This window comes from Pseudomonas sp. 313, assembly GCF_000316965.1.
In the GTDB taxonomy this organism is placed as follows: Bacteria; Pseudomonadota; Gammaproteobacteria; order Pseudomonadales; family Pseudomonadaceae; genus Chryseomonas; species Chryseomonas benzopyrenica.
The window spans coordinates 1-57253 of sequence record NZ_ANBZ01000106.1 but is presented as its reverse complement, the minus strand read 5'-3'; the positions used below and the strand labels follow the sequence as shown (position 1 = coordinate 57253).

The 57253-nt window shown below is 66.5% G+C and carries 48 protein-coding genes and 2 pseudogenes (1 of these 50 cut by a window edge); 21 read left to right on the top strand and 29 right to left on the bottom strand.

All coding sequences use genetic code 11. From position 1 onward, the window contains the following. The 13 genes and pseudogenes from C722_RS27280 to C722_RS0123830 form a co-directional block, all read right to left on the bottom strand. On the bottom strand, nucleotides 1–239 hold the start of the coding sequence (locus tag C722_RS27280) for a methyl-accepting chemotaxis protein (protein ID WP_371099834.1). The gene continues 496 nt to the left of window position 1, outside the view; only the first 239 of its 735 coding nucleotides appear in the window; its start codon is at nucleotides 237–239; its stop codon lies beyond the left edge, outside the window. Nucleotides 240–362: 123 nt separating this feature from the next. Next, nucleotides 363–533: pseudogene (locus tag C722_RS27275) on the bottom strand (HAMP domain-containing protein); the annotation flags it as partial. Between the two features lie 1104 nt (nucleotides 534–1637). Next, on the bottom strand, nucleotides 1638–2933 hold the full coding sequence (locus C722_RS0123880; protein WP_017642912.1) for an adenylosuccinate synthase: 1296 nt from the start codon (nucleotides 2931–2933) through the stop codon (nucleotides 1638–1640). Nucleotides 2934–3011: 78 nt separating this feature from the next. After that, entirely contained in the window at nucleotides 3012–4199 is a 1188-nt protein-coding gene (locus C722_RS0123875) for an ATP phosphoribosyltransferase regulatory subunit (RefSeq protein ID WP_017642911.1), read from the bottom strand. Nucleotides 4200–4454: 255 nt separating this feature from the next. Next, nucleotides 4455–5324 (bottom strand): protease modulator HflC, encoded by an 870-nt coding sequence (hflC, locus tag C722_RS0123870; RefSeq protein ID WP_017642910.1) that lies wholly within the window; start codon nucleotides 5322–5324, stop codon nucleotides 4455–4457. Continuing rightward, nucleotides 5324–6511 (bottom strand): FtsH protease activity modulator HflK, encoded by a 1188-nt coding sequence (hflK, locus tag C722_RS0123865; protein WP_017642909.1) that lies wholly within the window; start codon nucleotides 6509–6511, stop codon nucleotides 5324–5326. The genes hflC and hflK overlap by 1 nt, the downstream gene beginning before the upstream one ends. A 98-nt stretch (nucleotides 6512–6609) precedes the next feature. Beyond that, a complete protein-coding gene (gene hflX / locus C722_RS0123860; RefSeq protein ID WP_017642908.1) occupies nucleotides 6610–7914 on the bottom strand; it encodes a ribosome rescue GTPase HflX in 1305 nt (434 codons plus the stop codon). Nucleotides 7915–7934: 20 nt separating this feature from the next. Beyond that, entirely contained in the window at nucleotides 7935–8180 is a 246-nt protein-coding gene (gene hfq, locus C722_RS0123855; protein ID WP_007161156.1) for an RNA chaperone Hfq, read from the bottom strand. A gap of 87 nt (nucleotides 8181–8267) precedes the next feature. Further along, entirely contained in the window at nucleotides 8268–9248 is a 981-nt protein-coding gene (miaA, locus tag C722_RS0123850) for a tRNA (adenosine(37)-N6)-dimethylallyltransferase MiaA (protein WP_017642907.1), read from the bottom strand. A gap of 42 nt (nucleotides 9249–9290) precedes the next feature. Next, complete coding sequence (gene mutL, locus C722_RS0123845) at nucleotides 9291–11186, bottom strand: DNA mismatch repair endonuclease MutL (protein WP_017642906.1); 1896 nt, start codon at nucleotides 11184–11186, stop codon at nucleotides 9291–9293. Next, entirely contained in the window at nucleotides 11179–12609 is a 1431-nt protein-coding gene (locus C722_RS0123840; protein ID WP_026084069.1) for an N-acetylmuramoyl-L-alanine amidase, read from the bottom strand. The genes mutL and C722_RS0123840 overlap by 8 nt, the downstream gene beginning before the upstream one ends. Before the next feature lie 38 nt (nucleotides 12610–12647). Next, on the bottom strand, nucleotides 12648–13109 hold the full coding sequence (tsaE, locus tag C722_RS0123835) for a tRNA (adenosine(37)-N6)-threonylcarbamoyltransferase complex ATPase subunit type 1 TsaE (protein WP_026084068.1): 462 nt from the start codon (nucleotides 13107–13109) through the stop codon (nucleotides 12648–12650). After that, nucleotides 13097–14584 carry a bifunctional ADP-dependent NAD(P)H-hydrate dehydratase/NAD(P)H-hydrate epimerase gene (locus C722_RS0123830; protein WP_017642903.1) on the bottom strand — a complete coding sequence of 496 codons (1488 nt, stop codon included), beginning with the start codon at nucleotides 14582–14584 and terminating at the stop codon, nucleotides 13097–13099. Before C722_RS0123830 ends, tsaE begins: the two co-directional genes overlap by 13 nt. 61 nt (nucleotides 14585–14645) lie before the next feature. On the opposite strand from C722_RS0123830, the gene queG reads away from it, so the two are divergent. Then, entirely contained in the window at nucleotides 14646–15710 is a 1065-nt protein-coding gene (queG, locus tag C722_RS0123825; RefSeq protein WP_017642902.1) for a tRNA epoxyqueuosine(34) reductase QueG, read from the top strand. A gap of 16 nt (nucleotides 15711–15726) precedes the next feature. Here the strand turns inward: queG and C722_RS0123820 are convergent, their stop codons facing one another. From C722_RS0123820 to C722_RS0123795, 5 genes are all read right to left on the bottom strand, one after another. Beyond that, the gene (locus C722_RS0123820; protein WP_017642901.1) at nucleotides 15727–16407 is read right to left on the bottom strand and encodes a DUF2931 family protein; all 681 of its coding nucleotides are present in this window, start codon (nucleotides 16405–16407) and stop codon (nucleotides 15727–15729) included. Beyond that, nucleotides 16404–18275, bottom strand: coding sequence for a PAAR domain-containing protein (locus C722_RS25975; RefSeq protein ID WP_081594619.1), 1872 nt, complete (start codon nucleotides 18273–18275; stop codon nucleotides 16404–16406). The genes C722_RS0123820 and C722_RS25975 overlap by 4 nt, the downstream gene beginning before the upstream one ends. Before the next feature lie 97 nt (nucleotides 18276–18372). Next, on the bottom strand, nucleotides 18373–18987 hold the full coding sequence (locus C722_RS0123805) for a trimeric intracellular cation channel family protein (RefSeq protein WP_026084067.1): 615 nt from the start codon (nucleotides 18985–18987) through the stop codon (nucleotides 18373–18375). A gap of 16 nt (nucleotides 18988–19003) precedes the next feature. Continuing rightward, nucleotides 19004–19552, bottom strand: a complete 549-nt coding sequence (orn, locus tag C722_RS0123800) for an oligoribonuclease (RefSeq protein ID WP_017642897.1) — start codon at nucleotides 19550–19552, stop codon at nucleotides 19004–19006. A 50-nt stretch (nucleotides 19553–19602) separates the two neighbouring features. Beyond that, a complete protein-coding gene (locus C722_RS0123795; protein ID WP_017642896.1) occupies nucleotides 19603–20373 on the bottom strand; it encodes a trans-aconitate 2-methyltransferase in 771 nt (256 codons plus the stop codon). Nucleotides 20374–20467: 94 nt separating this feature from the next. On the opposite strand from C722_RS0123795, the gene rsgA reads away from it, so the two are divergent. Further along, entirely contained in the window at nucleotides 20468–21490 is a 1023-nt protein-coding gene (rsgA, locus tag C722_RS0123790) for a small ribosomal subunit biogenesis GTPase RsgA (RefSeq protein WP_017642895.1), read from the top strand. 44 nt (nucleotides 21491–21534) lie between these two features. On the opposite strand, the gene C722_RS0123785 is transcribed toward rsgA, so the two are convergent. The 3 genes from C722_RS0123785 to motA form a co-directional block, all read right to left on the bottom strand. Continuing rightward, a complete protein-coding gene (locus tag C722_RS0123785) occupies nucleotides 21535–22134 on the bottom strand; it encodes a nitroreductase family protein (protein WP_017642894.1) in 600 nt (199 codons plus the stop codon). Nucleotides 22135–22297: 163 nt separating this feature from the next. Further along, a complete protein-coding gene (locus C722_RS0123780; RefSeq protein ID WP_017642893.1) occupies nucleotides 22298–23458 on the bottom strand; it encodes a flagellar motor protein MotB in 1161 nt (386 codons plus the stop codon). Continuing rightward, nucleotides 23458–24309 (bottom strand): flagellar motor stator protein MotA, encoded by an 852-nt coding sequence (gene motA / locus C722_RS0123775; RefSeq protein WP_017642892.1) that lies wholly within the window; start codon nucleotides 24307–24309, stop codon nucleotides 23458–23460. Before motA ends, C722_RS0123780 begins: the two co-directional genes overlap by 1 nt. Before the next feature lie 117 nt (nucleotides 24310–24426). Here motA and C722_RS0123770 point away from each other — a divergent pair, with 117 nt between their 5' ends. The 5 genes from C722_RS0123770 to C722_RS0123750 are packed head-to-tail and all read left to right on the top strand — an operon-like array spanning nucleotide 24427 to nucleotide 31680. Further along, nucleotides 24427–25944 carry an HDOD domain-containing protein gene (locus tag C722_RS0123770; RefSeq protein WP_017642891.1) on the top strand — a complete coding sequence of 506 codons (1518 nt, stop codon included), beginning with the start codon at nucleotides 24427–24429 and terminating at the stop codon, nucleotides 25942–25944. Nucleotides 25945–26001: 57 nt separating this feature from the next. Then, nucleotides 26002–26811 carry a rhodanese-like domain-containing protein gene (locus C722_RS0123765; protein WP_017642890.1) on the top strand — a complete coding sequence of 270 codons (810 nt, stop codon included), beginning with the start codon at nucleotides 26002–26004 and terminating at the stop codon, nucleotides 26809–26811. 16 nt (nucleotides 26812–26827) lie between these two features. Next, nucleotides 26828–27736: an archaetidylserine decarboxylase gene (gene asd / locus C722_RS0123760; protein ID WP_017642889.1), complete on the top strand. Its 909-nt coding sequence runs from the start codon at nucleotides 26828–26830 to the stop codon at nucleotides 27734–27736. A gap of 43 nt (nucleotides 27737–27779) precedes the next feature. Then, nucleotides 27780–29564 (top strand): hypothetical protein, encoded by a 1785-nt coding sequence (locus tag C722_RS0123755; RefSeq protein WP_026084066.1) that lies wholly within the window; start codon nucleotides 27780–27782, stop codon nucleotides 29562–29564. A 40-nt stretch (nucleotides 29565–29604) separates the two neighbouring features. After that, the gene (locus C722_RS0123750) at nucleotides 29605–31680 is read left to right on the top strand and encodes an EAL domain-containing protein (protein ID WP_017642887.1); all 2076 of its coding nucleotides are present in this window, start codon (nucleotides 29605–29607) and stop codon (nucleotides 31678–31680) included. Between the two features lie 66 nt (nucleotides 31681–31746). On the opposite strand, the gene serB is transcribed toward C722_RS0123750, so the two are convergent. Continuing rightward, entirely contained in the window at nucleotides 31747–32901 is a 1155-nt protein-coding gene (gene serB / locus C722_RS0123745) for a phosphoserine phosphatase SerB (protein WP_017642886.1), read from the bottom strand. Nucleotides 32902–33090: 189 nt separating this feature from the next. Between serB and C722_RS0123740 the strand changes: the two genes are divergently transcribed. The 3 genes from C722_RS0123740 to C722_RS0123730 all read left to right on the top strand — a co-directional run bounded on the left by C722_RS0123740 (nucleotide 33091) and on the right by C722_RS0123730 (nucleotide 36877). After that, nucleotides 33091–34587, top strand: coding sequence for an AhpA/YtjB family protein (locus tag C722_RS0123740; protein WP_017642885.1), 1497 nt, complete (start codon nucleotides 33091–33093; stop codon nucleotides 34585–34587). Nucleotides 34588–34608: 21 nt separating this feature from the next. Further along, nucleotides 34609–36147, top strand: coding sequence for a C13 family peptidase (locus tag C722_RS25360; protein ID WP_017642884.1), 1539 nt, complete (start codon nucleotides 34609–34611; stop codon nucleotides 36145–36147). An 88-nt stretch (nucleotides 36148–36235) separates the two neighbouring features. Beyond that, nucleotides 36236–36877, top strand: a complete 642-nt coding sequence (locus C722_RS0123730; protein WP_017642883.1) for an oxidoreductase — start codon at nucleotides 36236–36238, stop codon at nucleotides 36875–36877. 223 nt (nucleotides 36878–37100) lie between these two features. Here the strand turns inward: C722_RS0123730 and C722_RS0123725 are convergent, their stop codons facing one another. Then, nucleotides 37101–38036 carry a LysR substrate-binding domain-containing protein gene (locus tag C722_RS0123725; RefSeq protein ID WP_017642882.1) on the bottom strand — a complete coding sequence of 312 codons (936 nt, stop codon included), beginning with the start codon at nucleotides 38034–38036 and terminating at the stop codon, nucleotides 37101–37103. A 126-nt stretch (nucleotides 38037–38162) separates the two neighbouring features. Here C722_RS0123725 and C722_RS0123720 point away from each other — a divergent pair, with 126 nt between their 5' ends. Both C722_RS0123720 and C722_RS0123715 read left to right on the top strand, forming a co-directional pair. Continuing rightward, a complete protein-coding gene (locus C722_RS0123720) occupies nucleotides 38163–39539 on the top strand; it encodes an L-serine ammonia-lyase (RefSeq protein ID WP_017642881.1) in 1377 nt (458 codons plus the stop codon). A 63-nt stretch (nucleotides 39540–39602) separates the two neighbouring features. Further along, entirely contained in the window at nucleotides 39603–40079 is a 477-nt protein-coding gene (locus C722_RS0123715) for a YbaK/EbsC family protein (protein ID WP_017642880.1), read from the top strand. On the opposite strand, the gene C722_RS26820 is transcribed toward C722_RS0123715, so the two are convergent. Further along, entirely contained in the window at nucleotides 40067–40195 is a 129-nt protein-coding gene (locus C722_RS26820) for a hypothetical protein (RefSeq protein ID WP_017642879.1), read from the bottom strand. The two genes, C722_RS0123715 and C722_RS26820, sit on opposite strands and share 13 nt — an antisense overlap. A gap of 145 nt (nucleotides 40196–40340) precedes the next feature. Here C722_RS26820 and C722_RS0123705 point away from each other — a divergent pair, with 145 nt between their 5' ends. Then, nucleotides 40341–41744 carry a PLP-dependent aminotransferase family protein gene (locus C722_RS0123705; RefSeq protein ID WP_017642878.1) on the top strand — a complete coding sequence of 468 codons (1404 nt, stop codon included), beginning with the start codon at nucleotides 40341–40343 and terminating at the stop codon, nucleotides 41742–41744. Here the strand turns inward: C722_RS0123705 and C722_RS0123700 are convergent. Genes C722_RS0123700 through mpl form a run of 3 tightly spaced genes read right to left on the bottom strand, consistent with a single transcriptional unit; the run spans nucleotide 41741 to nucleotide 44017 of the window. Further along, nucleotides 41741–42037, bottom strand: coding sequence for a YceK/YidQ family lipoprotein (locus C722_RS0123700; protein WP_026084065.1), 297 nt, complete (start codon nucleotides 42035–42037; stop codon nucleotides 41741–41743). The two genes, C722_RS0123705 and C722_RS0123700, sit on opposite strands and share 4 nt — an antisense overlap. Beyond that, a complete protein-coding gene (ubiX, locus tag C722_RS0123695; RefSeq protein ID WP_026084064.1) occupies nucleotides 42030–42662 on the bottom strand; it encodes a flavin prenyltransferase UbiX in 633 nt (210 codons plus the stop codon). Before ubiX ends, C722_RS0123700 begins: the two co-directional genes overlap by 8 nt. Beyond that, nucleotides 42662–44017 carry a UDP-N-acetylmuramate:L-alanyl-gamma-D-glutamyl-meso-diaminopimelate ligase gene (mpl, locus tag C722_RS0123690; RefSeq protein WP_017642875.1) on the bottom strand — a complete coding sequence of 452 codons (1356 nt, stop codon included), beginning with the start codon at nucleotides 44015–44017 and terminating at the stop codon, nucleotides 42662–42664. The genes ubiX and mpl overlap by 1 nt, the downstream gene beginning before the upstream one ends. Before the next feature lie 288 nt (nucleotides 44018–44305). Between mpl and C722_RS0123685 the strand changes: the two genes are divergently transcribed. Next, a complete protein-coding gene (locus C722_RS0123685; RefSeq protein WP_017642874.1) occupies nucleotides 44306–45472 on the top strand; it encodes a C4-dicarboxylate ABC transporter in 1167 nt (388 codons plus the stop codon). Here C722_RS0123685 and C722_RS0123680 read toward each other — a convergent pair. Then, nucleotides 45469–47361 (bottom strand): sigma-54-dependent Fis family transcriptional regulator, encoded by a 1893-nt coding sequence (locus tag C722_RS0123680; RefSeq protein WP_017642873.1) that lies wholly within the window; start codon nucleotides 47359–47361, stop codon nucleotides 45469–45471. The two genes, C722_RS0123685 and C722_RS0123680, sit on opposite strands and share 4 nt — an antisense overlap. 246 nt (nucleotides 47362–47607) lie before the next feature. Between C722_RS0123680 and C722_RS0123675 the strand changes: the two genes are divergently transcribed. The 7 genes from C722_RS0123675 (at nucleotide 47608) to C722_RS0123645 (ending at nucleotide 56554) form a co-directional block, all read left to right on the top strand. After that, nucleotides 47608–49128 carry an aldehyde dehydrogenase family protein gene (locus C722_RS0123675; RefSeq protein ID WP_017642872.1) on the top strand — a complete coding sequence of 507 codons (1521 nt, stop codon included), beginning with the start codon at nucleotides 47608–47610 and terminating at the stop codon, nucleotides 49126–49128. Nucleotides 49129–49450: 322 nt separating this feature from the next. Further along, nucleotides 49451–50482, top strand: coding sequence for an alcohol dehydrogenase AdhP (gene adhP, locus C722_RS0123670; RefSeq protein WP_026084062.1), 1032 nt, complete (start codon nucleotides 49451–49453; stop codon nucleotides 50480–50482). A 175-nt stretch (nucleotides 50483–50657) separates the two neighbouring features. Continuing rightward, nucleotides 50658–51305 carry a DedA family protein gene (locus C722_RS0123665; RefSeq protein WP_017642870.1) on the top strand — a complete coding sequence of 216 codons (648 nt, stop codon included), beginning with the start codon at nucleotides 50658–50660 and terminating at the stop codon, nucleotides 51303–51305. A 4-nt stretch (nucleotides 51306–51309) separates the two neighbouring features. Continuing rightward, nucleotides 51310–52146, top strand: coding sequence for a zinc-dependent peptidase (locus tag C722_RS0123660; RefSeq protein ID WP_017642869.1), 837 nt, complete (start codon nucleotides 51310–51312; stop codon nucleotides 52144–52146). A 51-nt stretch (nucleotides 52147–52197) separates the two neighbouring features. Then, nucleotides 52198–52725 carry an inorganic diphosphatase gene (gene ppa / locus C722_RS0123655; protein ID WP_007161198.1) on the top strand — a complete coding sequence of 176 codons (528 nt, stop codon included), beginning with the start codon at nucleotides 52198–52200 and terminating at the stop codon, nucleotides 52723–52725. Between the two features lie 243 nt (nucleotides 52726–52968). Further along, the gene (locus tag C722_RS0123650) at nucleotides 52969–55158 is read left to right on the top strand and encodes a TonB-dependent siderophore receptor (protein WP_017642868.1); all 2190 of its coding nucleotides are present in this window, start codon (nucleotides 52969–52971) and stop codon (nucleotides 55156–55158) included. A 334-nt stretch (nucleotides 55159–55492) separates the two neighbouring features. Continuing rightward, nucleotides 55493–56554, top strand: a complete 1062-nt coding sequence (locus tag C722_RS0123645) for a DUF748 domain-containing protein (protein WP_017642867.1) — start codon at nucleotides 55493–55495, stop codon at nucleotides 56552–56554. Nucleotides 56555–56865: 311 nt separating this feature from the next. On the opposite strand, the pseudogene C722_RS25355 reads toward C722_RS0123645, so the two are convergent. After that, nucleotides 56866–57253: pseudogene (locus C722_RS25355) on the bottom strand (threonine ammonia-lyase, biosynthetic); the annotation flags it as partial.

Sequence of the window (57253 nt, the reverse complement as noted above, 5' to 3'; positions counted from 1 at the left end):
ACGTCCAGCACCACCTCGATCTGCTCGCTTTGCGCGGCCAGCCGCTCGATCACCTGGGCGCCCGATTCGACCTGGGTCACCAACCCCTCGATACCCTCGGCTACCTCGGTGGCGATGCGGGCATTGCTCTGGGTGGAGCTGCGAATGGCCTCCACCTGCTGCAGGGCGCCCTGCATGGCCTGACTTTCGCCCTGGGCTTCCGCGGCGATACCGGACAGGGCCTCCAGACTGCGCGCCACCTCTTCGCGCTGGCGCAACGCCGCCGCTTCGGCGGTGGCGCTGCTGCCGGCCAGACCGCGGATTTCCTCGCCGGTACGCGCCGCGACGCCATGGGCCTCACCCACCAGCGGCTGCAGCTTGGCCAGGAAGCGATCGACCGCGCCACCCAGCGCCTGGATCTCATCGCCGTGCCCCAGTTGCAGGCGGCGGGTCAGATCGCCCTCCCCGGCCGCCAGATCGTCCAGCGCCCGCTGCAGCACGCCGATCCGCCGCAGCACCCGGCGCCCCAACACCAGCGCCACGACCACGACCATCACCACGCCGACCCCGATCAGCCCCAGGGCGATCTGCCAGCGCAGCGCGCCCGCCAGGGCGGCGACTGTTTCACCGGCATTGCGACTCATGGCCAGGGCCGCCTGGCGCGTGCCTTCCAGGCGCGTCGCCAGGGTCGCCGCACTGCCCTTGGCGGCGGCCGTCACGCTCCTGGAGACCAGACCGCCGGCGTCCTCGATCAGGGTCTTGAAACTCTTGTCCAGGGCCGCGCCGGTGCGCTCGATGGTCTGGGTGGAAAAGCCCACCACCACCTTGCCGATCTCGACGCCATTGGGACTGATGGAGGCATCCACGCGATAGACCGAAGGATCCCGGGTCGCGGCATCCAGCACCTTGGCCAGGGCGCCCTCGCCCTGCCCCACGGCGAGCAGGCGGGCCACGCGCTCGTCCTGGCGATTGAGATAGCGGGTCAGATTCTGGCCCTGGGCGTCCTGGAAGACCACAAAGAGCACCTCGGGATTGCCTTGCGCCCGCCGCGCCAGGTCGGACAGGGCAGGCACATCGGCGTCCCACATCGCCTTGGGCGCCACGCCCGCGAGCAATTCGGCCAGATTCTGTGCATTGCTCTTGAGGGTAGCGGTCAGGGTCTCACCCACCTGCTGCCGCTCGCGCGCCAGGCGTTGTGCAAGCCCCTCGGCCAGCCGCGTGCGAGTCTGCCCGGCCAGCTCGGCAAGACTGCCATCCACCTCGCTCCCGGCCTGGCGCAGGGTATCGGCGAGCTGCTCGGATTCACCGGACAGGCGCGCGGCCAGACCGGACTGCAATCCCTTCACCGCATCCTGGGTCAGCCAGAGCGCCAGGCTCACTTGAAGAACGACGGCAAGCAACAGACTGATGAATACCGGCAACAACAGGCGGCTGCGCAGCAGCGACAAGAGAAACGACATGGGGGTCTCCAGCGGCAAGGAACATTTACAGGCTGTCGGCCAACTCGAGGGGAGCTGGAGGCTCAGCGGTAAATAGTCATAGCAATATGCTGGCCATTTCGGACCAGCGGCCGTCCCCGACCTACCAGCGTCTCTCGCCCGCCAGAAATGGAAAAGCCCCGCGGGGCGGGGCTTTTCCGGCTGCATCCTTTTAGCGCATCAGGCGAAAGGATGGCGCAGCACGATGGTTTCCTTGCGATCCGGACCGGTCGAGACGATGTCGATCGGTGCGCCGACCAGTTCGCCGATACGACGAATGTAGGCCTGGGCGTTGGCGGGCAGCGCCTCAAGGCTCTGGGCGCCCACGGTGGATTCGCTCCAGCCCGGCATGTCTTCGTAGACCGGCTGCAGACCGGTGTAGCTGTCGGCGTCGGTGGGCGCCTCGGTCAGCAGGTTGCCGGCGGCATCCTTGTAGCCGGTGCAGATGCGCACGATGTCCAGACCGTCGAGCACGTCCAGCTTGGTCAGGCACAGACCGGAGATGCTGTTGATCTCGATGGAGCGACGCAGGATGACGGCATCGAACCAGCCGCAACGGCGCGGACGGCCGGTCACGGAGCCAAACTCATGACCCTGCTTGGCCAGGTAGGCACCGGTTTCGTCGAACAGCTCGGTCGGGAAGGGACCGGAGCCGACGCGGGTGGTGTAGGCCTTGGTGATGCCGAGGATGTAGTCCAGGTACAGCGGACCCACGCCGGAACCGGTCGCCACGCCACCGGCGGTGGTGTTGGAGCTGGTGACGAAGGGATAGGTCCCGTGGTCGATGTCCAGCAGGGTGCCCTGGGCGCCTTCGAACATCAGGTTCTCACCGGCCTTGCGCAGCTCGTGCAGACGGCTGACGACGTCCATGACCAGCGGCTGCATGACCTTGGCGTGCTCCATGGCCTCGTCGTAGGTCTTCTGGAAGTCCACCGGCGGCTCGTTGAAGTAGTTCTGCAGGACGAAGTTGTGGTAGTCCAGCACTTCCTTGAGCTTGACGGCGAAACGCTCGGGGTGGAACAGATCGCCGACGCGCAGACCGCGACGGGCGATCTTGTCTTCGTAGGCCGGGCCGATGCCGCGACCGGTGGTGCCGATCTTGGCTTCGCCGCGGGCCTTCTCGCGGGCCTGATCCAGGGCCACGTGATAGGGCAGGATCAGCGAGCAGGCCGAGCTGATGCGCAGGCGCTCGCGCACCGGCACGCCGCGGGCTTCCAGCTCGCCGACTTCCTTGAACAGGGCTTCCGGCGAGAGCACCACGCCATTGCCGATCAGGCACTGGGTGTCGGCGCGCAGGATGCCCGAGGGAATCAGCCGCAGGATGGTCTTCTGGCCATCGATGACCAGTGTGTGGCCGGCGTTGTGACCGCCCTGATAACGCACCACGGCAGCGGCCTGGTCGGTCAGCAGGTCCACGATCTTGCCCTTGCCCTCATCACCCCACTGGGTGCCCAGGACGACGACGTTCTTACCCATAACCTTATCCCCTGTCAGGAAGATTTCTGTCGGCCAGGCCGACGATGCTCACGTTCACCCGGATGCCAGATCCGGTGTTTAGGAATTCAAGGGCACCACGACCCAGGCGCCCTGCCGCTCGATCAGCCGGCGATCGCAACCCGAGCTGTGCAACTGGTCCGCGTCGTCATGACCGGTGGCCTGGACCACCCGTTCGCCTGCGGCACGCAATTCGCGCACGGCTTGCCAGAGCACCGGGGCATGGCCAGCCGGCGCCCAGATGCCGCGGCGCGGCTCGTCGAGCACGGCGGTGCCCAGCTCGACGAGGGTCTTCAGATCGGTGGAAAAACCAGTGGCAGGACGCGAACGCCCGAAGTCGGCGCCGATGTTGTCATAGCGACCGCCCTGGGCGATGGACTGCCCATTGCCCGGCACAAAGGCGGCGAAGACCACCCCGGTGTGGTAGTGGTAACCCCGCAACTCGCCCAGATCGAAATACAGCGGCACGCTCGGGAAACGCCCCTTGAGCGACTCGGCCAGAGCGATCAGCTCGTCCAGCGCCTGCAGGACGCCTGCCGGCGCACCCGCCAGGCGCTGCCGGGCCTGGTCGAGCACCGCGGCATCGCCGCTGAGCTCGACCAGTGCCTGCAGCCAGCCACGCTCGGCAACCGGCAGGTCGGCGGTCAGCTCGGCGATCTCGTCGACCGCCTTGCGCTGCAAGGCATCGAACAGCTGCTGCTCGCTGGCGCCGGAGACACCGGCTGCCTGGCACAGGCCGCGATAGATGCCCACGTGCCCCAGATCCATGTGGACGTCGGGCACCTGGGCCTGCTCGAGCACATCGAGCATCAGGCTGATGACTTCCAGATCCCCTTCGCTGCCGGGCACGCCATAGAGCTCGGCGCCGACCTGGATCGGGCTGCGCGAGGTGGACAGGGCACGGGGACGGGTATGCAGCACGCTGCCGGCATAGCACAGCCGGCTCGGACCGCGCTGCTTGAGGCTATGGGCCTCCATGCGCGCCACCTGGGGCGTGATATCGGAGCGGAAGCCCATGAGGCGACCGGAATTGGGATCGGTCACCTTGAAGGTGCGCAGCTCCAGCTCCTTGGCTGCGCCGGTGAGCAGCGATTCCAGGAATTCCAAATGCGGGGTGATGACGAACTCGTAGCCCCAGCAATGGAACAGTTCCAGCACCCGGCGCCGAGCGCCTTCGATGCGCGCCGCGTCGGGCGGCAGGATTTCCTCGATACCGTCAGGCAGCAGCCAGCGGTCTACCGTAGCCATTAGGCCTCTTCTCCATGTCATGGATCGGCACGCGGCTGCCGAGGTCGGCGCAGTGGATTCCTGGAGAATCCTGCCGCCGGATCAAGCCGCTCTGCCGTGGATTGCTACCCGGATCAGCCAGGGCGTCGCCCTTCCACGGGTTTCGTACGGACGCAAAAAAGCCGGGGATGGCCCCGGCTGATTCATGATAACACGAAAAAATCGGCGATCGGGGATGAACGACGAGCGAAGCCTAGGCGCCGTTCATCCCTGACCTCACTGCCCGGGGCTTTGGAAATACTTGAAGAAATCGCTCTTCGGATCCAGCACCAGGACATCGCTCTTGCTGGAGAAGCTGGAGCGATAGGCCTGCAGGCTGCGATAGAAGGAGAAGAACGACGGATTCTTCGAGTAGGCCTGGGAATACACCTGGGCCGCCTGGGCATCACCTTCACCGCGGGCCTGTTCGGCCTGGCGATAGGCTTCGGCCAGCAGCACGCGGCGCTGACGATCGGCGTCGGCACGGATGCCTTCGGCCAGTTCGCGACCCTTGGCACGGTGCTCGCGGGCTTCCCGCTCGCGCTCGGTGCTCATCCGCTCATAGACGCTGCGGCTGACTTCCTTAGGCAGGTCGATGGCCTTGACGCGCACGTCCAGCACCTCGATGCCCAGCTCCTGGTTGGCCATCTTGTTCAGGGCCGCGGTCAGCGAACCGACCATGGCATCCCGCTCACCGGAGACCACCTCATGCAGGGTGCGACGACCGAACTGGTCACGCAGTCCTGCTTCCAGGCGACGCAGCAGGCGCTCGTCGGCAATCTGCTTGAGACCCGAAGTCGCCGTGTAGTAGCGATCGGCATTGAAGATGCGCCACTTAGCGTAGGCATCCACCATCACCGCCTTCTTTTCCAGGGTCAGGAAGCGCTGCGTCGGGGTATCCAGCGTCTGCAGGCGGGCATCGAATTTGCGCACCCGGTTGACGTAGGGAATCTTGAAGTGCAGTCCGGGCTCCAGATTGGGCTCGACCACACGACCGAAGCGCAGCATCACCGCCCGCTCGGTCTCCTTCACCACGAACAGACTGCTCCAGGCGGCGAGGCCCAGAACGACCACGACGATCAGCGCGGCCAGCGATTTATTGCTCATCAGCGGCTCTCCCTGGTACGCGGCTCGGTGGACTGCGGCAAATTGCGAATGACCGAAGCGGCCGTGTCGCTCGACGCCGCCGGGGCAGCACCGCTGCTGATGGCCGAGGTCGGTGCCGGGGCACGGTTCTGCATCAGCTTGTCGAGCGGCAGATAAAGCAGATTCTGGCCGGCCTGACCGGTGACCATGATCTTGCTCGACTGGCCAAGCACTTCCTGCATCGTCTCGATATACAGACGCTCGCGGGTCAGCTGCGGATTGGCCGCGTACTGCACCGCCAGCTGGCTGAAGCGCGAGGCATCACCCTGGGCACGGGCGACCACTTCGTCGCGATAGCCGTTGGCTTCTTCGATGATGCGCTGGGCAGCACCGCGGGCCTCAGGGATCACGCCGTTGGCATAGGCTTCGGCCTGGTTCTTCTCGCGCTGCTCGTCTTCACGAGCCCGGATCACGTCATCGAAGGCTTCCTGAACCTCACGCGGCGCCGAGGCGCTCTGGATGTTCACCTGGGTCACGGTGATACCGGTCGCATAGGTGTCGAGGAAACGCTGCAGCCGCTCGCGGACGCTAGTGGCGACCTGCTCACGGCCGTCGGTCAGCAACTGGTCCATGGTCGAGGAGCCGGCCACGTGGCGCACGGCGCTGTCGGTCGCCTGCTGCAGGCTGACCTCGGGCTGGTCGACGTTGAGGACGAAGTCCTTGAGGTTGGTGATGCGGTACTGGACGGTTAGCGGTACCTCGACGATGTTCTCGTCCTGGGTCAGCATGGCGCCCTGTTTGCTGTAGGCCCGCTCACGGGTCACGTTTTCCTGATACTTGGTCTCGAAGGGCGGGAAGTAGATGTTCAGGCCGGGCCCTACCGTCTCATGGTATTTGCCCAGGCGCAGCACCACCGCCTGTTCCTGCTCGTCCACGACGTAGACGGCGTTGTACAGCCAGAGGGCGCCGACCAGCAATACGCCCAGTAGCAGCAGACCCTTGCCACCACCCGAGCCAAAGCTGTCGCCGCCACTGCCGCCGGACCGCTTCTTGCCGCCGACCAGGCGGTTGATGCGGTCCTGAAACTTACGCAAGGCTTCGTCGAGATCCGGCGGCCCCTTGCGTCCACCATTGCCGCCACCGTTGTTGTTGCGGCCGCCCCAGGGGTCTTGATTGTTCGAGTTGCCACCGGGCTCGTTCCAAGCCATAGCGCTCTCCCTACTGATAACGCGAAAACGCGCCGAAATGGCGCGCCGACCAATGCTACCGGATGGTCCCTGCCCGAACAAAAGCGCCGAGCGGGGGTTTATTGCAAAACATGTTGCTGGATAAAGACTTCCGGTTCTTCACCGGCCCGGCTGAGTAGTCGATTGAGTTCGGCGCGGGGTACTCGTACAGACAACAGGATGTTGCCTTCGTCATCATGATCGTCCTGGCGAACCACGCCCAGCTCGAACAACTGGGCCCGCAGCCGGGCGTGCCGCTGGGGCAGCCGCAACACCCCAACGAAGAGATCCTCGCCGAGCAATTCGGCCACGGCCTGACCGACCAGCTCCAGACCGCGCCCCTCGCGTGCCGACACCCAGACCCGAATCGGGCGCCCGGTCTCGTCGTCGCGCTGGATGTGCGGCTCGACCCCGTCGAGCAGATCGAGCTTGTTGTAGATCTCCAGCATCGGCAACTCGTCGGCGCCGATTTCGTGCAGCACGGCCTCGACCTGCTCGATCTGCAGCTGGCGATCGTCCTCGTGGGCATCGATCACGTGCAGCAGCAGGTCGGAGTTGCTGGATTCCTCCAGGGTCGCGCGGAAAGCCTCCACCAGCTTGTGTGGCAGATGGCGGATGAAGCCCACGGTATCGGCCAGCACGATCGGCCCCAGGTCCGGCAGTTCCAAACGGCGCAGGGTCGGATCGAGGGTGGCGAACAGCAGGTTGGCGGCGTAGACGCCGGATTCGGTGAGGCTGTTGAACAGGGTGGACTTGCCAGCGTTGGTGTAACCGACCAGGGACACCGAAGGAATCTCGGCGCGCCGGCGACCGCGCCGAGCCTGCTCGCGCTGGCTGCGTACCTTGTCCAGGCGCTGGCGAATCTGGCGGATGCGGATTCGCAGGAGACGACGGTCGGTTTCCAGCTGGGTTTCACCCGGGCCGCGCAGACCGATACCGCCCTTCTGGCGTTCGAGGTGAGTCCAGCCGCGTACCAGCCGGGTGCTCATGTGCTCGAGCTGGGCGAGTTCCACCTGCAGCTTGCCCTCGTGGGTGCGAGCACGCTGGGCGAAGATGTCGAGAATGAGGCCCGTGCGATCCAGGACGCGGCACTCGAAGGCTTTTTCGAGGTTGCGTTCCTGACTGGGCGTGAGGTCATGGTTGAAGATGACCAGATCGGCGGCATGAGCATGCACCTGATCGTGCAATTCCTCGACCTTGCCGGTACCGATGAGATAACGCGCCGTCGGCTGGCTGCGGTTCACCGTGACGAACGCCACGGTCTCCGCACCCGCCGATCGCGCGAGTTCGAGAAACTCCTGAGGATCTTCGCGCGCCTCGGGATGCAGGCCTTCCAAATGGACCAGAATGGCCCGTTCACCACCTTCGTGACGCTCGAAGAACAACAGGGCGCTCCTCTTGTTATTTATTCGCTATCCGACTCGCTCGTCTCGGAGCTGGGCAGACGGACCGGGCGGCTCGGCACCACGGTGGAAATTGCATGCTTGTAGACCATCTGGCTGACGGTGTTCTTGAGCAGGATCACGAACTGGTCGAAGGACTCGATCTGACCCTGCAGCTTGATACCGTTGACGAGATAGATGGAAACCGGAACGCGCTCTTTACGCAGGGTGTTCAGGTAAGGGTCTTGTAGCGAATGCCCTTTTGACATCGTGTCGCTCTCCTAAAGAAATGAAAATACTGATCTGGCGACATGCCAGTTTCCGCTGCCCACCATGGACACGCGGACAAAAACGATTCAGCTGCGAGGCGATATGGAGTCGCCGGCCAGGCATTTCAAGATCCGTGGCAGATTGTCACAAGCCAGGCTGTCGAAGGTGTGCGCGGCGGGCCAGCCACGCAACCAGGTCAACTGCCGCTTCGCCAATTGCCGCGTCGCCGCAACGCCACGCGCCACCATCTCTTCCCGCGTGCAATCCCCTTCCAGGAACTCCCACACCTGACGATAGCCTACGGATCGCATGGACGGCAGACCAGGATGCAGATCGGGACGTTCCCGCAAGGCTGAAACTTCGTCGATGAAGCCCTGTTCCAGCATCAGACCGAAGCGCTCGGCGATACGCGCATGGAGCACCTCACGCCGACCAGGCGCCAGGATCAATTGGGCGACAGTATAGGGTAATTGCGTCTGGGGCGCGCCGTTCGAATCGGCATTGGCACTCATTTGCAACGCGCGATGCGCGGTCATCGACTGGCCGCTGACGCGATACACCTCGAGGGCGCGCAGAAGGCGCTGGGGGTCGTTGGGATGGATGCGCGCCGCCGACACCGGATCGACCTCGGCCAGTTGCCGATGGATCTCGCCCCAACCTGCCGCGGCCGCCAGGGCTTCGATCTCGGCGCGGACCCCGGCATCGGCACGGGGCATGTCGGCCAGGCCTTCGAGCAGGGCCTTGAAGTAGAGCATGGTGCCGCCGACCAGCAGAGGGATGCGGCCGGCGGCGGTGATTTCGGCCATGGCCGCCAGGGCATCGGTGCGAAATTCGGCGGCGGAATAGCTCTCGGCAGGGTCGCGGATGTCCACCAGCCGGTGCGGATGGGCAGCCAGCACCTCGGCGCTGGGCTTGGCGGTACCTATGTCCATACCCCGGTAGATGAGCGCCGAATCCACGCTGATCAGCTCGATGGGCAGCAACCGGGCCAGTTCGATGGCGAGGTCGGTCTTGCCGGAGGCGGTCGGCCCCATGAGAAAGATGGCGGGCGGCAGGGGGGCGGTCATTGAGGATTCTCGGAGGACGCCGCGCAGGACGCGGCGGGGCGGTCAGCGGCCGCGCAGGAAGAGTTTGTCCAGGTCATCCAGGCTGAGCTGGGCCCAGGTGGGACGACCGTGGTTGCACTGGCCGCTGCGCTCGGTGGTTTCCATGTCGCGCAGCAGGGCATTCATCTCCGGCAGGGTCAGCCGCCGGTTGGCGCGTACCGAGCCGTGGCAGGCCATGGTGCCGAGCAGTTCGTTGAGGTGCGCCTGAATGCGATCGCTGGTGCCATAGTCGAGCAGATCGGCGAGCACGTCCTGCACCAGCCGCGCGGCCTGGGCCTGCTTGAGCAGCGCGGGGATCTGGCGGATGGCCAGGGTCTCGGGGCCCAGGCGCTGCAGCTCGAAGCCGAGGCGCTCGAACCACTGGCCGTGCTCTTCGGCGCAATCGGCCTCGCGCTCGCTGACCGCCAGGGACTCCGGCACCAGCAGTGGCTGGCCGCGCAGGCCTTCGCTGGCCATGGCCACCTTGAGCCGCTCGTAGGTGATGCGCTCGTGGGCGGCGTGCATGTCCACCAGGATCAGGCCCTGGGCGTTCTCGGCCAGGATGTAGATACCCTTGAGCTGCGCCAGGGCATAGCCCAGCGGCGGCACGTCGCCCTGTTCCGCGGGCAGGGGGGCAGCCTCGGCACCTGTCGGCAGCGGCGCGAAGAAGGCCTTGTAGGCGCTTTGCACCTCGGCCACCGGCGCGCCCGCATAGGGCTGCGGGGTCGGCGCGTAAGGCGCAGCACCCGATCCGCCACCACCGGCGAAAGGCTGGGCAGGCGGCGCAGGACTGTCGTGCAGAACGGCGGCGGCCAGGCGCATCTCGCCCTGGGGGCCGAATTCACCGGCGGCCGGACCGCTCAGCGGCGCCGGCGCCGTGGGTGCCACCACGGCGAGCTGGTCGTCCGGGCGGATGTCGCCGAGGGCGCGGTGCAGGGTGCCGTAGAGGAAGTCGTGCACCTGGCGGCTGTCGCGGAAACGCACCTCGTGCTTGGTGGGGTGGACATTGACGTCCACCGTCGCCGGATCTACTTCGAGGAAGAGCACGAAGGCCGGGTGACGGCCGTTGTAGAGCACGTCGCGATAGGCCTGGCGCACCGCGTGGGCGACCAGCTTGTCGCGCACCATGCGGCCGTTGACATAGAAGTACTGCAGATCGGCCTGGCTGCGGGAGAAGGTCGGCAGGCCGACCCAGCCCCAGAGGCGCAGGCCGTTGCGCTCGTGCTCCAGCGGCAGGGCCTGTTCGAGAAAGCCGGGGCTGCAGACGGCGCCGACCCGCCGCCCCTGGCTCTGGGGATCGCCCGCCGGATGCAGGGCCAGCAGGCTCTTGCCGTTGTGCCTCAGGTGAAAACCCACGTCGAAGCGCGCCAGCGCCAGACGCCGCACCACTTCCTGCAGGTGATCGAATTCGGTCTTTTCGGTGCGCAGGAACTTGCGCCGCGCAGGCGTATTGAAGAACAGGTCGCGCACCTCCACCGAGGTGCCCTGGGGGTGGGCGGCGGGCTGTACCCGTGGCTGCATCTCGCGACCCTCGGTCTCCACCTGCCAGGCCTGGTCCTCGCCCCGGTAGCGCGAGGTCAGGGTGAGCCGGGACACCGAGCTGACCGAGGCCAGGGCTTCGCCGCGAAAGCCCAGACTGGTGACGCTTTCCAGTTCGTCCAGGTGGTAGATCTTGCTGGTGGCATGGCGCGCCAGGGCCAGCGGCAGGTCGTCCGCCGGGATGCCATGGCCGTCGTCGCGGATGCGCAGCAGCTTGACCCCGCCCTGTTCCACCTCGATGTCGATGCGCCGGGCACCAGCGTCCAGGCTGTTCTCCAGCAGCTCCTTGGCCACCGAGGCGGGCCGTTCGACCACCTCGCCGGCGGCGATCTGGTTGGACAACCGCGGACTAAGCAGCTGGATACGCCGGGGTTCAGTCATTGCTGGCCGCCAGTTCGTGGGTGGGGATGGTCAGGACCTGACCGGAGCGGATGCGGTCGCCCTTGAGCCGATTGGCGGCGCGCAGGGTGGAGAGGTCGACATCATAGCGACGGGCGATGAGGCTCAGGCTTTCGCCCGGCTGCACCCGGTGCTGATCGATGCCGCGCACGCTGCCGACCTTGTCGCCCCGCTGCTCGCGCTGCCAGGCCAGGTAGGTGCCGGGCGGCGGGCGGTGCTGGAAGTACTGCACGATACCGGCCTGGATCTGCCGGGCGAGCAGGCCCTGGTGCGCTGGACTGGCCAGCTTGGCCGACTCGTTGGCATTGGTGATGAAGCCGGTCTCCACCAGGATCGAGGGAATGTCCGGCGATTTCAGCACCATGAAGCCGGCCTGCTCCACCCGCGAATGCAGGAGCTTGGTCGCCCGCCCGACCTGACCGAGGATGGTCTGGCCGACCTCCAGGCTGGAGGCCACGGTGGCGGTCATGGACAGGTCCATGAGCACCCCGGCGAGCATGGGATCCTTGTTGTCCAGGGCATCGGATACCCCACCGACCTGGTCGGAGCGGTTTTCCGCATCGGCCAGCCAGCGTGCGGCCTCGGAGGTGGCGCCGCGCTGGGACAGGGCGAAGACGGTAACGCCCTCGGCGCTGGCGCTGGGCGCGGAGTCGGCATGGATGGAGATGAACAGGTCGGCGCCCTTCTTGCGGGCGATGACCTGCCGCTGGCGCAGTGGGATGAAGTAATCGCTGGTGCGGGTCAGCTCGGCGCGAAAGCCCTTCTGCCGGTTGAGATTGGCCTGCAGCTGCTTGGCGATGGCCAGCACCACGTTCTTCTCGTACAACCGGCCGCGGCCGATGGCACCCGGGTCTTCACCGCCGTGGCCGGGATCGATCACCACCACCACGTCGCGCTTGCCGCTGGGGCTGGAGGGCAGACGGGTCGCCGGCTGGGCCGGGGTCACCGGGGTGGCCGGCAGATTGGGCGTGACGGTGGCGGGGATGTCGCTGGCGGCCGGATCGGTGCCCTGGTCGTAGAGATCGACCACCAGGCGATTGCCGTATTCCTTGTTGGGCGCCAGGGTGAAACTCTTGGGCGTCAGGGCACCCTTGGTGTCCAGCACCAGGCGCACCTCGCCGGGCGAGCGTTGGGCCGCCCGCAGGCCGGTGATGGGAGTATTGCGCAGCGGCTTTTCGTTCAACCCACCGTCGAGCTGCGCGCCGGACAGGTCGATGACGATGCGGTCCGGGGCACTGAGGGTGAAGACGCTGGCCTTGACCGGGCCGGTCAGATCGAACACCAGACGGGTGTTGTCGGGCGCACGCCAGACGCGCATGCCCTTGATCTGGGTGGCGGCCAGCAACTGACTGCTGAGAATCAACAACAACAGGCCGAGTCCCGACCTGAAAAAACACTTGCGCATGCCTGCGACCGTATAGCTGGAGAACGAAGGATCGGCGCCTAGGGCGCGAGGGCGGCGCACCAGGCCTCACCGTGAGCGCCATGACTAGTCAGGCGCAGATCACGGCCGTCGGCGCGTGGCGTAATGGTAATGTCCAGGTCCGGCTTTGGCAAAAAGCCCTGACCGCGCTCGGGCCATTCCACCAGGCACAAGGCTGCGGGTGTGAAGTAGTCGCGAATCCCCATGAATTCCAGTTCTTCCGGATCGGCCAGGCGATAGAGGTCGAAGTGATAGACCGCGCCACTGGCCAGTTCGTAGGGCTCGACCAGGGTGAAGGTGGGACTCTTCACCGCCCCGGTGTGGCCGAGGCCACGCAAGATGCCACGCGACAGGGTGGTCTTGCCGGCGCCCAGATCGCCGTGCAGATAGAGCACGCCACGACCGCCGCTGGCCTGGGCCAGGCGGGCACCCAGGGCGTACATGGCGTCTTCGTCGGCGGCGTGCAGGGTCAGTTCAGGCATGGCTGGAGTTCCTCGAGCAACTGGCGGGCGACCGGGGGCAGATCGCTGGCGGCGAGACCGCGGCCCTGGCGACCCAGCTCGGCGCCGGCACGGCCGTGCAGCCAGGCGCCCAGGCAGGCGGCCTCGAAGGGGGCCAGCCCCTGCCCCAGCAGGGCGGCGATGATACCGGTGAGGATGTCCCCCAGGCCACCGGTAGCCATCGCCGGATGCCCTTCGCCGCACAGTGCCATGCGCCCGTCCGGGTGGGCGATCAGGGTACCGAAGCCCTTGAGCAGCGCCACCCCGCCATAGCGCCGTGCCAGTTCGCGGGCGCTGCCGGGACGATCGCCTTCGATGTCCTTGATCGAGACCTCCAGCAGCCGCGCCGCCTCGCCCGGATGGGGCGTCATCACCCAGGGCCCGCGCGGCGCCTCGACCACGCCGGCGGCCAACAGATTGAGGGCATCGGCGTCCCAGACCTGAACGACGTCCAGCGTCGCGGCGGCACTGGCCAGCGCCTTACCCCAGGCACCCTGGCCCAGGCCCGGCCCGACGGCGAGCACATCGGCCTTCTTGGCCAGTTCCAGTACGGCGAAACTGGAACGTACGCCGGCGACCATCACTTCCGGCCGCCGCGCCAGCACCGCGGTGACGTTGGACGGCCGGGTCGCCAGGCTGAGCATGCCGGCACCGCAGCGCAGCGCCGCCTCGCTGGTCATGATGGCCGCGCCGCCGGTGCCTTCGTCGCCGCCGATCACCAGCAGATGGCCGTATTGCCCCTTGTGCGCGTTGAGCGGGCGCGCCGCCAGGCGCGGCAGGTTGCCGGGCGCCAGACGCTGAGCGGTGGCATGGGCGGGATTCTGCGGTTCCTCCATCAGCGGCTCGAACACCAGACTGCCGACGTGATCCGGCCCCTTGCCGGTGAACAGCCCGAGCTTGAGACCGATGAAGGTGATGGTCAGATCGGCGCGCACCAGGGCGCCCGCCGCAGCGCCGGTATCGGCATCCAGCCCGGAGGGAATGTCGATGGCCACCACCGGCAATTCGCTGGCGTTGATCCGCTCGATGGCCGCGGCATAGGGCTCACGCGCCGCGCCTTTGAGTCCGGTACCCAGCAGGGCGTCGACCACCACGCCTTCCAGCGGGGCATCCGCGCGCCAAGGCTGGATGTCCACGCCGGTGGCCAGGGCCTCGGCATGGGCCAGGGCGGCATCGCCCTGGAGTCCGGCCGGATCGGCCAGGTGCCAGACCCGCGCCTGCCAGCCCGCCTTGCGCGCCAGCGCAGCGACCAGGTAGCCATCACCGGCATTGTTGCCACCGCCCGCCAGTACGCAGAGGGCGCCGGCATGGGGCCAGCCATGGCGCAATGAGCGCCAGGCCGCCGCCGCCGCGCGTCTCATCAACTCGAGACCGGGCAGACCGCCGGCGATCAGTTGGGCGTCGAGATCCCGCACCTGCTGGGCGCTGTAGAGCTGGAACGGCAGTTCGTCGTGCATGCTGGGAAAGCCTCCGGAGTCTGGCAAAATAGGCGGCCCTCCTGCCTGTGCGCTCCCGTCGATGTCCGCTGTCGCTCTCGATCTCGCCGCCCTGGCCGACCTCATCAAGACCTGGGGTCGGGAATTGGGCTTTCAACAGACCGGCATCGCCGGGCTGGATCTGGCACGTCACGAGGAACATCTGGAGCGCTGGCTGGCCGCCGGTTTCCACGGCGAGATGGACTATATGGCCGCGCACGGCAGCAAACGTTCGCGACCGGCCGAACTGGTCCCGGGGACTCTGAGGGTGGTTTCCCTGCGCATGGACTACCTGTCCGGCGACACCCGCATGAGCGAGCGCCTGGCCGATGGCAATGCGGCCTATATCTCCCGCTACGCCCTGGGTCGCGATTACCACAAGCTGATCCGCAAGCGCCTGCAGCAGCTGGCCGAGCGCATCCAGGAAGAGATCGGTCCCTTCGGCTATCGCGCCTTCGTCGACAGCGCGCCGGTGCTGGAAAAGGCCATCGCCGAACAGGCTGGCCTGGGCTGGATCGGCAAGAACACCCTGGTGCTCAATCGCAAGGCCGGCAGTTGGTTCTTTCTCGGCGAACTCTTCGTCGACGTGCCCCTGCCGGTGGACGAACCCACCCCACGCGACCACTGCGGCACCTGCCACGCCTGCCTGGACATCTGCCCGACCCAGGCCTTCGTCGGCCCCTATCAGCTCGACGCCCGGCGCTGCATTTCCTACCTGACCATCGAGTTCAAGGGCTCCATTCCACTGGAGCTACGGCCCTTGATCGGCAACCGGGTCTTTGGCTGCGACGACTGCCAGTTGGTCTGCCCCTGGAATCGCTTCGCCAAGCCCACCGCCGAAGGCGACTTCCAGCCACGCCACAGCCTGGACAGCGCCAGTCTGGCCGAGCTCTTTCGCTGGACCGAAGCCGAATTCCTCAGCCGCACCGAAGGCTCGCCCCTGCGCCGTGCCGGCTACGAACGTTGGCTACGCAACCTGGCCGTTGGCCTTGGCAATGCCCCGACCAGCATCCCGGTGGTGGAAGCCCTGAAGCTGCAGCGCGAGCATCCTTCGCCCCTGGTGCGTGAGCACGTGGAGTGGGCACTGCAGCGGCACGGCGAGGCCTGAGCGGCAGGCTAGACGTTCAGGGGCCTACCGTGGTGTAGGGGATCGGTGCCCACCAGCTGCCGTAGGGCACGCCGTACTTGTCGACATAGCGCTTGACCACCGGCGACAGCGGCCGGTACTTGCCGTTGGATTTGCCGCCATAGGGCCCCTTGGGCTCGATCTCGGCCTGGAGGGTCAGGACTTCGATGGGGTCGAGGCAGGGGCCCATGATCCAGACCTTGACCACGCCGCCGGGCGCCAGGCCGATGGTGAGGTCCTTGCGATAATCCGAAGTGCGACCACTGACCGGACACTCGGCTGGCAGACGCTCGACCATTTTTTCCCTGGCCCAATCGGGGATGGTGAACAGCGCGTGATAGGTTTGAGGCTCGACCATGGATTGCCAGCGTAGGGAGACGACGTAGGGTAGATCCAGGCCGGTTAGGGTGCGGCCGGCACCGGAGCCGATCCTTTTAGGCCAGCCTCTGGCGGTAGCCGATAGGCTGGCTGGCTCGCCCATGGCGACCACTCCCCCCATGGCATTGGGAAAGATGCGTCCACTGTTGTCGCCAATATTGGCCTGCTCCAGCCAGACCTCCATGTAGTTGGGCGCCAGAAAGCCCAGGTACCAGGCGTCATAGGGCAGCTTGTTCGCGGCGTCAGACTGACAACCTGCCAGGCCCAGTAGCAGGACGATAGACAGCAGCCAGCGACTCATCGCGGGTACCCCAATTGCGGACGATTGGGATAGAGGCTGCGCCGACCATCGGCGGTAGGAGCATCGACGAAAATCGCATCCACATTGCCTAGACCACTGCCCATGCGCGCATTCCAGTGAGCCGACCTGTGTACATAGCGACTGAGCAGCAGACGATTTTCGGCCTGACTCAGGACCTCAGATACATGTGGACTACCTGCCTGAAGCTTACTGGCTATCGGAGCCAGGTCGGCCGGCAAACGCCACTCCGGATCTTCGTCATCGAGGGTCGTGAAAGGGACACCCTGGGCACTGGCCAGACGGTGCATCATCCGCAGGTAAACCAGGGATAGCTCTCCACGTACCTGCCGCTCCAACCGTATCGCAGCGAAGACCTCGATTTCCGGCAGGTCGCCCCGGACGCGGGGCAATTCGAGGCGCCAGGTATCGATGCTAAGACGAGTGCTGGCTGAGTCGTACCAAGGCGCCCCTTGCAGGCGCCGTAACTCCAGCTCGGCCTGACGATAGCTCCAGGCCTGGTGGCTATCCGTGCCCCAGGGCTCACAGGAAGCCCTCGGCCGGGTCAATAGCAATCGCTCCTGCATCTCGGCAGGATAGCCGCCACCAATATCAGCGTGGGCACCAGGCAGGAGGATCTCTACGTGTTCAGGTGCCACGCTGGTCAGGGCGAAGTTACGGCGGTATTCATGCTGGGCAGCCAACTGCACCACCTTGAGCGCGCAACCGGATGGCAAATAAAGATTAAGTCCAGGATTTACTGCATTGGCGGGACTGAAATCGCCCCGCAGGGGATCGGCGATCGCTGCCACGGTATCGAACAAACCGATAAAGTTGAGTCTTACCCTGGCGCGCTGCCAGGAAAAACACGGCAATAGTCCTGTAGCCGCGATACCTCCATCCGCCTTGAGCACTTCATTGGCGAAATGCCGCGCTCCTGCTGCTCCTCTGCTAAAACCAAAAAGATCAAAATCAATAGCTTCAACAGCTACGTTGGGATTGTTTCGTTTGAATTGGTCATAGCTGTCTCCAAAGGCTTTCGGGAACGTCTGAACACAAGCAAGGACGCCACTAGCTCCTAGGCCAGTACCCATTGAAAATAGGCTATCCGCCTGACCGGCACGGGTACCAATACCTTCAATGTAGATACGAAGTGTGGCTGTTGACTCGTCGCCCTCGAGTACGCGTGTGGCATCGCTTTTATACAACCTGAATAGCCGCGCAATATTCGTCTCCGCCCCCGCATAGCTGCCATCCGCACTCAGCATGAACCTTTCGCAGTGCCGGACGATGCTCTCTACCTGGTCCCGGCGAAAGCCCTGCTCTTCCGCACGACAAGTCGCGCCGGTGGCGGCGTTGAAGAGGTTGTTGCCGGTGCCGTCGAAGAAGACGCCGATGCGCAGGGTGATGCGCTGTTCTATCGGGCGCTCCGCCTGTTCGCCGACTTCATCCCTGGCACCGGGTGCGCCATGCGGGTGTTTGGTAGGCGCCTCGATACCCTGTCGCTCCCGGTCGCGCAGCGCCGAAGGCTTGCCCTGCCCCGGTGCCAGGCCGGTAGCGCCTGCACGGCTTGCGCAGGCACCCTTGGCTGCGCCGCCTGCATCCAGGCCGATGATGACGCTGCCCGATCCGCCGATCACCACGCCGCCATGGTTGGTGACACTGCCGAGTACCGCCGCTGGCCGGCCGTTGATCAGGACATGGGGGATGACCGCCGCGCTCAAGGCAGCGCCACAGCCGCAGGCATGGCCGAGGGTCGCGGCGGGCAGGCCATCGAAAGCGACATCAGCGGAGCCCTGGATCAGGGCGGTGGTACCGCACTTGGGGCAGGCGACGGCGTCGCCCAGGCGCGCAGCAGGTTTTCCAGACATGACCGATCTCCCTATCGGTAACTGGGCGCCTGAAAATGCCGCACAAAAGGCTCTAGGACAAGGCTTTCAACGCAGCGCCGCGAAATCTGTCACGACCCTAGCCGTGGGGATCGTCCGGATAGGTGAAGGTCGGCATCTGCCAGTTGAATCTCAGCGCCAGCAGGCGCAGCAGCAGCCCCGCGGCCAGGGTGATGAGCAGCGCCTGCTCCTCGCCGAGCCACGGGCGGCAGAGCAGATAACAGCCAGCGGAGAGCACCGCCACGCTGGCATAGAGCTCGCGCCTGAGAATCAGGGGCACGTCGTTGCAGAGGATGTCGCGCAGGATGCCGCCGCAGGTGCCGGTGAGGGTACCGCTGACGATGACGATGGCCGGACTCAGGCCCATCTCCAGAGCCACCTGGCAGCCGATCACGGTAAAGGCCACCAGACCTAGGGCATCGAGCACCAGGAACAGCCGGCGCAGATAGCGCATGACCCGGGCGATGGCCACGGTGGCCAGGCCCGCGCCGACGGTGAGCGCCAGGTACTCCGGGTGCTTGACCCAGCCGAGCGGATAGTGCCCCAGCAGGACGTCGCGCACCGAGCCGCCGCCCAGGGCGGTGACGCTGGCGATCAGCGCCACGCCGAACAGGTCCATGCCGCGGCGACCCGCGGACAGGGCGCCGGTCATGGCTTCGGCGGTGATGGCGATCAGATAGAGGATGGACAGCAGCACGGCTGCGCGACCATCAGACCTTGATGAAGTGCTCGCGGTAGTGACGCAGCTCGGCGATGGAATCGCGGATGTCATCCAGCGCCAGATGGCTGCCGCTCTTCTTCACGCCGTCACGCACATGGGGCGCCCAGCGCGCGGCCAGTTCCTTGAGGGTGGAGACGTCCAGATTGCGGTAGTGGAAGTAGGCTTCCAGTGCCGGCATGCGGCGATAGAGGAAGCGGCGATCCTGGCAGATGCTGTTGCCGCAGATCGGCGACTTGCCCTTGGGCACCCACTGCTGCAGGAATTCCAGCGTCAGGGCCTCGGCCTGGGCGGTGTCGACGGTGCTCTCGCGCACCCGCTGGGTCAGTCCCGAACCGCCGTGCTGACGGGTATTCCACTCGTCCATGCCGGCCAGGATCTCGTCCGACTGGTGGATGGCCAGCACCGGGCCCTCGGCCAGCACATTGAGATCGCTGTCGGTGACGATGGTGGCCATCTCGATGATCACGTCCCGATCCGGATCCAGGCCGGTCATTTCCAGGTCGATCCAGATCAGGTGCTGCGGATTGGGGGTGGTCATGGTGAACTCCTTGATGATGGCAGCAGTGTAGCAGTGCGCCTGCCGCGCACCTACCGGCGCCAGAGCAGCAGCCGGCTGCCACGCAGGTCGCCCACTTCCACCACCCTGTCCGCTGGCTGGCCGGGAATCTCGAAGGTGTTGCTGATCAGCCAGCTGCCGGCCCGCAGCTCCGTGCGGGCCTTGTCGCCCAGGCGTGGCATGGGCGCCGGGGAGAGAAAGCAGTAGACGACGTCGAACTCGCCCAGCTCCACTCGCCAGAGATCGCGATAGCGCACCTGGCAGTTGCGCCGTGGCAGGCAGCGCAGCCAGGCCAGGGCGAAGCTCAGCGGCGCCGTCTCCACGCCGACGAAGGTGGCCTGCGGAAAGCGCCGGGACAGATCGACCAGGGTATCGCCCAGACCGCAGCCCAGGTCCACGAAGCGAAAGGTCAGCTCGCGCTCGGCGAGCAGCTCGGCCAGCCGCTCGCGGGTCTGGCGCCCGGTGAGATAGAGCGGCACCCGCTCGCGCAGGCTGTTCCAGTTCAGCAGCAGGAGCAGCAGGAAGCCGAGCGCGGCGATACCCGCCGACAGGCCGCGACCACTGACCAGGTAGAGCGCCGGAGCGAACAGCAGATTGATGAAGACCCACCAGCGCGCCAGGCCCAGGCGTTCGCCCAGCAGCGCCGCGAGCACCGCCTGCAGACACACCAGCAGCAGCAACGATGGGCGCTGCCCGGTGAAGCCGGCCCACAGCCGCAGTCCGACGACCGCCAGCACCAAGGCGGCCAGTTGCACCAGCACGGCCAGCAACAGGGGATAGCGCGAGGCGAGATGGGCCAGCATGGGGGCTCCAGAGCGACGAGGTGCGCCAAGTTTAGGTAATCCGCGAGAGGCGGCCAATGCTAGACTCCTCGACCCTGAAACCCGCGGACTTCCCATGGCCAAACGCCACCTGACCCGTCGCCAGAGCTGGCGGATCGAAAAAATCCAGACTGAACGCGCTGCTCGCGCGGAAAAGCGCGAATCCAAGCTGGTCGACGAACTGGAAGGCGGCGATCTGGGCCCGGAACAACAGGGCCAGGTGATCGCCCATTTCGGCGTTCAGGTGGAGGTCGAAGATGGCGAAGGTCGGCTGCAGCGCTGCCATCTGCGCGCCAACCTGCCGACCCTGGTCACGGGCGACCAGGTGGTGTTTCGCTCCGGTATCCAGGGCAATGGCGTCATCGTCGCCCAGTTGCCGCGCCATTCGGAGATCTGCCGGCCGGACATGCGCGGTCAGCTCAAGCCGGTGGCGGCCAACGTCGACCGCCTGGTGATCGTCTTTGCCCCGCTGCCCACGCCCCATGCCAACCTCATCGACCGGTACCTCGTGGCGGCCGAGCATGCCGGCATTCAGCCGCTGCTGCTGCTCAACAAGGCCGACCTGATCGACGAGCACAACGGTCCGGCGCTGGACGAACTGCTGGGCATCTACCGCGAGCTGGACTATCCGCTGCTGGAGGTGTCGGCCCACAACGGCCTGAGCATGGGCCAGCTCAAGAGCGCTTTGGACGAACACGTCAGTGTCTTCGTCGGTCAGTCCGGCGTGGGCAAGTCGTCGCTGGTGAACGCCCTGCTACCGGGCGTCGATACGCGCGTCGGGCCGCTGTCGGAGCTGACCAACAAGGGCACCCACACCACTACCACCGCCAGGCTCTTCCACTTTCCCGATGGCGGCGACCTGATCGACTCACCCGGTATTCGCGAATTCGGCCTCAGTCACGTCAGCCGCGACGACGTCGAAGCCGGCTTCAAGGAATTCGGCGACTACCTCGGCCACTGCCGCTTCCGCGACTGCAAGCACGAGCGCGAGCCCGGTTGCGCCCTGCTCGCGGCCCTGGAACGCGGCGATATCCATCCGCAGCGGATGGCCAGTTACCGGCATATCCTGGCTAGCCTGGAAGGCGAATCGCGCTACTAACGAAAACGCCGGGCAAGCCCGGCGTTTTTATCGATCGACGACTATCAGCCAAAGACGCGGAAGCGCTCGGCATCGTCCATGAAGCCCTTCTCCGGGAAGTCGCCCTCGTTGGAACCGAAGGGCATCTGGGCGCGCAGGTGCCAGGTCTCCGGCAGTTGCCACTCGGCGGCGGCCAGGGCGTCGGGCAGCGGATTGTAGTGCTGCAGGCTGGCGCCGATGCCGGCATTGGCCAGGGCCGTCCATACCGAGAACTGGGCGATGCCGCTGGCCTGCTCCGACCAGATGGGGAAGTTGTCGGCATAGGCGGGATACTTGTCCTGCAGGCCGGCAACGACATGCCGATCCTCGTAGAACAGCACGGTGCCGGCGCCGGCCGCGAAGCTGTTGATCTTGCCCTCGGTAGCGGCGAAGGCGTCGGCCGGCACGATCTGCCGCAGCGCCTGCATGACGAAGCCCCAGAACTTGTCGCTCTCGGCGCCGAACAGGATCACCGCGCGCGAGCTCTGCGAATTGAAGGCGGAGGGCGACAGCTTGACCGCCTCCTGGATCAGCGCGGTGACCTGGTCCTGGGCCAGCGGCAGATTCTTGCCCAGCGCGTACTGGCTGCGGCGGCGCTTGATGGTGTCGATAAAGGCGTTGCTCATCGGAAGGCTCCTGCAAGGGAATCGGAGATCGGGAGACCGCGCGCCAGGGCGCAAGGTGCCCGATCCGTCATGAAACCCCTGCAGCTTAACCAGCCGTCTTCACGTCAACGTACGAAAAAACCGAACGCTAGCAGCGAATTTTCCTATCGATCGCCATGACCGCTCAGGGCTTACTCTGGATGACGCCGGCGTCGAAGGCGTTGATCTGCTGCTTGAAGGCGGCGTTGTTGATGGGTTGCGCCAGATTGCCGGTGGCGCTGACGCCACCACTGGAGACCCCGCTGCGACTGGCAGCCGGCGCGCCATCGGTCGCCGGCTTCGGTGCCTGGCTGCTCCCGGCCCGTCCCTCGATGGCCTGCTGGGCCTTCTTGGTCAGGACGATGATATCGATGCGGCGGTTGACCGGATTGAGCGGATGCTCGCGATCGAAGGGGGCCGAGGAGGCATAGCCGACGATCCGCGCCACCTGCTCTTCCGGATAGCCACCGGCGATCAGCGCCCGGCGTGCGGCGTTGGCGCGACCGGCGGACAACTCCCAGTTGCTGAAGTCACCCTTGCCGTTGTAGCGCGCCGCATCGGTATGGCCGCTGATGCTGATCTTGTTCGGCACCTGGCGAATGGTGTCGGCCATGGCCAGCAGGATGTCCTCGAAATAGGATTTCAGTCGCGGACTGCCGGAGTCGAACATCGGCCGGTTCTCGGCATCGACGATCTGGATGCGCAGGCCGTCCTGGGTGATTTCCAGCAGGATCTGGTCCTTGAACTTCTGCAATTCCGGATTCTGCTCGATCTTGTTCTGCAGCTCCTGCAGCAACAGCTCCAGGCGCTCCTTGTCGACCTGCTCGGCGATCTTTTCCGCCTGGCTCGGATCCATCTTCGCCTGACTGGCATCCTTCTGCTGCTGGGCCGCGTCGTTGGGCTGGCGCTTGTCGGACTGATCGGGCGCCTGGGTGGGATCGGGCGCGACGCGGTTGGAGTCGTTGGGATCGGCACGCTCCTGCACGTCCGGGTTGACCTTGTTCTGGGTCGAATCCGGTTGCGCCTGGATCTCGGGATTCAGGGTGCGATCGGGCGCCGGCGTCGGCGTGCCGCCCAGGTCGATGACATAGGGACTGGCGCTTTCGGTGAAGCCGATCGGATCCTGGAAGTAGCCGGCGATGGCCTTCTTCTGCTCTGGGGTGGCCGAGGACATCAGCCAGAGCACCAGGAAGAACGCCATCATGGCGGTGGCGAAGTCGGCGAAGGCGATCTTCCAGGCGCCGCCGTGGTGGCCGGCGGCGCTTTTCTTGATGCGCTTGACGATGATCGGCTGGTTGTTGTCCATCAGCTGCCCCGCATCGCCTGCTCGAGCTCACTGAAGGACGGCCGGTGCGCCGGGAACAGCACCTTGCGGCCGAATTCCACGGCGACGGTGGGCGGCATGCCGCTGGCAGCGGCGACCAGGCAGGCCTTGATCGCCTCCAGCACATTGAGCTCTTCCTTGGCGTCGTGCTCCAGGCAGGTCGCCAGCGGACCGAAGAAGCCGTAGGCGGCGAGAATACCGAGGAAGGTACCCACCAGGGCCGCGCCCACGTGGCCACCGATGGCCGCCTGGTCGCCCTCGCCGAGCATGCCCATGGTGATCACGATACCCAGTACCGCGGCGACGATGCCGAAGCCGGGCAGGCCGTCGGCGACCCGCGATACCGCGTGGGACGGATGCTCCAGCTCTTCCTTGATGCCCGCCAGCTCCATGTCGAACAGGCCTTCCAGCTCGTGGGGGGCCATGTTGCCGGAGGACATCAGCCGCAGGTAGTCGGCGACGTAGGCGGTCATCCGCTCATCCTTGAGGATGTTCGGGTACTTGCTGAAGATCGGACTGGCCTTGGGATCCTCGACGTCCGCCTCGATGGACATCATGCCCTCGCGCCGGCTCTTGTTGAGGATCTCGTAGAGCAGCTTGAGCACGTCCAGGTAGAAGGCGTGGGTGAAGCGATTGCCAAACATCTTCAGCGACTTCTTGAACACCTGCATGAAGGTGCTGCCCGGGTTGGCCTGCAGAAAGGCCCCCAGGGCGGCACCGCCGATGATCAGGACCTCGAGCGGCTGGATGATCGCAGCGATCTTGCCATGCGCGAGAATGTAGCCGCCGAGGACAGCCGCGAATATCACGATGATGCCGATGATTTTTGCCATGGTTGGGAATACTGTGTGCTAAGGAAAATTGAGCCGGGGATCTGCCCTCACGTCCCCTTTATCGGACCCGGCGCCCCGGACTGAAGGCCTTTCATCAAATTTCAAGGCGACCGTCGTATGTCCAGCCGCCCAAACACCGTCGAAGACTGGGTCAAACACCTGGAAGGCGTACGCCTGCCGGTGGCCACCGCCACCGCGGAGCGTCTGCGCCGCGCCCTGGCCGATGGCCGTCTGGCGTTGCATGAGATCGCCGAACGGCTCTGCGAGTCACCACCCCTGGCGCTGGCCCTGCTACGCGAGGCCAATCGCGGCCATGCCAGCCTTGGCGATCCGGCCGCCAGTCTGGAGGCCGTGCTCGGCCGCGTCGGTCTCGGGCCGGCGGAGTACCTGATCGCCCGCCAGCCGACCCTGCCCGAGGAGCGCCTGCCGCGTCCGCTGCGGCAGCTATGCCTGGTCAGCCAGCACGCCATGACCCTGGGGCTGGGCCTGTTCGGCGTGCCCCTGGCGCGGCTGTGGCCGGACATCCGCCTGGCCGCCCTGCTCTTTCTGGCGCCGCTCTGGCCGCTGGCGACCCGTTATCCGGAACTCTTCGAGGAATGGGAACGGCGGGTGCTGGGCGAAGGCGAACCGGCGCTCAAGGTCGAGCGCGAGCTGCTCGGCGTGCCGGCGATCCGCCTGTGCCAGGCGCTGGCCCGTCACTGGCAGTTGCCCGAGTGGATCGTGGAAGGCTATCGCCTGCTGGACCAGGATCGCCGGCAACTGGTCAGGGCGCTGCACATCGCCCATGGCGACGATCCCCTCGAACAGCAGCAGCGCCTCGACGAAGACCCCAATCTGCGCCGCTGGCTGACCCATCCCGGCAACACCATCCTGCTGGCCAACGGTCTGGCCCTGGCCAGCCACCATGCCTGGGATGGTTCTCATACCCTGCGCTGGCAGCGTTTCAGTGCCCTCTATCTGCAACTGCCGCTGGCACGGGTGCAGAGTCGCAGCCATGAACTGGCGGTGCAGGATGCCCAGCGCCATGCCCGACCCGGCCTCTGGCATCCGGCCGAGGGCCTGGTCTGGCCACCGGGCGAACGGCGCCTCAAGCCGGTGCCCCGGGTACAGGTCGCCAGCGAGAGTCAGGCACAGCGCTGGCGCGGGCTCTGCGAGCAGCTGCTGCACACGCCCAGCGCCTTCGCCACCCTGCCCCAGCTGTTCGATTGCGCCCGCCAGGCGCTGGTGGCCTGCGGCCTGCCGCGGCTGCTGTTGCTGACCCCGGATCGCAACGGCCAGAAGGGCAATGTCCAGTTGCACCACGGCCTGGACGACGCCCCCGGCCTGCAACTGGATATCGCCAGCCATCCCCTGCTGGCCAAGCTGTTCGGCAGCCCCGGCCAGTTACGCATCGATGACGGCAACCGAGCGCGCTTCGCGCCGCACCTGCCCGCCGATCTGCGCCGGCTGTTCAGCAACGAGCGGCTCTGGCTGCGCAGCCTGGGCTTCGGCGAACGGGTGGTGCTGCTGGCGATCCTGGACAGCGAACTACAGCCAGCGGATCCCCGCCGGACCGCGGCGCTGGACAAGACCTTCACCTGCATCGAGCGCGCCATTGGCACCTTCGCCAATCGTCCGCGGGCAAGACCGGCCTGACGCTGGCCGGTCAACCTCGGTACACTTCACCTTCTACGGACCGACGGGAAATCCGCGATGCCCTTTTCCGCCTTGCCCCTGGTGATCGAACCGGCCGATCTCGCGGCGCGCCTGGATGCGCCCGAACTCATCCTGGTGGATCTCTGCAGCGCCGCCCACTATGCCGAGGGGCATCTGCCCGGCGCGCGCCATGTCACACCCGCCCGCACCCAGCTGGGCAGCAAGCCGGCGCCCGGCCTGCTGCCGGCCCAGGCGGACCTGGAACAGCTGTTCGGTGAACTGGGCCAGCGCGACGAGGCCGTCTACGTGGTCTATGACGACGAAGGCGGCGGCTGGGCCGGACGCTTCATCTGGCTGCTCGATGTCATCGGGCACGGCCACTATCACTATCTCAACGGCGGGCGCCAGGGCTGGATCGCCGCCGGCCTGCCGCTGAGCACCGAGGTACCCGCTGCGGCGGGCGCACCGGTCGCTTTGACTCTGCACGAGGAGCCCACCGCCAGCCGGGCCTATCTGCAGAGCCGGCTGGGCGCCGAAGACCTGGCCATCTGGGACGCCCGCGGCGCCGACGAGTATCGCGGCGAGAAGGTGCTGACCGCCCGTGGCGGGCATATCCCCGGGGCGATCAACTTCGAGTGGACCGCCGGCATGGACGCTGCGCGCCAGTTGCGCATCCGTGAGGACCTGGCCGCCGAACTGGAGCGCCTGGGCATCACCCGCGACAAGGAAATCATCACCCACTGCCAGACCCATCACCGATCCGGCTTCACCTATCTCGCGGCCAAGGCTCTGGGCTATCCGCGCGTCAAAGCCTATGCCGGCTCCTGGGGCGAATGGGGCAACCACCCCGACACCCCCATCGAATGACTGCCAAGGACCTCTCATGAAACTGCAAGACCGACTGTTCATCCTTGCCCAGCACCTGCTGCCGCACCATCTGCTGTCGCGGGTGATCGGTGGCTTCGCCGAGTGCCGGGCGCCCTGGTTCAAGAATCTGCTGACCCGCTGGTTCGTCCGTCACTATGACGTCGACATGCGCCAGGCCCAGGTGGAAGACCCCACCGCCTACGAGAACTTCAACGCTTTCTTCACCCGCGCCCTCAAGCCCGGTGCCCGCCCGCTGCCAGCCGAGCCCGGCGTGGTGGTCAGCCCCAGCGACGGTGCCATCAGCCAGCTCGGCCGCATCGAGCACGGCCGCATCTTCCAGGCCAAGGGCCACAGCTACAGCCTGCTGGAGCTGCTGGGTGGCGACGGCCTGCGCGCCGCGCCCTTCATGGGCGGCCATTTCGCCACCATCTACCTGTCACCCAAGGACTACCACCGGGTGCACATGCCGCTCACCGGGACCCTGAAGGAGATGGTCTATGTGCCCGGGCGCATCTTCTCGGTCAACCAGCTCACCGCCGAGAACGTGCCCGAGCTGTTCGCCCGTAACGAGCGGGTGGTCTGCATCTTCGATACCGCCGTGGGCCCCATGGCGGTCATCCTGGTCGGTGCCATGATCGTCGCCAGCATCGAGACGGTCTGGGCCGGCCTGGTCACGCCACCCAAGCGCGAACTCAAGCGTTTCGCCTACGACGAGGCCGCGCGTGCGCCCATCACCCTGCACACCGGCGACGAGCTGGGTCGCTTCAAGCTGGGCTCCACCGCCATCGTGCTGTTCGGTCCGGACGCGGTGAACTGGTCCGCTGAACTCGGCGCCCTGTCCACCGTCAACATGGGGCAACTGCTGGGGGTTCCGACCACGCCGGCCCCCTTGACCACCGTTTCCGAGCCAGGGTCTCTCGCCTAGATGCGCGGTTCATTGCCCATCGAAACAGGAGTGCGCGCGGCGAATGGATAGCAAAAGGCCACAGCTCATGTTGCGGGTACCGACGCCCGATCAGCGCAGCCTGACGTTTTGTGACGCCACGCCAGCCGGCCTCAAGCGCTGGCTGGAGCAGTTGCCGCGAGCCAAGCTGGGCGAATTCGCCCGGCTGCTCTATCAGGGGCTGCTGGAGCTCAATCGGCTGATTCTGACACCGGAAGCCCGGCTGCGCCTGCTCGAATCCCTGCGCCCGGACGTGCAGCGGGTCTGCCAGTTGCTCGAACGTCATGTGCTCAATCAAGCCATCGTGCTCGACGAGCGCTCGCGCAAGGTCGCCAATCTCTGCCAGGCCCTGCAGAACCTGCTGGCCGCCGGCTACAAGCTGATCGTGGTCGAGGAAAGCGAGCGCGGCGAACGCAGCACGCTGCTCGCCACCGCCATCCAGCGCGCCCTGCGCGCCCTGCTCGGGCCGCTGATCCGCGCCGCCCAGCTCTATACACCGGTTCACGACAACCTCTGGCTGGAGCTGCATCAACTCTATCGGCTGGCGGTGACCACTGGCCTGCACAACCAGAAAATTCGCGATGAGCTGCTGCCCGGCGACGGCAGCCAGACCATCACCCAGGCCTATGGCGCCGCCCTGCTGTTTGGCGCCGCCCGCTGCAACCAGTTGCGCCAGAGCCACATCGCCCAGCTGACCCTGCACCTGGACGACTGGGCCGGCTTGATCCGCCTGCAAGGCCCCGAGCAGAACGGTACCCTGATGGTGGTGGCGCCACAGATCGACGCCCCGCCGCGCTATCGCTCGTTGCTGCGCGAAGCCAACCTCAGTGGCCTCCTGGGGCTCGCCCCGCAGCAGCTGGTGCAGGCCATCGAGGACTATCTGGCCCTGGCGCCGGAACAGCGACCACGCGCGCGCCTGCCGGTACACGGCGATCTGTCTTTGGATCTGCTGCAACACCTGGTCGGGGCCTGGGGTCAGGAGGCGGATCGTGCCTTCCAGCGCATGCCCGGTCAGGGTCAGGTACAGGTCTGCATCGGCATGAGTGCCCTGCACTACCAACTCGCGGGTGGCCAGGTGTTCGCCGACACCCTGCGGCTGTCGGCCGTGGCGGCCCCGGAAACCTTTGCCCCCAAACCCAAGGAAGACGTCTGGTCGCTGGCCTTCGATGCCGACACCCGGGCGTCCGATGCCCTGGACTGGAGCACCGAGGCCTTGGAGGAAATCCACTACGACGTGTTGCCCGGCGACGGCGAGGCGGCCAGTCCGGCCTTTCCGATCCATGCGGTACAGGTGGTCAACCACAGTCCCGGTGGCTATTGCCTGAGCTGGAGCGGCGAAGTGCCCGAACAGTTACAGGCCGGTGAACTGCTCGGCGTGCGCCTGCCCGAGGATCACAACTGGGGCCCGGCGGTGGTGCGCTGGGTACGCCAGGTGCCCGGCAGTGGCACCCAGATGGGCGTCGAACTGCTGGCGCCCACCGCGCGGCCCTGCGGTCTGCAGCTGCTGCGCAAGGCCGAGCAGAACAGCCAGTACCTGCGTGCGCTGCTGCTGCCGGAGATCAAGGCCATCGATCAGGCGCCGACGCTGATCGCGCCGCGCCTGCCCTTCCAGGAAGGCAGCAAGGTGCAGATCAATCAGCAGGGTAACGAACAGCGTGGCATGCTCGACCGGCGCCGCAGCATGACGGTCAGCTTCAGCGTCTTCGAATATTATCTGCTGGAACAGACCGGAGCTCAGCCTAACGGAGGGCCTTCGAGTGGTAGTGCGCGGCTGGAGGAAGACTTTGACTCGCTGTGGAAGTCTCTGTAGCTTCGAGGGATTGTCGTTATCGCCAGGGTGCGAGTAGACCATGGCTGCCGAACACAGTGCGATCCGCCTGTTGCTGCTCGAAGCATCGCAGAACGAGGCGGAACGTCTGGTCAGCCTGTTCCGCAATGCCGGACGGGCAACGCGGGCCCACCGTCTGGCCGACCCCGCGGATCTCGACGAACTCCTGTCCCAATCCTGGGACCTCGCCATCCTCGCCCCACCTTCTCCTGAGCTCGACAGCCTGGCCGCCCTGCGTCTCTTGCGCCGTCGGGCGCCTCAGCTCGCCGTTATCCAGCGGGTGGCACCCGAGGAGCCCACGGCGGTGCTCGAAGCCCTGCGCCTGGGCGCCCGCGACGGTATCGCCAGCGACAACGACGAGCACCTGCTGCTGGCCAGCCTGCGCGAACTGGGCAATCTGGCCGAGCGCCACGAACGCCGGCGCCTGGAACAGGCCCTGGCCGAAGCCGAGCAGCGCTGCCAGCTGCTGTTGGCCAATGCCGTGGATGCGGTGGCCTATGTCCACGACGGTCTGCATATCCACGTCAACTCGGCCTATGTGGAGCTGCTGGGTTATCCCTCCGCGGAAGACCTGGAAATCACGCCGCTGATGGACCTCATCGCCGCCGCCGACCAACCGGCGCTACGCGAGGCCTTCCGTCAGTTGCGCGACGCTCCCAGCCCCCTCGAACTGGATTGCCGGTGCGTCCGCCAGGACGGCAGCACCCTCGACGTGCACCTGCGCCTGACGCCAGCCATCTATCTCGACGAACCCTGCGTGCAGTTGCACCTGCGCGAGGAGCGCGCGGCCCCGGCCGCCGAGGCCCTCGAGGAACAGCTGCGCGAGGTGCGCTTCCAGGACACCCTGACCGGGCTGCTCAATCGCAGCCGCATGCTCGAATTGCTCGAAGACGCCCTGGAGCGCGCCCGGCTCGGCGCGCCGGCCAGCTTCGCCTACCTGAGCATCGATCGCTATCCGACCCTGCTGGCCGAGCTGGGCATAGGCGCCATGGACGAGTTGCTGGTGGCCCTGGCCGAGCGCCTGAGCGAGCACTTCGGCACCCTGGTGACCCTGTCGCGCTTCGCCGACGATGCCTTTACCGTTCTCCTGCCCCAGGCGGCCGACGCCAGCCTGGACAGCGCCTTCGAGCGCCTGCTCGGCCGTCAGGAGCGCCAGCCGCTGGCCCTGGCCGGACGTAATCTGGCCATCAGCTATTCCATCGGTGTGGTCAGCCTGGACAGCCATACCAAGAGCGCCGGCGACCTGGTGGACCGGGCGCACCGTTCCGCGCGCCAGGTCGCCCAACGGGGCGGCAACGCCTGCAAACGCTACGACCCCCAGGAAGAGCTGGCCGCCGCCGCCAATCGCGGCAACCTGGTGGCCATGGTCAAGCAGGCCTTGCAGCAGAACGGCTTTCGCCTGCTGTTCCAGCCGGTGATCGGCTTGCGCGGCGGCAGTCACGAGTACTACGAAGCCCTGCTGCGGCTGATCAACCCCCAGGGTGAGGAGGTCTCACCGGCCGAATTCGCCCGCACCGCCCGTGACAGCGGCCTGAGCGGCCAGATCGATCGCTGGGTGATCCAGCAGGCGGTGCGTCAGCTGGGCGAACACCGTGCCCGCGGCCACGGCACCCGCATCTTCGTGCACCTCTCGGGCGCGACCCTGGGCGATCTGGAGTTGCTGCCCTGGCTGCGGGAAATCCTGCAGGGGCAACAGCTGGACGCCGAGGCGGTGATCTTTCAGCTCAGCGAGGAAGACCTGTTGGCCCAACCGGAGCAGGCCCTGGCCATGGCGCAACGGCTGCGCCGCCAGGGTCATCCGGTCACCCTGAGCGGCTTCGCTGCCGGTGACCCGCCGCTGGCGGCGCTGCGCCTGCTGGTGCCGGATTACGTCAAGCTGTCGGGCAAGCTGATCAAGGACCTGGCGCAACCGGACCACCAGGAGCGCCTCAAGGCCCTGGTCGCCGAGCTCAGCGCCCAGAACGTCCAGACCATCGCCCCCTTCGTCGAGAGCGCCAGCGTGCTGGCTCAGCTCTGGCAGGTCGGGGTGCACTTCATCCAGGGCTACTACCTGCAGGAGCCCAGCCAGGCGATGGACTACGAGTTCCATGCCGAGTAGCAGCGACCCAGCTTGAGATAGGTTTATCGCGGCCGCAACGGCGGACCGCGATGGCCGCTGGGAGGCTCAGCCCTGGGTAAGCCGATCTTCCACGCCCAGCAGATAGAGCACGCCATCCAGGCCCAGCACGCTCACCGACTGGCGGGCGGACTGGCGCACCAGTGGCTTGGCGCGAAAGGCCACGCCCAGACCGGCCAGGGCCAGCATCGGCAGGTCGTTGGCGCCATCGCCCACGGCGATGGTCTGCTCCAGCGTCAGACCCTCACGGCTGGCCAGTTCCTGCAGCAGATCGGCCTTGCGCTGGGCATCGACGATGGGCTCGACGGCGCGGCCGGTCAGCCTGCCGTCGACGATCTCCAGTTCGTTGGCATAGACGTAGTCGATGCCCAGCCGCGCCTGCACCTGGCGGGCGAAGTAGGTGAAGCCGCCGGAGAGGATGGCGGTTTTGTAGCCCAGCCGCTTCAGCTCGGCGAACAGCCGCTCGGCGCCCTCGGTCAGGCGCAGCCCGGCACCGATGTCTTCCAGCACCTCCTCGGACAGGCCCTGCAGCAGCGCCATGCGCTCGGTGAAGCTGGCGCGGAAGTCGATCTCGCCGCGCATGGCCCGCTCGGTGATGGCCGCCACCCGCTCGCCGATACCGGCGGCCTTGGCCAGTTCGTCGATGACCTCGGCCTGGATCAGGGTGCTGTCCATGTCGAACACCGCCAGCCGGCGATGCTGCCGCTGCAGGTCGTCGGGCTGCCAGCCGATGTCGGCCTGGCCTTCCTGGGCCAGTGCCAGCAGGCCCGCGCGCAGGGCCTGGGGCTCGTGCGGCTCGCCGGTGACGCGCAGCTCCAGGGCGGCGCGCGCGGTCGCGCCCGGCTCGCTCAGGGCGCGGATGGCGTGGATGTTTAGGCCCTGCTCGCGGCACAGCGCGGCCAGCCGGGTCAGCGGCAGATCGGCCAGGCTGCGGCCCATCAGCGTCAGGACATGGGCTTCGCCGCTGTCCGGTGCCGGCTGCGCCAGGGGCGCCACCTGCAGCCCCAGGGCCTGCAGTGCCTGCCCCAGCGCGGCGCCGGCACTGGCCGGGCTGACCAGCAGGGTCACCGCGGCACTGTTGTCCAGACCCTGCTGCTGCAGCGATTCCAGCCGAGCACCGGCCGCGGCCAGGGCGCCGGTGAGCGCAGCCAACCAGTCGGCGGGCAGGATGCCTACGGCCTGGAGTCCGATAACGTCTTGCATGGCGATCCCCTCGCGGAAAAGCGCGCAGTCTACCCTTTCGCCCCGGCGGTGCCGAGCCATGGGCACCGGCTGGCGGCGGGAGTCCACCGCCGGCCTCTTTTGCGGGCGAAGCCCTGCATTCGCCGTTTTCGCGCCCCTGGCCCGCTGGTTATACTGGCCGCACATTTTTTGTCCAAAGAAACGATTTCTGTGACCCGCCCCGCGACCGTCAAGCCCGATAATTTCTTCCTGCTGATCTACCGAGCCCTGCGCCAGCGTCGTGTGCCGGTGGCCTTGCGCATCGTTTCCCACAGCCTGCTGCTGGTGGCGGCCGCTCTGGTGATCTATGCCGGCATCATGAGCATGCAGTTCCGCCATGCCATGCAGCAGCAGGCCGACGCCGTCGGTCAGAGCCTGGTGACCCAGACGGCCAACTCCGCCGCCGAACTGCTGGTGGCCAACGACAACCTCAGCCTCAACGTGCTGCTCAGCAACCTGGCGCGCAATCCGCTGGTGGCCCATGCCGCGGTCTACAGCCCGGACAACCGGGTGCTGGCCGAGTCCGGCACCCGCCCGAGCCAGGGCCTGCTGACCGCCACCGAGGGCATCTACAGCACGCCGATCCGCTTCCAGGACGTCACCGCCGGCCAGGTGCGCCTGGCGCTGGACATGGACCAGTTCCAGCAGCCGATGATGATCAGCCTGCAGAACATGGGTCTCTTGGGGCTGATCCTGCTGGGCCTGACCCTGATCCTCAGCCTGCGGCTCGGTCGCCAGCTGTCGATTCCGCTGCTGGAACTGCGCATCTGGCTGCGCGATCCCGACGATCCCGCACCGGGCGCCGGGCGTCTCGACGAACTGGGCGACCTGGCGCGCCAACTGCAGAGCCGCCTGGTGCCGCCCAAGCCGCCCAAGGCGGAAGTGGCCGAGGACGACGATCCCTTCGCCGACGAGCAGGGTGGCCTGAGCGTCAAGCCGCCGCCCGCGCGCAAAGCTCCCGCCGCCAAACCGGCTGCCCGCAAGGCGCCTGCGGCGGATGCCGACAACGAACTGGACGCCGATGCCTTCGCCGATCTGGTACCGGACTCCTTCACCGAGCCGCCGCCCACGCCCGCTCCGGTGGTACCCACCGAGCCCGACATCGTCACCTCCGCGGTGCTGGCCATCCAGCTCGGCGCCCAGGACCAGCTCAGCCGGCTGCCGCGCAGCCGCCTCGAACAGCTGCTGGAGCGCTATCGCGACTGCCTGCAGCAGGCCACCGAGCTCTATGACGGCGAACTCCACACCCTCAAGGACGGCGGCAGCCTGATCCTCTTCCACGAGCGCAGCGACGACGACGACTACCTGACCCGCGCGCTCTGCTGCGGCGAGATCATGCGCGCCCTCGGTCACGCGCTGCAGGTGGAAGTGGTCGGCAGCGGTGCAACCCTGCAGCTGCAGCTGGGTCTGACGCAGGGCGAACGCCTCGCCGGCCTGGAGCTTGCCCAATTGCTGGAAAACACCACCGTACGCAATGCCCAGGCGCTGAGTCGCCACAGTCGCAACCTGTTGCTGGTCGAGCAGAGCATCGCCGAGGACGAGCTGCTGCGTAAACGCGCCCGTATCCGCACCATCGCCAGCCCCGCCGGGGCCAGTTGCGTGGAACGTCTCCTGGAACCCTACTCCGCGACGCTGGAGCGTCACCTGGTCCGGCTCGAGGCGCGTTGACGCGCCCGCCCGACCCCACCTATGAGCGCCCTCCTGCCCCGTCTCGCCCTCGCCGCGCTGTTGCTGGCGGCCTGCGCTGTCCAGGCAGCGCCCAACGCGAGCAGCGTGAGGCTGCCCGATGGCGGGGTCTATACCGGCGAGATCGTCAGCGGCCTGCTCAACGGCAGCGGCCGCATCGAGTGGCCCAACGGCAACTGGCTCAAGGGTCGCTTCAAGGATGGCCTTGCCGAAGGCCCCGGCGAACAGCAATTCGCCGACGGTACCTACTACCAGGGCACCTTTCGCCGCGGTCTCTACCATGGCCAGGGCAATCTGATCAGCAGCAGCGGCTGGGAGTACCATGGCAGCTTCGTCAACGGTCGCATGCAGGGCCAGGGCTCCAAGCTCGACAGCGACGGCACCCAGACCATCGGCACCTTCAACGACGGCCACCTCAATGGCGTCGGCCAGTGGCAGGAGCCGGGTGGCGATCGCTATGACGGCGAATTCGTCGACGACCAGTTCGAAGGAGCCGGCGTCTATCGCAGCGCTGGTGGCGATCTCTGGCGCGGGCGCTTCAGTGGCGGCGAGCTGACCGGTAACGGCGAATTCGTCGGCAGCGACAGCAGCCAGTATCGCGGCGCCTTCCGCAACTGGAAGTTCGACGGCCAGGGTGTGCTCACCAACAGCGACGGCAGCGTCTATCGCGGCAACTTCGCCGATGGCGTCTATGCCGGCATGGGCGTCCTGACCGGCGCCGACGGCCAGGTCGAACGCGGTCTCTGGGAGGGCGGCAAGCGCATCCGCGACGACCAGGGCCAATACATCGCCGATCCGCTGGAGCGCGCCCTGCTCGACCAGGGCAAGGTGCTCGACCAGGAGCTGCAGCAGATCCCGGCCTCCACCTCCGCCACCGAACTCTATGGCCTCGTGCTGGCCGGTGACGGCGGTCAGGGCGTATTCCAGCGCGAAGCCAACTACGTGGCCAACTTCCTGACCACCACCTGGGGCGCCCGCGATGTCGTCCACCTGATCAACGCCAAGGACATCCGCAGCGACCATCCGCTGGCCACTCGCGAGAATCTCTACCAGAGTCTGCAGGCCCTGGCCCAGCGCACCGGTCCCGAAGACCTGATCCTCATCTACCTGACCAGCCACGGCTCGGCCGACCATCAGCTGGTGCTCTCCCAACCGGGCCTGGACCTCTCCAGCCTGCCGGCCGCGGAGCTGGGCCGCCTGCTCGCGCCCCTGCGCGGCCGCGACAAGCTGATCATCGTCTCCAGCTGCTACAGCGGCGGCTTCATCCCGCAATTGCAGGACGACCATACCCTGGTGATGACCGCCTCCAAGGCCGATCGCACCTCTTTCGGCTGCACCGACGAAGCCGACTTCACCTACTTCGGCCGTGCCCTGTTCGCCGAGGCCTTCCAGCACACCGACGATCCCGAGCAGGCCTTCCAGCGCGCTCGCGACACCGTGTCGGTGCGCGAGAAGACCGAAGGCTTCGATCCGTCCGAGCCCCAGCTCTGGGCGCCGCCTGCCGTGCTGCAGAAGTGGCGCGCCTGGCGTGCGAGCCGCTGAGTGCGGCTTTCGCCCAGGGCCTTGACGAACAACCGGAACGCCTGAGGTCCAACCTGACATCAGCGGTCGCCGCTACAAGGAGAGCCCCGTGTACCTGACGCCTCAGCACGCCCTCATCGCCGGCGCCACTGGCCTGACCGGCGAACACCTGCTCGACCGCCTCCTCAACGAGCCGACGGTACCCCGGGTGCTGGCGCCGACGCGCCGTCCGCTGGCGGAACACGCCCGGCTGGACAACCCGGTAGGTGACCTCAACAGCCTGCTGCCGACCCTGGAGGGCCCGCTGGACGTGGCCTTCTGCTGCCTGGGCACCACCATGAAGCAGGCCGGTTCCGAAGCCGCCTTTCGCGCCGTGGACTACGGCCTGCCCCTGGCAGTCGGCCAGCGCGCCCTGGAACTGGGCGCCCGCCACTACATCGTGGTCAGCGCCATCGGCGCCGATCCGCAGTCCTCGATCTTCTACAACAAGGTCAAGGGCGAGCTGGAAGAGGCCCTGCGCGCCCAGGGCTGGACGCAACTGACCCTGGCACGGCCGTCACTGCTGATCGGCCAGCGCCAGGAAGAACGCCTGGGCGAGCGCCTGGCCGCCCCGCTGTCGCAGTGGCTGCCGGGCAAGTGGCACGGCATCGAAGCCGCCGTCCTGGCCCGGGCGCTGTGGCGCCTGGCTCTGGAAGAAGGCAAGGGCGTGCGAGTGGTTGAATCGGACGAGTTGCGCAAACTGGGGCGTTGAAGGCTTGGCCGCTATCGACCGTAGGTTGGGCTGAGAAGGCTCCATCGTCGAAGCCCAACATGCCGGTGCCGAGGCAAACACTGTTGGGCTTCGCTGCGCTCAACCCAACCTACGATAGCCTGTAGGAGCGGCCCATGGCCGCGATCCCCTCACTCATTCAGGCTTGTGTCGTTAGCCCTCGCTACCGGGCCTGGGTGCATCCTATCGCGGTCGTGGACCGCTCCTAAGCCGGCTGCGCCAGCACCATCTGATCCACCTCCTGCACCAGCCAGTCGTGCAGGGCGCGCAGGCGCGGGTCAGCCAGGGCACCCTGGGCATAGAGCAGCATGTACCTCTTGTGCGCCGGCACGGAACGACCGAAGGGCGGCACCACCAGCACACCACGAGCCAGTTCGTCGGTGATCAGGGCGCGGCGGGCGATGGCCACGCCCATGCCGGCGATGGCCGCTTCGATGGTCAGGTGGTTGCGGTTGAAGGTATGGCCCCGCCGCACGTCCAGCGCCGGGGCGCCGATGCTGGCCAGATAGAACTCCCATTCGGCGTATTCGTAGCTGCCGCGCCAGGCGGTGATGTCATGCAGCAGCGGATAGAACTCCAGGTCCTCCGGTCGCTCCAGTGGCGGGCGTCCCGCCAGCAGACTGGGGGCGCAGACTGGAAAGATCTCCTCCTCCATCAGCGGCGTCGAGGCCAGGCCCGGATAGCTGCCGTCGTTCAGGTCGATGGCCAGGTCGAATTCGCCCTCGCGCAGCGACCAGCTGCTGTCCTCGGCCACCAGGCGCAATTGCAGATCGGGAAAGCGGGCCTGTAGGCGCGGCAGCCGCGGGGTCAGCCATTTGCCCAGGAACGAGGGAATCGACCGGAGCCGCACCACGCCGCCGAACTGACCGGCGTTGAGACGGCGCAATTCGGCATCGATCAGCCCGTAGGCCTGATTCAGGGTGGTCGCCAGGCGCTGGCCCTCGGCGGTCAGCTCCAGGCCACGCGCGACGCGATGGAACAGCTTGAAACCCAGCCGCTCTTCCAGCTGGCGCATCTGCTGGCTGATGGCGCCGGGCGTCACGTGCAGCTCTTCGGCGCAGCGCGTGAAGGACAGATGCCGAGCGGCGCAGGCGAAGACCTGTAACCAGGCCTGGGTTTGGGCATTGAGGATCCGGCTCATCGATGAGTTCCGCTAAAGGATCGCTTAGAAGCTTTCGTTTGTGCGAGCTGAGGGCTTATCACCACTATGAGCCATCCGCCGGCACCTTGTCTGGCGACCATTCAAGCTCAATCAGGGATTACCGACATGGCCATCAGCGTCTTCGACCTGTTCAAAATCGGCGTGGGTCCGTCCAGTTCCCATACCGTGGGCCCGATGCGGGCCGGCGCCCTCTTCGCCCAGCGGCTGGTCAACGAAGGCCTGCTCGAACAGGTCAAGCGGGTCGAGGTGCGCCTCTATGGCTCGCTGTCGGCCACCGGCGTCGGCCATGGTACCGACCGCGCCACCCTGATCGGCCTGATGGGCGAGTGGCCGGATCGCGTCGATCCTGCCGCCGTGGAGCCACGCATCGAAGCGCTGCGCAATGAACGTCAGCTGCTGCTGGCCGGTCGCCAGGCGATCCACTTCGATTGGCAGGAAGACATGCTGCTGCTGGACGAGAGTCTGCCCTATCACCCCAACGCCATGACCCTGACCGCCTTTGGCGCCACCGGCGAGGTGGCCGAGGCGACCTACTACTCCATCGGCGGCGGCTTCGTGGTCGACGCCGCCCAGGCCGCCAGCGGCGTGCTGGACAACGACACCACCGAACTGCCCTATGACTTCTCCAGCGGCGCCGAGCTGCTGCACCTGTGCCGCAGCCACGGCCTGGGCGTGGCCGAGCTGATGCTGGCCAACGAGAAGCGCTGGCGCTCCGAAGAGGAGATCCGCAGCGGCCTGCTGCGCATCTGGGACGTGATGCGCGAATGCGTCCAGAACGGCCTTGCCAACGAAGGCATCCTGCCCGGCGGCCTCAAGGTGCGTCGCCGCGCCGCCCGTCTGCACCAGAGTCTGCAGGCCATCGGCAAGCCCAACGTCATCGGCTCGACCCTCTCCGCCATGGAGTGGGTCAACCTCTTCGCCCTGGCGGTGAACGAGGAGAACGCCGCCGGCGGCCGCATGGTCACCGCGCCCACCAACGGTGCGGCCGGGATCATCCCGGCGGTGCTGATGTACTACATGAAATTCAACCCCGACGCCTGCGACGACGACGTGGTGCGCTTCATGCTCGCCGCCGCCGCGGTCGGCATCCTGTGCAAGAAGAACGCCTCCATCTCCGGCGCCGAGGTGGGTTGCCAGGGCGAGGTCGGTTCGGCCTGCGCCATGGCCGCCGCGGGCCTGGCCGAGGTGCTGGGCGCCAGCCCCGCGCAACTGGAGAACGCCGCCGAGATCGGTCTGGAGCACAACCTCGGGCTGACCTGCGACCCGGTAGGAGGCCTGGTGCAGGTCCCCTGCATCGAGCGCAACGCCATCGCCGCGGTCAAGGCGATCAACGCCGCCCAGATGGCCCTGCGCGGTGACGGCGAGCACTTCATCTCCCTCGACCAGGTGATCCGCACCATGAAGGAAACCGGTGCGGACATGCACAGCAAGTACAAGGAAACCTCCCGCGGCGGCCTGGCCGTGACCTTCGTGGAGTGCTGAGTCAGCCTTGACGCAGGCGCGGTGGATTGTCGAGAGTCGGACTTTTCCCTCACAGGAACGCCCATGAGCCTCGACTCCGTCCGCCAGCACCTTGCCCGCATCGCGCCCGACCTCGAGATCCTCGAGGCCACCACCAGTACCGCAACCGTCACCCTGGCGGCAGCCGCCCATGGCGTGGAGCCCGGGCGCATCGCCAAGACCCTGGGCTTGAAAGTCGGGGATCAGCAGCTGCTGCTGGTGGCCCGCGGCGATGCGCGACTGGACAACCGCAAGCTCAAGGCCGCCTTTGGTGGCAAGGCCAAGCTGCTCGATGCCGCTACCGTGGAAGGCCTCACCGGACATCCAGTAGGTGGCGTCTGCCCGTTCGGACTGACCACCCCGCTGCCGGTCTACTGCGACGAATCGCTCAAGGCCTTCGACGAGGTACTACCCGCCGCGGGCGCCATCCACAGCGCCGTGCGCCTCACGCCCGAGCGGCTGGCCGCCCTCAGCGAGGCGCGCTGGGTGGATGTCTGCGAGGTGGGCGATCAGCGCAGCTGATCGTGCTTTTCGACGTCGCGCCGATCCTTGTTCAAGACGACGCAGGCGTAGTAGCCGCCGCCAAGCAGGATGAGTGCGAGCAGGCTGAAAAGAATCATGAAGATACCATCGTCCATGGCTGCCTCCGAGAGATGCCAGAAAGGGATGGATAAAGCTTAGGCCCCAAGGCGCTCGCGTTACAGCAGCAGGTAGACATATGAAAAACCGGATCAGATGGCCGGTGCCTCGCTATAGTGACGGTCTCCCCTGCCCTGGCCTCGCATGAAGCGCTACGAACGATTCGCCGACCAGCTCGCCACCCTGATGAACAGCGGCGTCCTCGCCCCCGGCGAGCGCCTGCCGTCGGTGCGCAGCGCCAGTCAGACCCACGGCATCAGCCCCTCCACGGTGTTCCAGGCCTATTACCTGCTGGAGAGTCGCGGCCTGATCGAGGCGCGCGAGCGATCCGGCTACTTCGTCCGCGAACCGGCTCGGGCGCGGGACGCGGCGCCCTTGCTGACCCCTCTGGAAGGCACCGAGGTGGCGGTGAGCGATCTGGTCTATTCGGTGCTGCAGTCACTGCAGGACCCGGACATCGTGCCCTTCGGCTCGGCCTTTCCCAGTCCCGATCTGTTTCCCCTGGCGCGGCTGGCCCGCAGCATGGCCCACGGCCTGCGCGACCTGCCCGCCCAGGACCTCACCGCCTACGTCACCCCCGGTCATCCCGAATTGCGGCGGCAGATCGCCCGGCGCTACGGCCTGGCCGGCATGCCCGAGGTCGGCGAAGAGCTGGTGATCACCCACGGTGCCCTGGAAGCCCTCAACCTGGGCCTGCAGAGCCTGACCCGTCCCGGCGATCTGGTGGCGGTGGAAAGCCCGGCCTTCTACGCCAGTCTGCAGGTATTGGAGCGGCTACAGCTCAAGGCGGTGGAGATTCCCGTCGACCCCGAGCGCGGCCTCAATCTGGATGCCCTGGAAGAGGCCCTGAGCCGCCTGCCGATCAAGGCCTGCTGGTTCATGAGCGGCCTGCAGAATCCCACCGGGGTCAGTCTCGACGACCGCGCCCAGCAGCGACTCTATGGCCTGCTGCAACGCCATCAGGTGCCGCTGCTGGAAGACGACGTCTATGCCGAGCTCTACAGCGGCAGCGAACCGCACCGCCCGGTCAAGCGCTTCGACCGTGACGGCCTGGTGCTGCACTGCGGCTCCTTTTCCAAGTGCCTGGCGCCCGGCTATCGCATCGGCTGGATCGCCGCTGGCCGTCAGGCCGGTGCCGTCGCCCGGCTGCGGCTGATGACCACCATCACCCCCTCGATGCCGGCCCAGGCCGCCCTGGCGGACTACCTGCAGCACGGCGGCTACGATCGCCATCTGCGCCGCCTGCGGCTGAGTCTCGATCGGCAACGCCAGGCCATGCTGACCGCGGCGCGGCGCTACTTTCCCGCCGACACCCACGTCAGCCGGCCCCAGGGCGGTTACTTTCTCTGGTTCGAACTCCCCGAGCGGGTGGACAGTCTGGCGCTCTATCGCCAGGCCCTGGCCGAGGGCATCAGCCTGGCGCCGGGACCAATCTTTTCCGCGCAGCAGGGTTTTCGAAACTGCATCAGGCTCAATTGCGGTCATCCCTGGGACGCGCGCAGCGAGGCGGCCATGGCCAGGCTTGGCGAGTTGCTGGCGGCGTTCTAGAGGCCGCCACGCACGCTGCCCCGCCCACCGATAGCGGCCGGCAGGGACAGCGGCAGCAGCAGGGTATCGAGCAGGGCGCTGGCGGGCAGGTCCAGCGCCGGCCAGGCCGGCGCCTCGGCGCCAAAGCGCTCCTGGGCGCAGCAGCCGCCCTGCAGCGCATAGAGATCCAGCCGGGTACCGGCATAGACCACCGGCGCGCCGGGCTTGGCGGCGTCCAGGGTACGCACCGTAGCGCAGCCGCCAAGGGCCAGGACGGCCGTCAGTAGCAGGCCGAGACGCACGATTCTAGTCATCGTTGCCGGACAGGTGATGTTCGCCCCAGCGCGGCAGCATGTCCTGGGGGATGCCCAGGGTGTTGAGGATGCGTGCCACCACGAAGTCCACCAGGTCGTCGAGGGTCTGCGGCTGGTGGTAGAAGCCCGGCGAGGCCGGCAGGATGGTCACCCCCAGGTTGGACAGTTTGAGCATATTCTCCAGATGGATGCTGGAGAACGGTGACTCACGCGGCACCAGCACCAGCTGACGGCGTTCCTTGAGGGCCACATCGGCGGCGCGTTCGATGAGGTTGTTGCTGGCGCCGGTGGCGATGGCCGAGAGGGTGCCGGTGGAACAGGGGCAGACCACCATGGCCGCCGGGGCGCTGGAGCCGGACGCCGGCGGTGCCATCCAGTCGCTCTGGCCGAACACCCGTACCTGGCCGGGGGCCGCGCCGGTGTATTCGGTGAGAAAGGCCTGCATGGCCTGGGGCTTGGGTGGCAGCACCACGTCGGTCTCGGTGGCCATCACCAGTTGCGCGGCCTTGGAGATGAGGAAGTGCACCTCGCGTTCCTCCTGCACCAGGCAGTCCAGCAGGCGCAGGCCGTACTGGGAGCCGGAGGCGCCGGTCAGTGCCAGGGTGATGCGTTCCGGGCCGGCCATCATGCCTGCTCCAGGGCCGCGGCCAGCTTGCCGTGCAGACCGCCGAAACCGCCGTTGCTCATGATCACCACATGGGTGGAGCCGTCCAGTTCCGCCTTGACGCGCTCGATGATGGCCTCCAGGGAGTCGCAGACCACGGCCGGAACGGCGCAGGCCTCGGCCGTTCCGGCCAGGTCCCAGCCCAGATTCGGCGGGGCATACCAGACCACGCTGTCGGCCCCGGTAACACTGGCCGGCAGGCCGTCGCGGTGGGCGCCCAGTTTCATGGAATTGGAGCGCGGCTCTATGACGGCGATGATCCGCTCGCTGCCAACCCGGGCGCGCAACCCCTGCAGGGTGGTGGCGATAGCGGTGGGATGGTGGGCGAAGTCGTCGTAGACGGTCACGCCGCGCACCTCGGCGACCTTCTCCATACGCCGCTTCACACTGCGGAACTCGCTCAGGGCGGCGACGCCCATGCTTGGCACCACCCCGACATGACGAGCCGCCGCCAGGGTGGCCAGGGCATTGGCCACGTTGTGCTGGCCGGTCAGCTCCCAGTTCACGGTGCCCTGGACCTCGCCGTCGAACAGTACCTCGAAGCGCGAACCGTCCTCGGCCAGCAGGCGGGCCTGCCATTGGCCACCTGCGCCGGTGGTCTGCACCGGGGTCCAGCAACCCATCTGCAGCACCCGTGCCAGGGCCGTTTCGGCGGCGGGATGGATGACCAGGCCACTGCTGGGAATGGTCCGCACCAGATGATGGAACTGCCGCTCAATGGCTGCCAGATCCGGGAAGATGTCCGCGTGATCGTATTCCAGGTTGTTGAGGATGGTGGTCCGCGGCCGGTAGTGGACGAACTTGGATCTCTTGTCGAAGAAGGCGCTGTCATATTCATCGGCTTCCACCACGAAGAAGGGCGTGCCGCCCAGGCGCGCCGAGATGCCGAAATTCTGTGGCACCCCGCCGATGAGAAAGCCCGGGCTCATGCCGGCATGCTCCAGCACCCAGGCCAGCATGCTGGTGGTGGTGGTCTTGCCATGGGTCCCGGCGACCGCCAGCACCCAGCGGCCCTGCAAGACGTGCTCGGCCAACCACTGGGGACCGGAGACATAGGGCAGGCCCTTATCCAGCACGTATTCCACCGCCGGATTGCCGCGCGACAGGGCGTTGCCGATCACCACCAGGTCCGGGGCCGGATCGAGTTGGGCCGGATCGTAGCCCTGGGTCAGTTCGATGCCCTGGGCCTCCAGCTGGGTACTCATGGGCGGATAGACGTTGGCGTCGGAGCCGGTCACGCGATGGCCGGCTTCCTTGGCCAGCACCGCGAGCGACCCCATGAAGGTGCCGCAGATACCGAGGATGTGGATGTGCATGACAGGCGGGCTCCGCTGCAAATTGAACGGCGGCAAGGTTAGCACGGGGGGCCGCGCGGCCGGAGCGATGGCCGTCGCGGATGCCTGGTTCAAGGACAGCAAACCGGCGACACCAGGGGCGCGGGCGTCAACCAGATCGGGCACGTCGCCACGCCCTGACGGTGAGGCGCCGTATCGCCCGGGAGAACAGCGCTTATCTACCCCTTGGATTAATTATTCAAATTACTTCGCTTTCAATGATAAGACTGCCTGCCTAGGCTAGGGTCATTCCGTTTCAGGAGTCCTACCATGTCTCTTGCCGATGCCCTGTCCCTGCGCCAGGGGTGCAAACCCTTCCGCCATCTCGACCGCCCGCTGGAGGTCATCCGTCAGTTCACCCCCCACTGGTTCGCCGTGACCATGGGCACCGGTATCCTGGCCCTCGCCCTGGCGGCCTTTCCTCTGCCGCTGTCCGGACTGCACGCCCTCGCTGAAGGCCTCTGGCTGTTCAATGCCCTGCTGTTCAGCCTGTTCGCCGGGCTCTATGCCGCCCGCTGGTTGCTGTTCTACCACGAGGCCCGCGAGATCTTCGCCCACGCCACCGTCTCGATGTTCATCGGCACCATCCCCATGGGCCTGGCGACCCTGATCAACGGCCTGCTGCTGTTCGGCCTGCCACGCTGGGGCGAGGCGGTGCTGCCCCTGGCGCTCGGCCTCTGGTGGCTGGATGCGGCCATGGCCCTGGCCTGTGGGGTGCTGATCCCCTATCTGATGTTTACCCGCCAGGCGCACCGCATCGACCAGATGACCGCCGTCTGGCTGCTGCCCGTGGTGGCCGCCGAGGTGGCAGCCGCCAGTGGCGGCCTGCTGGTGCCGCACCTGGCGACCAGCGAGCAATTCACGGTGCTCGTCGCCAGCTATGTGCTCTGGGCCTATTCGGTGCCGGTCGCCTTGAGCCTGCTGGTGATCCTGCTGTTGCGCCTGGCGCTGCACAAGCTGCCGCCGGCCAACATGGCCGCGTCGAGCTGGCTGGCGTTGGGACCGATCGCCACCGGCGCCCTGGGCCTGCTGATACTGGGCGCCGATGCACCGACAGTGTTTGCCGCCCATGGCCTGGCCGGAATCGGCGAGATCGCCCAAGGCCTGGGCCTGTTGGGCGCGGTGCTGCTCTGGGGACTAGGGCTCTGGTGGCTGGCGCTGGCCGTACTGGTGACCCAGCGCCAGGCCCGTGAAGGCATGCCCTTCAACCTGGGCTGGTGGGGCTTCACCTTTCCCCTGGGTGTCTATGCCCTGACCACCCTGCGCCTGGGGGAAGCCCTGGCGGCGCCCTTCTTTACCGGCCTGGGCACCGTGCTGGTAGTGCTTCTTGCACTGCTATGGACCCTGGTCGCCAGCCGCACCCTGGCAGGCGCCTACCAGGGCAGCCTGTTCGTCTCGCCTTGCATCGCTCATCTTTGCCAGAAGGCGGCGCGTTAGTCCTGCGGACGTTGCAGACCGTGTTGATGCAGCCAACGATAGAGGGTGTTGCGACTCACTCCCAGGCGCTTGGCGGCGCGAGTCATCTGCCAGTGGCAGTCGTCCAGCACCGCACGCAGTTCCTCGCGGGCGCTGTCGACCGGCGCCGCGCTGGACGGCAGCGGCAGCCGGGCGCCACGGCAGTCGGCGGGTAGCTCGTCCAGACCGATCTGGCCGTCTTCGCTCAGGGCCACCAGGGTGCGCAGCACGGTGCGTAACTGGCGGACGTTGCCAGGCCAGGGCTGGGCGAGCAGACAGGCACGGGCTGCCGGATCGAGACGGATCGCCTCGCCGCGGGCCTCCTCGGCCAGCAGCAGATCGAGCAGTTCGCCACGGTCACTGCGCTCACGCAGGGCCGGCAGGGTCACCACCAGGCCGCGCAGGCGATAGTAGAGGTCTTCGCGAAAACTGCCGGCGGCCACCAGGGCTTCCAGATCACGGTGACTGGCGCTGACCAGGCGCAGGTCCAGGGCGCGAGGTGCGCCGCCGCCAAGGGGCACCACCTGGCGCTCTTCCAGCACCCTGAGCAAACGCGTCTGCAGCGCCAGGGGCATGTCGCCGATCTCGTCGAGAAAGAGGATGCCGCCATCGGCCTGCTGCAGCTTGCCGGCCATACCTTCCTTGCGCGCCCCGGTGAAGCTGCCGCCACGATAGCCGAACAGCTCGCTTTCGATCAGCGTCTCCGGAATGGCCGCGCAATTGAGCGCGACGAAGGCCTGACCGGCGCGGCTGCTGGCGCGGTGCAGGGCGCTGGCGAAGGCTTCCTTGCCGGTGCCGGTCTCGCCATGCAGCAGCACCGGCACGTCACGCTCCAGGACCTTGAGCGCCCGGGTGAAATCCCGCGCCAGGGCCGGATCGGCCAGGCAGATACCGCTGGGCACGGGCGTCTTGGGCACCGCTACCGGGGTGACCGGGCGCACCTGAGGGCCGCGCACCAGGCCGTGGAAGCCCTGCCCCTGGCGACCACGCAGTGCCCAGCAGGCGCTGGGGTGCGGGCGGGCGCGCTCCAACAGGTCGTCCAGCCGTAGCTCGAACAGGGCCTCCATCCGCTGCCCCAACACCGCACTACGCGCCAGGCCGAGCAGCATCAGCGCGGTTTCGTTGGCGGCCTGGACGCGGCCCTCGTCGTCGAAGGCCAGCAGCCCTTCGCTGAGCAGGCCGACATAGGCCGCCTGGGCATGGAAGCGCAGCAGGTAGCCAGCGGCGTAACGGTCGAGGAAATAGCAGCTCTCGATCAGCTTGGCCGAGAGATTGACCAGCGCCATGGTATGGAATTGGCCCTGGCGCGAGGCTTCCTGGCGGGCGCTGGAGACGTCCAGCACCGCCAGCAGCTCGCCGGCCGGATCGAAGACCGGACTGGCCGAGCAGGTCAGCTGGGTATGGCGACTGCGAAAGTGTTCGTCGCGGTGGATGGTCAGCGCCTGGCGCTCCACCACGCAGGTGCCGATGCCGTTGGTGCCCTCGCAGGCCTCGCTCCAGTCGGCGCCCAGCCACAGGCCGGCCTGCTGGAAGGTGGCGCGCTCGGCGTCGGCGGTGACGCAATCGAGGATCAGCCCGCGGGCATCGGTGAGCAGCACGGCATGGCCGGCGCCGCCTAGTTGCTGGTGCAGGGCATTCATCTGCCCACGGGCGATCTGCAGCACTCGCTGCTGGCGCTGGCGGTGCTCGTCGAAGCGGGCGCGCTCCAGCACCCAGGGTGCTACCGGCGCGGCCGGGTCCAGCTGGTGTTCGTCGAGACAGCGCCGCCAGGAGCGGGCAATGGCCGGATCGCTGGCCGGGCCATCGAGGACGGCGCCGCGGGCGAGTTCGAGCACCTGGCTCGCATGACGATCGGACGGGGTGGCGGCCATTGTTGTTGTCCTCCGCGGGGCGTCTGCGCGGCCTCCAGCATAGGCCAAATCGGTCGGACTGCGCACGCTGTCACCCCCAGGTGACAGGCTGTCACGCCAAGGGGTGACACCTCTGTCACAGTGACAGGTGACGGCACTCCCTGGAAAAGCCCGCAAAGCCGCATCCATGCGGGTTCGCCTGACTTGGCCCGCGCCTTGCTCAGGATCGGAGCGCCGCTTCATACAAGAACAAACAGGAGACCCACCATGCGCTACGCAGCTCCCGGCACCCAAGACGCCCTGCTCACCCTGCAGGCCCGCTACGGCAACTACATCGGCGGCGAATTCGTCGCCCCGGTGAAAGGCCAGTACTTCACCAACACCTCCCCGGTGAACGGCTCGGTGATCGGTGAATTCCCCCGTTCCGACGCCGCCGACATCGAACGCGCCCTGGACGCCGCCCACGCCGCCGCCGATGCCTGGGGCCGCACCTCGGTGCAGGACCGCTCGCTGATCCTGCTCAAGATCGCCGACCGCATCGAACAGAACCTGGAAAAACTGGCCGTCGCCGAGACCTGGGACAACGGCAAGGCGGTGCGTGAGACGCTCAACGCCGACGTGCCCCTGGCCGCCGACCACTTCCGCTACTTCGCCGGCTGCATCCGCGCCCAGGAAGGCAGCGCCGCCGAGATCAACGACAACACCGCCAGCTATCACTTCCACGAGCCATTGGGCGTGGTCGGCCAGATCATCCCCTGGAACTTCCCGCTGTTGATGGCCGCCTGGAAGCTGGCCCCGGCGCTGGCCGCCGGCAACTGCGTGGTGCTCAAGCCCGCCGAGCAGACCCCGCTGTCCATCACCCTGTTCGTCGAACTGGTCGGCGACCTGCTGCCGCCCGGCGTGCTCAACGTGGTGCAGGGCTATGGCAAGGAGGCCGGCGAGGCCCTGGCCACCAGCACCCGCATCGCCAAGATCGCCTTTACTGGCTCCACCCCGGTGGGTTCGCATATCCTCTCCTGCGCGGCCAAGAACATCATTCCGAGCACCGTGGAGCTGGGCGGCAAGTCGCCCAACATCTACTTCGAAGACATCATGCAGGCCGAACCGAGCTTCATCGAGAAGGCCGCCGAGGGTCTGGTGCTGGGCTTCTTCAACCAGGGCGAGGTCTGCACCTGCCCGTCCCGCGCCCTGGTGCAGGAATCCATCTACGCCCCCTTCATGGAAGCGGTGATGAAGAAGATCGCCCAGATCAAGCGTGGCGATCCGCTGGATACCGAGACCATGGTCGGCGCCCAGGCTTCCCAGCAGCAATTCGAGAAGATCGTCTCCTACCTGGAGATCGCCCGTGAGGAAGGCGCCGAATTTCTCACCGGCGGCAACGTCGAGAAGCTGCAGGGCGACCTGGCCAGCGGCTATTACATCCAGCCGACCCTGCTCAAGGGTCACAACAAGATGCGCGTCTTCCAGGAAGAGATCTTCGGTCCGGTGATCGGCGTCACCACCTTCAAGGACGAAGCCGAGGCCCTGGCCATCGCCAACGACACCGAGTTCGGACTCGGCGCCGGCGTCTGGACCCGCGACATCAATCGCGCCTACCGCATGGGCCGCGGCATCAAGGCCGGTCGCGTCTGGACCAACTGCTACCACCTCTATCCCGCCCACGCTGCCTTCGGCGGCTACAAGAAATCCGGCGTCGGCCGTGAAACCCACAAGATGATGCTCGACCACTACCAGCAGACCAAGAACCTGCTGGTCAGCTACGACATCAATCCGCTGGGCTTCTTTTAGGTGCCGAATCACGGGCTGGTGCGCTAGAGCCAAACAAGGCGGAAATAGGCAAGGAAGCGCAGTTTACTCAGCGTAAATGAGCATTCCGAGGCTATTTCCAACGCAGTTTGGCCGAAGCGCGGCAGTTCGTGATCGGTGCCGACGCCTGGATGGCGCGCCTCAGCAGGAAGTAGGGGCGCGCCTCCCGCCTGACCTGGATCAACACCCGCTCCCCGTGGGTGGCCGACGCTAGAGGCAACGGCCGCCCGCGGTGGACAGGTGCGTCCCGGCGCAGGCCCCGTCTGGCTTCATCCACGCATCATGCATCCATGAGGGACTCGTCATGCCTAAAACAATGAAAGCCGCTGTCGTCACCGCCTTTGGCAAACCCCTGGAATTCCGCGAAGTCGAGGTACCTACCCCAGGCGCCGGCCAGGTACTGGTCAAGATCGCCGCCAGTGGCGTCTGCCACACCGATCTGCATGCCGCCCAGGGCGACTGGCCGGTCAAGCCCAATCCGCCCTTCATCCCCGGTCACGAAGGCGTCGGTCATGTGGTGGCGGTGGGCGCCGGGGTCACCCATGTCAAGGAAGGCGACCGAGTCGGGGTGCCCTGGCTGTATTCCACCTGCGGCCATTGCGAGCATTGCCTGGGCGGCTGGGAAACGCTCTGCGAATCCCAGCAGAACACCGGCTACTCGGTGAATGGCGGCTTCGCCGAATACACCCTGGCCGATGCCGGCTACGTCGGCCGGCTGCCGGATAACGTCGGCTTCGTCGAGATCGCGCCCATCCTCTGCGCCGGGGTCACCGTCTACAAGGGCCTGAAGATGACCGACACCAAGCCGGGCAACTGGGTGGTGATCTCCGGCATCGGCGGGCTGGGCCACATGGCGGTGCAGTACGCCCGGGCCATGGGCCTAAACGTGGCGGCGGTGGATGTGGACGACCGGAAGCTCGACCTCGCCCGCCGGCTGGGCGCCGAGGTCACGGTCAACGCCCGCGAGCAGGATCCGGCGGCCTACCTGAAGCAGGAGATCGGCGGTGCCCACGGCGCTCTGGTCACGGCGGTTTCGCCCAAGGCCTTCGAACAGGCCATCGGCATGACCCGTCGCGGTGGCACCATCGCCCTCAACGGCCTGCCGCCGGGTGACTTCCCGCTGTCGATCTTCGACATGGTGCTCAATGGCACCACGGTACGGGGCTCCATCGTCGGCACTCGCCTGGACCTGCAGGAGGCGCTGGACTTCGCCGGCGAAGGCAAGGTCAAGGCCACGGTGAGCGCCGAGCCGCTGGAGAACATCAACGACATCTTCGCCCGCATGCATGAAGGCGGCATCGAGGGTCGGGTGGTGATCGACATGGCGCTGGGCTGAGAACCGGTCCAACAGTCCCGTGCCCATCTAGGCGCGGGACTGAACCTTTGCCCTACCGTGACCTCTGAGCGGCTGGCGTTTTTTCCCGGCGCCGATCTCGACCAGGCCACAAAACCCGGTCCCGGCTGCCTTTATAATCGCCGTCGGACCCTCGCAACCACGGTAGGCACGCTCCATGGAATTCAACCCGATCGATCTGATCCTGCACCTCGACGTCTATCTCAGCGGGTTGGTAGCCCAGTACGGTACCTGGATCTACGTCATCCTCTTCGCCGTGATCTTTTGCGAGACAGGTCTGGTGGTCATGCCCTTCCTGCCTGGCGACTCCCTGTTGTTCATCGCCGGCGCTTTATCCGCTCTGGGCGACATGGACCCCTATCTGCTGGCCGGCCTGCTGATGTTCGCTGCGGTGACGGGCGACAGCACCAATTACCTGATCGGCCGCTTCGCCGGCGACAAGCTGTTCAGCAATCCCCACTCCAAGGTGTTCCGCCGCGACTACCTGCTGCGCACCCAGGCCTTCTACGAGCACCACGGCGGCAAGACCATCACCCTGGCGCGCTTCCTGCCCATCATCCGTACCTTCGCCCCCTTCGTCGCCGGGGTCGGGCGCATGCACTACCCCTACTTTCTCGGCTACAGCGTGCTCGGCTCGCTGCTCTGGGTCGGCGGTCTGGTGAGTCTGGGCTACTTCTTCGGCAACGTGCCCTTCATCAAGCAGAATCTCACCCTGATGGTGCTGGCCATCATCGGCATCTCCCTGCTGCCGATGATCCTCGGCCTGATCAAGAGCCGGCGCGCCGCAGTCCAGAGCGGAGTCTGAGCCCTTGGGCTTCTGGCGCGCCTGGCGCGAGCGGCGCCTGCTGGAGCGGGTCGCCATCGCCGATGAACTCTGGGCGCGCCTGCGTCAGCGCCTGCCGCTCCTCGATGGCCTGAGTGCCGCCGAGGACACCTGGCTCCGCGAGCACTGCGTGCTGTTTCTCGCCGAGAAGCGCCTCACCCTGCTCCAGGGTCTTGAACTGGACGACGGCGACCGCCTGCTGCTGGCCGCCCAGGCCCTGCTGCCGCTGCTGCACCTGCCGGAAGCGGCGCTCTATCCCAATGTCCGCGAGATCGTCGTCTACCCGGACGCCTTCGTCAGTCCGCAGCGCCATCGCGACGAAGGTGGCCTGGAACACGAGTGGGACGAGGAACGCGACGGCGAAGCCTGGGATCGCGGCCAGGTGGTGCTGGCCTGGCCCGGCATCCAGGCCAGTGGCGGCTGGGAGGCCTACAATCTGGTCATCCACGAATTCGCCCACCTCATCGACCTGCTCGCCGGTGGCCTGTGCAATGGCCAGCCGCCGCTGCACGAGGACATGCCCCAGGCCGCCTGGACCAGCGCCTTGCAGAGCGCCTACGACGACCTCAATCGCCAGCTCGATGCCGATCCGGATGCGCAGACTGTCCTCGACCCCTATGCGGCGGAAAGCCCCGAGGAATTCTTCGCCGTCGCCTGCGAGTACTTCTTCAGCGCCCCCGACCTGCTCAGCGAGCACTATCCAGCGGTGTACGAGCAGCTGCAGCAGCTGTTCCGCCAGGATCCGCGCCAGCGTCTCGCCGCCAGCCTGGCGAGCGTGCCACAGCCGACACCCCCGGGGTCCGAGGCTCGAACCCCGATCTGAAAGCGCCTATACTCCCGGCCACTTTTCCCAACCGACCAGAGGGACCCGTTCATGAGCTACAGCAAGATTCCCGCCGGCAAAGACCTGCCGAACGACATCTACGTCGCCATCGAGATTCCGGCCAACCACGCGCCGATCAAATACGAGATCGACAAGGACAGCGACGCCCTCTTCGTCGACCGTTTCATGGCCACCCCCATGTTCTACCCGGCCAACTACGGCTACATCCCCAACACCCTGGCCGACGATGGCGACCCCCTGGACGTGCTGGTCGTGACTCCCTACCCGGTCGCTCCCGGCGCCGTGATCCGCGCCCGTCCGGTCGGCGTGCTGCACATGACCGACGAAGCCGGCGGTGACGCCAAGCTGATCGCCGTCCCCCACGACAAGCTGAGCGTCCTGTACAAGGACGTGAAGGAATACACCGACCTGCCGGCCCTGCTGCTGGAACAGATCAAGCACTTCTTCGAGAACTACAAGGATCTGGAGAAGGGCAAGTGGGTCAAGGTCGAAGGCTGGGGCGACGCCGACGCCGCCCGCGCCGAGATCACCAAGGCCGTGGCCGCCTACAAGGGCTGATCCACGCCGCTGTCGAAAAGCCCGGTTCGCCGGGCTTTTTTGTGCCCGCTCGCCACGTGGCCGACGGCATCCATTGCCGCTGCAGAAAAGGTTATCGCGCTAGCGTTAGTCGGCGCAAAGATGACGCTCATCCGAATTAACGATAACAGTTATCATAACCGAATAGGATCGCTTCCCACTCGTGATCCTGTCGTCCTGGCAGCGACTTCGAGCCCCCGGCCGTCAATACAGGATTCGCTCGTCATGGCTCGCTCGCGCTTTGTCTTCCCGTTCTCGCCCCTCGTCCTGGCCATCGCCGCCCTGAGCGCCGTCACCGGCGCGCCCGCCCTGGCGCAAACCAACGGCGACACCGTGCAACTGGACTCCACCACGGTGACTGCCACCGAGGCGCCCAAGGACGCTCCGCCGCCCGCCTACACCGGTGGCCAGGTGGCGACCGGGGGCAAGCTGGGCGTGCTGGGCAATCAGGACAACATGAGCGTGCCCTTCAGCGTCACCAGCTACACCGCCAAGCTGATCCAGGACCAGCAGGCCCAGACCATCGGCGAGGTGCTGAGCAACGACGCCTCGGTGCGCCAGTACAGCGGCTATGCCAACCAGTCGCAGAACTTCGTTATCCGCGGCTACAAGCTGACCGGCGATGACATCTCCTTCAACAACCTCTATGGCGTCATGCCGCGGCAGATCATCGCCACCGAAGCCCTGGAGCGGGTCGAGGTGTTCAAGGGCCCCAACGCCTTCATCAACGGCGTCACACCCACCGGCTCCGGCATCGGCGGCGCGGTCAACCTGCAACCCAAGCGCGCCCAGGACACACCTACCCGCAGCTACACCGTCGACTACACCTCTGATGGCCGCCTGGGTCAGCACCTCGACCTCGGCCAGCGCTTCGGTGCCGACAATCGCTTCGGCGCCCGGCTCAACCTGATGCAGCGCGAGGGCGATACCGCCATCGATGACGAAAGCCAGAGATCCAAGCTGTTCGTCGCCGGCCTGGATTACCGGGGCGACCGCTTTCGCCTCTCCACCGATTTCGGCTACCAGAAACAGGTGGTCAACGGCGGACGCGACAGCCTGCTGCTCGGCAGCCGCCTGACCCGCCTGCCCCATGCCCCCTCGTCCGATACCAACTACAACGCGCCCTGGACCCGTACCCAGCTGGAAGACACCTTCGGCATGGTGCGCGGCGAGTACGACCTGAGTGACCGCTGGACCGCCTACCTCGCCATGGGCGGCAAGCACACCCGGGAGAACGGGACCTACGGCAGCGCCACCCTGAATGATGAGGCGGGCAATCTCACCATCGGCGGGTCGAAGATCCCCCACGATGACGACTCCCGCACCGTCATGACCGGCCTGAATGGCAGCCTGCAGACCGGCCCCGTCAGCCACCAGATCGCCCTGGGCGCGTCCAGTATCTGGACGGAGCAGAAGAACGCCTACGACTTCGCCTTCCCTGCGGGCGCGAGCAATCTGGACCACCCAGTAGCTGTTGCCTATCCGCGATTCGGTCAATTCATAGGGGGGGATCTGCACGATCCGAGCACCACCGGCAAGACCACCAACCAGAGCCTCGCGCTGTCCGACACTTTGGGCTTCTTCGATGATCGCCTGTTGACCACGTTGGGCGTTCGTCGCCAATCCTTACTGGTCGAAGGCTATGCCTATGGCGACGGCCCCCGTAACTCCAAGTACGACCAATCCATCACCACCCCGATCTATGGCGTCGTCTACAAGCTGACTGACGAGGTCTCGCTGTACGCCAACCGCATCGAGGGCCTGGCGCAAGGGCCGACCGCGCCTACCCGGAATGGCAGCACCCCGCTGCTGAACGCCGGCCAGGTGTTTTCGCCGGCGCGCTCCAAGCAGACCGAGGCCGGTATCAAGTACGACCAGGGTACCTTCGGAGCAACCCTGGGTGTTTACCGCATCGAACAACCAGCGGACGGCTACTCCCAAGGCAATCGCTACATTCGCGACGGTGAACAGGAAAACCGTGGCCTCGAGCTGAACGTCTTCGGCGAACCCCTGCTGGGACTGCGTCTGCTGGCGGGCGCCACCTTCATGGACACCGAACTCAAGGGCACCCAGAACGGCAGCAACGACGGCAATCGCGCCATCGGCGTGCCGCGCTTCCAGTACAACCTCGGCGCCGACTGGGATGTACCAGGCCTTGCAGGGGTGGCGCTCAACGGCCGCTTGCTGCGCACCGGCGGCCAATACGCCGATGCGGCCAACAACCTGAGCATTCCGGCCTGGACCCGCGTCGACCTTGGTGCGCGTTATCGCTTCAAAGTCGAGCAAAAAGACGTTACCCTGCGCGCCAACGTCGAGAACGTGGCCAACAAGGCCTATTGGGAATCCGCCTTTGGCGGTTACCTGACCCAGGGCGATCCGCGCACCCTCAAGGTGTCCGCCACCCTGGACTTCTGATCGACAGGCGTTCTGGCCCACCGCCAGCCGCCACGCGCCGCCTCAGCAGCGCATCCTTCATCTGCCCGGCAAGGGCAACCCGGGCGGGCCGGGCTCACCAAAAATCAGCTCAACCCGCCCTCGAAAGCCGGCCACAAGCCGGCTTTTTTGCGTCTGCCGTTCGAGTAGCTCATAACCAGGCGCAGCGGAGCGACGACCGGTACGGATGCAAGCCGCCCAGGCAGAGCCTTTCGCCCATGTCGGCGTCCTGAGTCAGCCCGCCAGGCAAACTCACGAGAAACTCAGGCCCGTTACTCAGGGTCGACCGAGGAAGAGTCCGCCCCGAGTCGCCATCATGTCCCGCCGTCTGCGTCTGCCTCTTTACTTCCTCATCGGCTTGGTCGTCCTGCTGCTGTGCCTGCACTTGGCCGCGCCGCTGCTGATCCGCCATTACCTCAACGATAAGCTGGCGGACATGGGCGACTATCGTGGCCAGATCGCCGACGTGGACCTGGCCTGGTGGCGCGGCGCCTATCGCATCGAGGGGCTGGAGATCGTCAAGGTCAACGGCAAGGTGCCGGTGCCCTTTCTCAAGGCGCCCGCCATCGACATCGCGATAAGTTGGCGCTCGCTGTGGCAGGACCATGCCATCGTCGGGCGCATCGTCTTCGATCGCCCCGAACTCAACTTCGTCGATGGCGGTGCGCGCAAGGAGCAGTCGCAGACCGGTGAAGGCACCGACTGGCAGGACCAGGTGGACAAGCTGATCTCCATCACCCTCGACGAGGTGCGAGTGGTGAACGGGCGGGTGACCTTCCGCAACTTCAATTCCAAGCCCCAGGTGAATCTGGCGGCCACCGATGTCAACGCCAGCCTCTACAACCTGACCAACGCTGCCGACGCCCAGGGCGAACGCATCGCCCACTTCGAAGGCAAGGCCGCCGTCCTCGGCAGCGCGCCCCTGGAAGCCAGCGCCCGCTTCGATCCCTTCAAGGACTTCACCGACTTCGATTTCCGCCTGAGAGTCACCGACATCGACCTGCCCAAACTCAATGATTTCGCCCGCGCCTACGGCAAGTTCGATTTCCGCGCCGGCAGCGGCGACGTGGTGGTGGAGGCCAAGGCGGTGGACGGCCAGCTCAGTGGCTACGTCAAGCCGCTGATGAAGAACGTCGACATCTTCGACTGGCAGCAGGACGTCGAGAACCGCAACAAGAACGCCCTGGAGAGCGCCTGGGAAGCCGTGGTCGGCACCGCCCAGACCCTGCTCAAGAACCAGCCCCGCGACCAGTTCGCCACCCGGGTAGATCTCTCGGGCAGCGTGAAGAACCAGGACATCAGCCCGTTGCAGGCCTTTTTCAATATCCTGCGCAATGCCTTCGTCCAGGCCTTCAGTGCGCGCTATGACGCGGATTGACGCTCTCGTAGGTTGGCGCTGAGCACAGCGAAGCCCAACAGATTAGCTTCTGCCGTCTGGCTACCCTCACCCCAGCCCTCTCCCAGAGGGAGAGGGGGCGGTTGGACCTCGCAGCGTTTTCCACTGACGTACACGGACGCGAGCGGTGGATAAGGCCGCACCGTGATCCACCCTACCCGTAGGTTGGCGCTGAGCGCAGCGAAGCCCAACGGGCGGGACTGTCAGTGATGCCAACGGTGGATAAGGCCGCGCCGTGATCCACTCTGCCCGTAGGTTGGCGCTGAGCGCGCCGAAGCCCAACACCATCACTCTTACCCGATAAACAACCGATACGCCGGATTGTCCGTCTCGTCCCAATAGCGATAGCCGATGGCATCCAGGGTCGCCAACAGCTCGCCCCGCTCGGCATGACTGGCCTCCAGCGCCGCGAATACTCGCCCGTCCGCCGCGCCGTGGTTGCGGTAGTGGAACATGCTGATGTTCCAGCGGCCGCCTAGCTTTTCAAGGAAATCGAACAGCGCCCCGGGTCGCTCGGGGAATTCGAAGCGGAACACCTGTTCCTGGTCGACCCGCATGGCATGGCCACCCACGGTGTGGCGGATGTGCAGCTTGGCCAGTTCGTTGTCGGTCAGGTCCAGCACCGGAAAACCCTGGTCGCGCAGCCCCTGCAGCAAGGCCTCACGTGGATCGCGCTGAGGG

Bases quoted from the DNA above. Each gene is read 5' to 3' on its own strand.
- serB (WP_017642886.1), bottom strand. From the start codon at position 32,901: ATGCAAGACGTTATCGGACTCCAGGCCGTAGGCATCCTGCCCGCCGAC.
- C722_RS0123875 (WP_017642911.1), bottom strand. From the start codon at position 4,199: ATGGCTACGGTAGACCGCTGGCTGCTGCCTGACGGTATCGAGGAAATC.
- C722_RS0123750 (WP_017642887.1), top strand. From the start codon at position 29,605: ATGGCTGCCGAACACAGTGCGATCCGCCTGTTGCTGCTCGAAGCATCG.
- queG (WP_017642902.1), top strand. From the start codon at position 14,646: ATGTCCGCTGTCGCTCTCGATCTCGCCGCCCTGGCCGACCTCATCAAG.
- orn (WP_017642897.1), bottom strand. From the start codon at position 19,552: ATGACCACCCCCAATCCGCAGCACCTGATCTGGATCGACCTGGAAATG.
- adhP (WP_026084062.1), top strand. From the start codon at position 49,451: ATGCCTAAAACAATGAAAGCCGCTGTCGTCACCGCCTTTGGCAAACCC.
- C722_RS0123755 (WP_026084066.1), top strand. From the start codon at position 27,780: ATGGATAGCAAAAGGCCACAGCTCATGTTGCGGGTACCGACGCCCGAT.
- mpl (WP_017642875.1), bottom strand. From the start codon at position 44,017: ATGCACATCCACATCCTCGGTATCTGCGGCACCTTCATGGGGTCGCTC.
- miaA (WP_017642907.1), bottom strand. From the start codon at position 9,248: ATGACCGCCCCCCTGCCGCCCGCCATCTTTCTCATGGGGCCGACCGCC.
- C722_RS0123830 (WP_017642903.1), bottom strand. From the start codon at position 14,584: ATGCACGACGAACTGCCGTTCCAGCTCTACAGCGCCCAGCAGGTGCGG.
- C722_RS0123650 (WP_017642868.1), top strand. From the start codon at position 52,969: ATGGCTCGCTCGCGCTTTGTCTTCCCGTTCTCGCCCCTCGTCCTGGCC.
- C722_RS0123685 (WP_017642874.1), top strand. From the start codon at position 44,306: ATGTCTCTTGCCGATGCCCTGTCCCTGCGCCAGGGGTGCAAACCCTTC.
- C722_RS25360 (WP_017642884.1), top strand. From the start codon at position 34,609: ATGAGCGCCCTCCTGCCCCGTCTCGCCCTCGCCGCGCTGTTGCTGGCG.
- C722_RS25975 (WP_081594619.1), bottom strand. From the start codon at position 18,275: ATGTCTGGAAAACCTGCTGCGCGCCTGGGCGACGCCGTCGCCTGCCCC.
- mutL (WP_017642906.1), bottom strand. From the start codon at position 11,186: ATGACTGAACCCCGGCGTATCCAGCTGCTTAGTCCGCGGTTGTCCAAC.
- C722_RS0123665 (WP_017642870.1), top strand. From the start codon at position 50,658: ATGGAATTCAACCCGATCGATCTGATCCTGCACCTCGACGTCTATCTC.
- hfq (WP_007161156.1), bottom strand. From the start codon at position 8,180: ATGTCAAAAGGGCATTCGCTACAAGACCCTTACCTGAACACCCTGCGT.
- C722_RS0123880 (WP_017642912.1), bottom strand. From the start codon at position 2,933: ATGGGTAAGAACGTCGTCGTCCTGGGCACCCAGTGGGGTGATGAGGGC.
- C722_RS0123785 (WP_017642894.1), bottom strand. From the start codon at position 22,134: ATGAGCAACGCCTTTATCGACACCATCAAGCGCCGCCGCAGCCAGTAC.
- C722_RS0123715 (WP_017642880.1), top strand. From the start codon at position 39,603: ATGAGCCTCGACTCCGTCCGCCAGCACCTTGCCCGCATCGCGCCCGAC.
- C722_RS0123680 (WP_017642873.1), bottom strand. From the start codon at position 47,361: ATGGCCGCCACCCCGTCCGATCGTCATGCGAGCCAGGTGCTCGAACTC.
- hflC (WP_017642910.1), bottom strand. From the start codon at position 5,324: ATGAGCAATAAATCGCTGGCCGCGCTGATCGTCGTGGTCGTTCTGGGC.
- C722_RS26820 (WP_017642879.1), bottom strand. From the start codon at position 40,195: ATGGACGATGGTATCTTCATGATTCTTTTCAGCCTGCTCGCACTCATC.
- hflK (WP_017642909.1), bottom strand. From the start codon at position 6,511: ATGGCTTGGAACGAGCCCGGTGGCAACTCGAACAATCAAGACCCCTGG.
- C722_RS0123700 (WP_026084065.1), bottom strand. From the start codon at position 42,037: ATGACTAGAATCGTGCGTCTCGGCCTGCTACTGACGGCCGTCCTGGCC.
- ppa (WP_007161198.1), top strand. From the start codon at position 52,198: ATGAGCTACAGCAAGATTCCCGCCGGCAAAGACCTGCCGAACGACATC.
- asd (WP_017642889.1), top strand. From the start codon at position 26,828: ATGAAACTGCAAGACCGACTGTTCATCCTTGCCCAGCACCTGCTGCCG.
- C722_RS0123720 (WP_017642881.1), top strand. From the start codon at position 38,163: ATGGCCATCAGCGTCTTCGACCTGTTCAAAATCGGCGTGGGTCCGTCC.
- C722_RS0123645 (WP_017642867.1), top strand. From the start codon at position 55,493: ATGTCCCGCCGTCTGCGTCTGCCTCTTTACTTCCTCATCGGCTTGGTC.
- rsgA (WP_017642895.1), top strand. From the start codon at position 20,468: ATGGCCAAACGCCACCTGACCCGTCGCCAGAGCTGGCGGATCGAAAAA.
- C722_RS0123770 (WP_017642891.1), top strand. From the start codon at position 24,427: ATGTCCAGCCGCCCAAACACCGTCGAAGACTGGGTCAAACACCTGGAA.
- ubiX (WP_026084064.1), bottom strand. From the start codon at position 42,662: ATGGCCGGCCCGGAACGCATCACCCTGGCACTGACCGGCGCCTCCGGC.
- motA (WP_017642892.1), bottom strand. From the start codon at position 24,309: ATGGCAAAAATCATCGGCATCATCGTGATATTCGCGGCTGTCCTCGGC.
- C722_RS0123780 (WP_017642893.1), bottom strand. From the start codon at position 23,458: ATGGACAACAACCAGCCGATCATCGTCAAGCGCATCAAGAAAAGCGCC.
- C722_RS0123795 (WP_017642896.1), bottom strand. From the start codon at position 20,373: ATGCTGGCCCATCTCGCCTCGCGCTATCCCCTGTTGCTGGCCGTGCTG.
- tsaE (WP_026084068.1), bottom strand. From the start codon at position 13,109: ATGCCTGAACTGACCCTGCACGCCGCCGACGAAGACGCCATGTACGCC.
- C722_RS0123820 (WP_017642901.1), bottom strand. From the start codon at position 16,407: ATGAGTCGCTGGCTGCTGTCTATCGTCCTGCTACTGGGCCTGGCAGGT.
- C722_RS0123705 (WP_017642878.1), top strand. From the start codon at position 40,341: ATGAAGCGCTACGAACGATTCGCCGACCAGCTCGCCACCCTGATGAAC.
- C722_RS0123725 (WP_017642882.1), bottom strand. From the start codon at position 38,036: ATGAGCCGGATCCTCAATGCCCAAACCCAGGCCTGGTTACAGGTCTTC.
- C722_RS0123675 (WP_017642872.1), top strand. From the start codon at position 47,608: ATGCGCTACGCAGCTCCCGGCACCCAAGACGCCCTGCTCACCCTGCAG.
- C722_RS0123765 (WP_017642890.1), top strand. From the start codon at position 26,002: ATGCCCTTTTCCGCCTTGCCCCTGGTGATCGAACCGGCCGATCTCGCG.
- C722_RS0123840 (WP_026084069.1), bottom strand. From the start codon at position 12,609: ATGCGCAAGTGTTTTTTCAGGTCGGGACTCGGCCTGTTGTTGTTGATT.